The organism is Streptomyces sp. NPDC006430, from assembly GCF_040612395.1.
Taxonomy (GTDB): Bacteria; Actinomycetota; Actinomycetes; order Streptomycetales; family Streptomycetaceae; genus Streptomyces.
The window spans coordinates 1-57,671 of sequence record NZ_JBEXQA010000010.1; the positions used below are offsets into that span (position 1 = coordinate 1).

Below are 57,671 nucleotides of genomic sequence, written 5' to 3' on the forward strand. Positions count from 1 at the left end.
GTTCTGAAATAACGAACGGCTGTGAAAACACCAGCATGTTCTAAATTTCATAGTGTTTCGGTGGTCATAGCGTTAGGGAAACGCCCGGTTACATTTCGAACCCGGAAGCTAAGCCTTTCAGCGCCGATGGTACTGCAGGGGGGACCCTGTGGGAGAGTAGGACGCCGCCGAACAATCATTGTGGGAAAGCCCCGCACCTTATGGTGCGGGGCTTTTCTGCGTTTACGGCCCCATGGCGTACACGTCGCCCTCCGGGAAGCCTTCCAACAACCATAGCCGCAGGCGGATGCGGCGTGATCCAGCACCATCTGGTGCCCGCTCCGACGCTGCTGGCCTTTTCCGGCAACCGGCAGATGCCCGCTCTGATCCACGCGTCACGTGCCGAGTGGGGGCTGACTCGTTCGTGGCCACCGTTGAGCCGAAGGCGTACGGAGGCCACGGTGTGGCCTTGGTCGACCTCAATCGCTGAGCCTGCCCAGCGTCAGAGGCGGCCCGCGGCTTTCAAGGCGAGGTAGGCGTCCGCCAGGGCGGGCGCCAGGGTGTCCGGGGTGGCGTCGACCACGTGGACTCCGTGGCGGGTGAGCTGCTCCGCAGTGCGCCGGCGTACCGCCAGGGACTGGGCGCCGGCCGCGGCCTCGTAGACCGCGTCGAGCGTGCCGCGGGAGTTCGCCATCTCCGCGATGTGGGGGTCGGCCACCGAGGCCAGTACGACCGTGTGGCGCTGTGTGAGGCGGGGGAGGAGGGGGAGCAGGCCTTCTTCCATCGGGGCTGCGTCCAGGCTCGTCAGGAGGACCACCAGGGACCTGCGGGGGGCATGGCGCAGGACGGTGGAGACCAGGGTGCGGGCGTCGGTTTCGACGAGCTCCGGTTCCAGTGTGGCCATGGCGTTCACGAAGGCCGGGAGGACGTCTGCGGCCGAGCGGCCCTGGACCTGGGCACGCGGGCGGCGGTCGTGGGCCAGCAGGTCCACGCGGTCGCCCGCGCGGGTCGCCAGGGCGGCCAGGAGCAGGGCCGCGTCCATCGCCGAATCCAGGCGGGGGGCGTCGCCCACGCGGCCCGCGGAGGTGCGGCCGGTGTCCAGGCAGATCAGGATGTGCCGGTCGCGTTCCGGGCGCCAGGTGCGGACCGCGACCTTGTCCTGGCGGGCCGTGGCACGCCAGTCGATCGAGCGGGTGTCGTCGCCGGGTACGTAATCGCGCAGGCTGTCGAACTCGGTGCCCTCGCCGCGGGTCAGGACGCTCGTGCGGCCGTCCAGTTCGCGCAGCCGGGCCAGCCGCGAGGGGAGGTGCTTGCGGCTGGTGAAGGGCGGCAGGACACGGACCGTCCAAGGGACGGTGTGGGTGCCCTGGCGGGACAGCAGGCCGAACGGACCGTACGAACGGATCGTCACGCGGTCGGCCCGCCGGTCTCCGCGGCGGGTGGGGCGCAGCCGAGTGGTGATCCGGCGGCGTTCGCCGGCCGGGACCGTCACGGTGTGGCGGGAGGCGGCGGCTTCGGTGCCGGGGAGCCAGCTGCTGGGCGGCCAGGCGTCGCGGATACGGGCCCGGAGCATGCGCGTGCTGGGGTTCGTGACCGTCAGGTGGACCTCCGCCGGGTCGCCGAGGCGGACCGAGGTATCGCCCGAACGGGTGAGGGTGAGGGTGCGGACGGGCGCCGCCAGGGCGTAGTCGACGGCGCAGGCGAGGGCGAGGGTTCCGTTGACCGCCAGCATCCCCGTCCAGGTCGGTTCGAGGATGCCGACGGGCAGGCTGCCGAGGGCCGCCAGCAGGGCGGCGCGTCCGGTGAGAGCCATCAGCGCGGGACGGGGACGTGGGACAGGATCGCGGTGACGACGGCGTCGGCCGTGACCCCCTCCATCTCGGCCTCCGGGCGGAGTTGGACGCGGTGGCGCAAGGTGGGCAGGGCGAGGGCCTTGACGTCGTCGGGGGTGACGTAGTCGCGTCCGGTGAGCCAGGCCCAGGCGCGGGAGGTGGCCAGCAGGGCGGTCGCGCCGCGCGGGGAGACGCCGAGGGTGAGGGACGGCGACTCGCGGGTGGCCCGGCAGATGTCGACCACGTACCCGGCGATCTCCGGGGAGACGGACACCTTGGCGACGGCGTCGCGGGCGGCTTCGAGCTCGGACGCGCCGGCGACCGGGCGCAGACCGGCGGCCTGGAGGTCGCGCGGGTCGAACCCGGCCGCGTGCCGGGTCAGGACGCCGATCTCGTCCTGCCGCGAGGGCAGGGGCACGGTGAGCTTGAGGAGGAAGCGGTCCAGCTGGGCTTCCGGGAGGGGGTACGTGCCCTCGTACTCGACCGGGTTCATGGTGGCGGCGACGAGGAAGGGGTCCGGGAGGGCGCGCGGGGTGCCGTCGACGGTGACCTGACGCTCCTCCATGGCCTCCAGGAGCGAGGACTGGGTCTTGGGCGGCGTGCGGTTGATCTCGTCCGCCAGGAAGAGGTTGGTGAAGACCGGGCCGTTCTGGAAGGAGAACTCGGCGGTGCGGGCGTCGTAGACCAGGGAGCCGGTGACATCGCTGGGCATCAGGTCCGGGGTGAACTGGACGCGCTTGGTGTCGAGGGCGAGGGAGGCGGCGAGGGCCCGTACGAGGAGGGTCTTGGCGACGCCGGGTACGCCTTCGAGGAGGACGTGGCCGCGGCACAGGAGTGCGACGACGAGACCGGTGACGGCCGAGTCCTGGCCGACGACGGCCTTCCCGATCTCGGTGCGGATCGCCTCCAGCGAGGAGCGGGCGCTGTCCGTGGTGGCCGTCATGAGGTGCGGACCTCTCTTTCGAGGGCGTCGAGGTGGTCGGCGAGCGCGACGAGTGCCGCGTCGTCGGCGGGTGTGGTGCCGAAGAGGAGGGCGGTCAGGTCCGTGCCCGGGTCCGTGAGGCGGGCGGACACGGCGGGAACCAGGGCCGCGGGATCGTGGGAGTGCGAGGGCGCTACGCCGACCAGGGCGGCCAGACGTTCACGGGACGCGGCGCGCAGTACGGTCGCGGCGCGGTCGCGCGCGCCGGCCTTGCGGTAGAGGCGGGCGCGGCCCTCGGCGGCCTCGGAGGCGCGGATGACGACCGGCAGTTTCTCGGTGACCAGGGGACCGAGCCGGCGGGCGCGCCAGAGGGCGGCGAGGACGGCAGCCACGAAGAGCTGGAGGAGGGCCCAGCTCCAGCCGCGCGGGACGAGCTGCAGGAGGGTCTTCTCGTGGCCGGGGTCCTCATCCTGGACCTCGGTGAGGGAAGGCAGGTACCAGACGAGGTCGGGGCGGGAGCCGAGGAGTTGGAGGGCGAGGGAGGCGTTGCCCCCGTCGGCCAGTTCCTTGTTGAGCAGGAGCTCCTCGGAGCCGAGGAGGACCGTGTCACCGCCGGGGGTGCCCGAGGGGAGGACGAGGAGGGTGGGGTGGCCGCCGCTGGGGTAGCAGGCGGTTCCGGCACTGCTGGCGTACCGGTGGCCGCCGCCGGTCGCGGCGCGGCCCGCGGAGACGGCGGCGGGCAGGGTGCAGCCGGGGTCCAGGTCCTGATCGGGGGCGTAGCCCTGGGTGCGTGCGGCGGGGACCAGGTCGGAAAGTCCGAGGCCGCCGGGGGCGAGCAGGACGGTGCGACCGCCGGAGAGGTCGATGGCGGAACGGATGGCGCGGCGCTGGCCGTCTGCGAGTCGGTCGGGGTCGGTGACGAGCAGGGTGGTGCCGGGGCCGGCCGCGGCGGCGGCCTCGCGGGCGGTGGTGACGACGCGGATGGTGACCCCGCGGGCCTGGAGCAGCTCGGCGACGGCCCGGCTGCCGTCCGGGTCGGCGGAGCGGGGGTCGAGGTAGCCGTGCCGGCTGCCGGAGCCGAGGGCGGCAAGGGTCACGGCGGCGGCGAGCAGGATCCCGAGGGCGATGAGGAAGCCGCGCGCCCGGAGCCAGATGCCTCCGGCGGTGAGCGGGCGGTGGGCGGTGGCTGCGGCCGAGGTGGACCGGCCGGGGCCCGGGGTGCTCGTGCGGGGCGTGCCGGGGGGTGCGGCTGCGGCCGGGCCGGGTACGGCGGGCGACGTCACGCCGGGGGTGAGCGAGGGGTGGGCGGTGGCTGCGCCCGGGGTGCTCGTGCGGGGAGGGTGGGGCGCTGGGGACGGGCCGGGGTCGGCCGGGGTGGCCGTGCCGGTGACCGGCGGGGTCGGGGGGGTCTGTGCGGCTCCTGAGGCAGTGATGGGGGCGCTCAGGGGGGTCTGTGGGGCTGCGGTGGGCGCAGGGGCGGTTGGCGGGCCCGGTATCGAGGTGGCTGCGCCGGAGGTCTCGTCCGCCGCAGGGGTCGACGGGTCCGGGGTGGGGGCGGTCATGCCGGGGGTCCCGTCAGGAGCGGCTTCGTGCGGGTCAGGGTCAGGTCGAGGGCGCGCAGGCGGGCGTACATGTCGCTGTCGCCGGGGCGGCCGCCGTACGTGACGTCGTCGAAGGTGCGGGCAGCGGCGCGCAGCTCCCCGGCCTGGTCCGGGAGGGAGACGGAGGCTTCGGCCGCCGCCTCGTCGGCGGTGCGGCCCGGGCGCGGGTCCAGGAGGGTGCGTTCCTCCAGGGAGCGGACGACGGCCCGCATGCGCTCCTGGACGGCTTCGGTCCAGCGGCCCGCGGCGGCGTGGGCGTCGGCGGCGGCGCGGTGGTCGGCGGCGCTGCGTACGGCGTCGTCGAACAGGGTGGCGGCGCCGGTGGCGGCGCGGCGGGGGGAGCCGAGCCGCCACCACAGGGCGGCGACGGCCAGGACGACCAGGGCGGCGATGGCGACCAGGCCGAGCGTGCCGCCGGGGGTGGCGCCCGAGGCGTGGTCGAAGAGGTTGCCGACCCATTCCCAGAAGCGGTCCAGGGCGCGCTGGAGCAGGCCGGGGTCGTTCTGGTGGTACAGCGGTTTGGACAGTTCGCGTTCGGCCGCCTCGCGGGCGGGGTCGCGCGGTGTCGTCACCGGCGGTGTCTGCCCGGTTGGCAGCAGCGCCACGGCGTGTGTGATGAGGCCCCCCGTGCTCATCATCGATGCATCAGCCTCCGGCCGGCGGCGTCGTCGCCGCGTTCGTACCGTAGTTCTCCAGGCCCGCCGCCCGGGCGAGCTCCAGGTCGAGGGCCTCGCGCCGGATGCGCTGGTCGACGTACAGCATCACGGTGACGCCCGACTGCATCGGCATGGTGATGGTCTGCGCGATGATCGCGCCGATTCCCGAGAAGACGAGCGGTACCCACCCGGTGGCGGCGGTGCCGTTCTGCAGGGCCTCCGGTCCGCCGTCGGCGAGTCCGAAGACCAGTCCGATGGCGGTCAGCGGCCAGACGATGACGGCCGAGACGAAAGCAGTGATGAGGCCTGTGAGGGCGGTGATGCCGAAGATGCGCCACCAGGAGCCCTGGACGAGCTTCGAGGAGCGTCGGAGCGCGCCGATGACGCTGCTCTTCTCCAGCATCAGCGCGGGTGAGGCCAGGCTGAACTTGATCCCGAGCCAGATGAGGAGCGGCAGGGAGGCGAGGCCGCCGAGGACGCCGATGCCGATGCTGCTCAGGGCGATGCCGGGCAGGATCAGCACGGAGACGAGTGCGACTGCGGCGAGGGTGATCAGGAAGGTCAGCCCGAGCAGACGGAGCAGCTGGGGGCGGGCCTCGCGCCAGGCTCCACCGATCGTGGAGCGCTGGCCGAGCACGGCACGGCTGAAGATCATCGTGAGCATGGCGGTCGCCAGGATGGTCCCGATGATCTGGATGAAGCCCTCTGCGAGCAGGGCCGTCATGGTGCCGCTGAGGGCATCGAGGACGTCCTGGAGGTCGGCGTCCGGGTCCGAGGTGACGGCCAGGTCGGCGAACGCGTACTTCTGCACGATCACGTTGATGACCTGGATGACGGTGGCCACTACCAGGGTGATCGACAGGACCGAGCGCCAGTGGCTGCGCATGGTGCTGACCGCGCCGTCGAGGACCTCGCCCATGTCCAGCGGGCGCAGCGGGATCACGCCGGGCTTGGCGGCCGGGGGCTTGCCCCACTGGCCGGCACCGCCCGGGTATCCGTACTGGCCGCCCTGGGGGCCCCCGTACGATCCCCAGCCCGCACCCGGCTGCGGCTGCAGCGGCTGCGGGGCGTGCGGAGGCTGCGGGGTGGCGGGGCTCGACCCGCCCCAGATCCCGTCCGGGGGGAGACCCGCACCGGGGGGCGGCTGCTCGGCGGACCACTTCTGTCCGCCGGCGGGCGTCTGCGTACCCTCGCCGCCGCTCCGACCGTCGGACGCGCCCGGCTGTTCGCCGTCGGACGGGGAGGGTCCGGGCGTAGCCCAGCCCGGAGAGTCGTTCATCGTCGCTCCTTCACGTGCACCTGCTGCGGCGGGGGCGCTGGTCGCCTGTCATCGTGCCACGTGGGAACGTTGAACGGACCGGCCGTCCCCCCGGATCTCCGGCAGCCCGTACCTTCAATTGTCGCCCGGATCCGGTGCAGACTGGTCGGCCTGATCTCCACGCAGGTCGGAGGGGCGATTTCCAGCCCTTTTGGCTGTGGGACAGCTCACCGCCAGGTAACGATTAGCTAATGGGATGATGTCAACCATGAAGGGACGCGTCCTTGTCGTCGACGACGACACCGCGCTGGCCGAGATGCTCGGCATTGTGCTGCGTGGAGAAGGTTTTGAGCCGTCGTTCGTAGCGGACGGTGACAAGGCACTTGCTGCCTTCCGGGAGGCGAAGCCGGACCTGGTGCTGCTCGACCTCATGCTGCCCGGAAGGGACGGCATAGAGGTGTGCAGGCTGATCCGGGCCGAGTCCGGCGTACCGATCGTCATGCTCACCGCGAAGAGCGACACGGTCGACGTCGTGGTGGGCCTGGAGTCCGGTGCCGACGACTACATCGTCAAGCCGTTCAAGCCGAAGGAGCTGGTGGCCCGCATCCGGGCCCGCCTGCGCCGGTCGGAGGAGCCCGCCCCCGAGCAGCTGGCCATCGGTGACCTGGTCATCGACGTGGCCGGGCACTCGGTCAAGCGGGACGGGGTCTCCATTGCCCTGACCCCGCTCGAGTTCGACCTGCTGGTCGCGCTCGCCCGCAAGCCCTGGCAGGTCTTCACCCGCGAGGTGCTGTTGGAGCAGGTCTGGGGCTACCGGCACGCGGCGGACACCCGTCTGGTCAACGTGCACGTGCAGCGGTTGCGCTCCAAGGTCGAGAAGGACCCGGAGCGCCCCGAGATCGTCGTGACGGTGCGTGGTGTCGGCTACAAGGCCGGACCGAGCTGACGTGCAGCCCGGTAGGCCCCGGCGCGGCCCGCGCTGGGGGGCCCTGTGGGGCGGCCGGCTGCTGCAGGACGGAGCACCCGGTGGCCCTGTGCTGCGGTTGTTGGTACGCCTCGTACGACGACCGTTGCTTCCGGCTATCCGGCTGTGGCGGCGCAACATCCAGCTGCGGGTGGTCGCCGCCACGCTGCTGATGTCGCTCGCCGTGGTCCTCGCGCTCGGCTTCGTCGTGATCGCTCAGGTCAGTAAGGGGCTCCTCGACGCCAAGGAGGAGGCCGCCCAGAGCCAGGCGGCGGGCGGGTTCGCGGTCGCACAGGAGAAGGCCAACACCCCCTCCACGGTGGACGGACCCGACGCCACCGACAACAAGGTCGGGCGGGACGCCAGTACCTGGATGAACTCGCTGGTCAAGCAGCTCGCCAGTGGCGGCCAGACCGCCTTCGAGGTGGTCGCGCTCGGCGCCGGCCCCGGCGCGGGCGGGCAGCCGGGCGGGCCCCCCGTCTCGGGCGTCAAGGGTGCCCGTGCCTCCGGCAACGTGGATCCGACGGCGAGCGTCCCGGCGGGGCTGCGCCGTGCCGTCAACCACGCCACCGGGACCTTCAAGACCTTCTCCCAGATCCGGTACACCGCCGGGGCCGGGGACAAGGCGCCGGAGCCCGCGCTGGTCGTGGGCAAGCGGCTCACCGACATCAACGGGGACCCGTACGACCTGTACTACCTCTTCCCGCTCACGCAGGAGGAGGAGTCCCTCAACCTGATCAAGGTCACCATCGCCACGGCCGGCGTGTTCGTGGTCGTCCTGCTCGGTGCCATCGCCTGGCTCGTCGTGCGCCAGGTCGTGACGCCCGTGCGGATGGCCGCCGGGATCGCCGAGCGGCTCTCCGCCGGGCGGCTCCAGGAGCGGATGAAGGTCACCGGCGAGGACGACATCGCCCGTCTGGGCGAGGCCTTCAACAAGATGGCGCAAAACCTCCAGCTCAAGATCCAGCAGCTGGAGGACCTGTCCCGGATGCAGCGCCGGTTCGTCTCCGACGTCTCGCACGAGCTGCGGACGCCGCTCACGACCGTACGGATGGCAGCCGACGTCATCCACGACGCCCGGGTCGACTTCGACCCGATCACGGCGCGCTCCGCCGAGCTGCTCGCCGGGCAGCTCGACCGTTTCGAGTCGCTGCTCGCGGACCTGCTGGAGATCAGCCGGTTCGACGCGGGGGCGGCGGCCCTGGAGGCCGAACCGATCGACCTGCGGGAGGTCGTACGCCGGGTCATCGACGGCGCCGAGCCGCTCGCCGAGCACAAGGGCACCCGGATCCGGGTGCTGGGCGACACCCAGCCCGTCATAGCCGAGGCCGACTCCCGGCGCGTGGAGCGGGTGCTGCGCAACCTCGTCGTCAACGCCGTGGAGCACGGCGAGGGCCGTGACGTGGTGGTCCGGCTCGCGTCCGCGGGCGGGGCCGTCGCGGTCGCCGTGCGCGACTACGGCGTCGGGCTCAAGCCCGGTGAGGCCACCCGCGTCTTCAACCGCTTCTGGCGGGCCGACCCGGCCCGCGCCCGCACCACTGGCGGCACCGGCCTCGGCCTGTCGATCGCGGTGGAGGACGCCCGGCTGCACGGCGGCTGGCTCCAGGCCTGGGGCGAGCCGGGCGGCGGTTCGCAGTTCCGGCTGACGCTGCCGCGGACCGCCGACGAGCCGCTGAGGGGGTCCCCGATCCCGCTGGAGCCGGAGGATTCCCGCGCCAACCGGGCCAGGGCCGCGGCCGACGCGGCGGGCTCCGGGGCGGCCCCGACGGAGCCCCGGGCTCCGGGCCGGCCCGACCGTTCGCCCATACCGCCCCGGTCGGCGGTCGCCGGGGCGGTGCCGGTGCCGGCGGACCCGACGGCCCTTCCGGGCAACGGGGCCCGCGTCGTGGCCCGCCCGGCCGACCAGGCGGCAGCCGACCGGACCCAAGCCGACCGGGCCGCCGCGGCCGCCGCGGCTGACGAGGCTGACGAGGCAGCACAGGAGGATGGAGCAGGTGGACGCTGAGCCCGCACGGGTAGGCAGGGAAGGCCGTCGCCGCCGGTGGCGGTCGCTGCGGGCGTACGCCTTCGGCGCGGCAGGACTGCTGCTGGCCGGCTGCGCCTCCATGCCCGACCACGGGGAGATCCGCGAGGTACGGGCCTCGCAGGGGGTCGACTCGCAGGTCCGCGTGTTCGGCGTGCCGCCGGCCGACAAGGCCGGTCCGGCCGACATCGTCGACGGCTTCCTGGAGGCCATGACCAGCGACGACCCGCAGCTGCAGACCGCCCGCAAGTACCTCACCGAGGAGGCGGCGAAGAACTGGAAGCCCGGTTCGGCGGTCACGGTGCTCTCCGCGGGCATCGACCGGTTCTCGGTCCAGGGGGAGAAGGACCCCGCGGTCCCCCGCTACAAGATGACCGGCAAGAAGCTCGCGACGGTGGACGAGCGCAGCGCGTACCAGCCGGAGACCACGGGCGGGCGCTACGAGGAGTACCTCCAGCTGGTCCAGGAGAACAAGCAGTGGCGGATCGCGACGCCGCCGAGCAGCCTCGTGCTCAGCGAGTCGGACTTCCAGCGCATCTACATGCCGGTCAACAAGTACTACTTCGCGGGCGGCACGCTGGTGGCCGATCCCGTGTACGTGCGCCAGCGCAGCGACCCCGATTCGCGGATGGACCCCACCACGCAGACCGTGCAGTCGCTGTTGGCGGGGCCGTCCAAGTGGCTGGGTCCGGTGGTCACTTCGAGCTTCCCCGCGGGCACGGAGCTGCGGGAGGGCACCAAATCCCTCGCGTACGACGGCCAGAACGCGCTGCGGGTGCCGCTCAACGACAAGGCGGACAACGTCGCGCAGCCCCAGTGCCAGAAGATGGCCGCGCAACTCCTGTACACCGTGCAGGACCTGACGGCCTCCAAGTTGGCCCGGGTCGAGCTGTTGCGCTCCGACCGGTCCTCGCTGTGCTCCGTGACCGAGGCGGCAGCGGCGGCGATCGCGCACCGGCCGCCCAGTCCCGAGTACCAGTACTACGTGGACGGCGAGAGCCGGCTCGTGCGGATGAAGCTCGACATCACCAGTGAGGACCAGCAGTACCGGCCGGAGCCGGTGCCGGGGCCGCTGTCCACGCCCCCCGGGTTCAAGGTCGGCTCCGCGGCCGTGTCGTACGACGAGAAGCGCGCGGCGGTGGTCTCCGAGGACGGGCACGGGCTGTACCTGGTCAACCTGACGACCGCCGGACCCATGCCGCAGCCGGTGCTGACCGGCAAGGGCAACAAGCCGGACGGGCTGGGCGCGCCCAGCTGGGACGCGGCGGGCGACCTGTGGATCGCGGACCAGGACCAGCAGAACCCGGGGCTGTGGCGGGTTCCGGGCGGCACCGGAACCCCGCAGAAGATCGACGTGGCCGGGCTCGACGGCGGCCGGATCACCGCGCTGAAGGTGTCCCCGGACGGGGTGCGGATCGGGCTGCTGGTGCTGAAGGAGAGCCGCAAGAACCTGTACATCGGCCGGATCGAGCGGCCGGAGGGCAAGGGGGACAAGGCTGCGGTGTCCGTGCGCGAGCTGCGTCCGGCGGCCCCGCAGATGGCGAACGTGACGGCGTTGAGCTGGGCGCCGCGCGGCCGGCTGCTGGTGGTGGGCCGGGAGAGCGGCGGGGTCGTGCAGGCCCGGTACATGCTGGCGGACGGTTCGATGGTCGCGGCGAGCCTGCCCGGAGCCACCGGGCTGGTCGCGGTGGCGGCGACGGAGGACGAGAAGAAGCCGGTGGTCGCGTACTCGGACGAGGACGGGATCGTGTGGCTGCCGCCGGGGGCGCAGTGGCGCACGGTGGCAGCGGCGGGCCGGGCCCCGGTCTACCCCGGCTGACCTTCCCGCCCCGGCCCGCCCCGGCCCGCCCCGGCCCGCCGCGGCCCGCCCCGGCCCGCCGCGGCCCGCCCCGGCCCGTCCCGGCCCGTCCCGGCCCGCCGCGGCCCGCCGGCAACGGAAGGCCGCGGCCCGTCCCGGCCCGCCGCGGCCTTCCGTTGCCGGCGGGCCTGCCGGCGGCGTTGTCCACAGGGGTGGCGGGCCGCTCGGCCCGCCCGGCACAGTGTGGACATGCGGGGGTGGTGGCAGGAGCTCGCCGGGCTGGTCCTGCCGGTCGACTGCGCCGGCTGCGGGGCCTCCCGGGTACTGCTGTGCGCGGGCTGCGCGGGGGCGCTGAGCGGGGCCGCGGCGGGCCGTGTACGACCGTCCCCGGCGCCCGAGGGGCTGCCGCAGGTGCATGCGGGCGCGGTGTACGAGGACGCCGTACGGCAGGTCGTACTGGCCCACAAGGAGCGCGGGGCGCTCCCCCTGGCCGGGCCGCTCGGGGCCGCACTGGCGGCGGCCGTCCGCGCGGGGGCCGCGGCGGCGGGCGGGTGGGCCATCGTCCCGGTGCCTTCGGCGCGGCGGCAGGTCCGGGCGCGCGGACACGATCCGGCACGCAGGATCGCCCTGGCGGCTGCGGCGCGGCTGCGGCGGGCCGGTGTGCCCGCCCGCGTGGCGCCCGTACTGCGCCACGTCCGGCCGGTGGCCGATCAGGCGGGCCTGGGGGCCCGGCAGCGCCGGGAGAACCTCACCGGGGCCCTGGGGGCGTGCCGTGGCGCGGCCCGGGTGACGGCGGGGGCGCGGATCGTGCTGGTGGACGACCTGATCACCACGGGGGCCACGCTCGTGGAGGCCGCCCGGGCGGTGCGTGCCGCGTCGATCGGACCGGTCGTGGGGGCTGCCGTGGTGGCCGCGCCGAGGGACTCCTTCGTACGAATCCGGTCGACAACCCGTACAGACCAACAATCTTGTGAATAGATTTGGAACTGGAGGGGAAGGCGCATCGTTGCAGGTAGTAAGAGTGAATGGCCACCTGAACGGAGGTACGTTCCGGTAGCGGGTGCCGACAACCGGCAGGGAGAGATATGTTCGGTTGTAAGGAACTGGCGAGACCTGGCACCCACGCATCGGACCGCACGTTTCGGCGTTTTTGAATCTTCGTGTCAGAGGCTGTCTCTCGACTCCGAAGTCGGTGGGGTGTAGACCTAGCCGATGGGGGAGGAGGAGGTGGAAGTCGCCAAGTCCGAGGCTCCGGTGTTCACCGGAGCCTGGTGCGAAAGGGAGACGCTTCGCCCCGTGAGGCGGAGCTATCCGGGAACGGAGTTCTGCGTGGACATCGTCGTCAAGGGCCGCAAGACCGAGGTGCCCGAGCGGTTCCGCAAGCACGTGGCCGAGAAGCTGAATCCGGAGCGGATCCAGAAGCTCGACGCCAAGGTGATCAGCTTGGACGTCGAGGTGTCCAAGGAGCACAACCCGCGTCAGGCCGACCGTTCCGACCGCGTGGAGATCACCCTGCGTTCGCGGGGCCCGGTGATCCGTGCCGAGGCCGCAGCCGCCGACCCGTACGCGGCGCTCGACCTGGCACAGGACAAGCTGGAGGCCCGGCTGCGCAAGCAGCACGACAAGCGCTACACCCGCCGGGGCAACGGCCGGCTCTCGGCGGCAGAGGTCGCCGACGTGGTGCCGGGCGTGGCCGAGCTGAACGTGAACGGCGAGCCGTTCAAGGAGGAGAAGGCGGACGAGATCCCGACCACTCGGATCGGGTCGCTGGAGGTACAGGGCGAAGGCCCCCTCATCGTCCGCGAGAAGACGCACTCGGCCGCACCCATGTCACTCGACCAGGCTCTGTACGAGATGGAGCTGGTCGGCCACGACTTCTACCTGTTCGTCGACTCCGACACCAAGATGCCGAGCGTCGTCTACCGGCGTCACGGCTACGACTACGGCGTGATCCACCTCAACTCCGATCAGGCCTCCAGCTCCGGTGAGCCCGGCGCAGGGGCGGGCGGGGCGCTCGGCGGCTGACGCCGCGTCCTGAATTTTCGGTGAACTGCCCCCGGGGCGCAGCAGCGCCTCCGGGGGCTTCCGTATGACTCGTATAGGCCACGTGGTCCTCGCAGGCTCCCCGCCCGATGGCGCGGGCATGGAATCATGGCGGGCAGTCAACCGGCGGGCTACCCGCTCCGGTTGGCCCGGCAGGTCGGCACATGCAGGGGGAGGAACGATGGCGGACAGCTTCGGGCCGGAGCGCGGTGACGAGGGCGGCGAGCCGATCCGGGTGCTCGTCGTCGACGACCACGCCCTGTTCCGGCGCGGGCTGGAGATCGTCCTCGCGCAGGAGGAGGACATCCAGGTCGTCGGCGAGGCCGGGGACGGGGCGGAGGCGGTGGACAAGGCGGCGGACCTGCTGCCGGACATCGTGCTGATGGACGTACGGATGCCGCGGCGCGGGGGTATCGAGGCCTGTACGTCGATCAAGGAGGTGGCCCCCTCCGCGAAGATCATCATGCTGACGATCAGCGACGAGGAGGCGGACCTCTACGACGCGATCAAGGCGGGCGCCACCGGATACCTCCTGAAGGAAATCTCGACCGACGAGGTGGCGACGGCGATCCGCGCGGTGGCGGACGGACAGTCCCAGATCAGTCCGTCCATGGCGTCGAAGCTGCTGACGGAATTCAAGTCGATGATCCAGCGGACGGACGAGCGGCGTTTGGTACCGGCGCCGCGACTGACGGACCGGGAGCTGGAAGTGCTCAAGCTCGTGGCGACCGGGATGAACAACCGCGATATCGCGAAGGAGCTGTTCATCTCGGAGAACACCGTCAAGAACCACGTCCGCAACATCCTGGAGAAGCTCCAGCTGCACTCCAGGATGGAGGCCGTGGTCTACGCGATGCGGGAAAAGATCCTCGAAATCCGCTGACCCCTTCCCTCCGCTCCCCGCCCCTCCCCGCCCCTCCCCGCCCCTCCCCACCGATCCCCGGTCGTCCCCGTGTCGGGCTCCCGGCGCCTACCCGTCAGAGCGCGGCCAGCTCCGCGGCGACGGCGGACGCCTCCTCGGGCGAGCCCGTGCGCTCGATGCGGATCGCGTCGCAGCCGACCCAGTCGGCCGCCTCGCGCAGTGCCTCGGCCATGGGGCGGGCCGCGCCGAGGGTGGTCAGGGACAGCTGCCGGGCCACCAGGGTGCTCCCCTCGCGGGCCGGGTCGACGCGGCCCTGGAGCCGGCCGCCCGCCAACAGCGGCATCGCGAAGTACCCGTGTATCCGCTGGGGCTTGGGGACGTACGCCTCCAGCCGGTGCGTGAAGCCGAAGATCCGCTCCGTGCGCGGCCGGTCCCACACCAGGGAGTCGAAGGGGGAGAGCAGGGTGGTGCGGTGGCGCCCGCGCGGGACCGTCGCCAGCGCGGCCGGGTCGGCCCAGGCCGGCTTCCCCCAGCCTTCGACCTCGACCGGGACCAGGCCGGAGTCGGCGATCACCGCGTCTACCTGCGCGCCCGCCAGGCGGTGGTAGTCCGCGATGTCGGCACGGGTGCCCACGCCCAGGCTCTGGCCGGCCAGCGCCACCAGGCGGCGCAGGCACTCGCGGTCGTCGAGGTCGTCGTGGAGCAGCGCGTCCGGGACGGCCCGCTCCGGGAGGTCGTAGACCCGCTTCCAGCCGCGGCGTTCGGCGCAGACCACCTCGCCGGTGTCCAGCAGCCATTCCACCGCGATCTTGGTCTCGGACCACTCGAACCACTCGCCGCCGTTCTTGGCGCCGCCCAGCTCGGTCGAGGTCAGCGGGCCGTCGGCCTTGAGCCGGTCCAGTACCGCCCGCGTCGAGCGCTCCTTGTCCTGGAGGACGTGCCACCGGTGGCCGCGGGCCCGGCGGGCCCGGCGCCGGAACGCGAAGTGCGGCCATTCCTCGATGGGCAGGATGCAGGCGGCGTGCGACCAGTACTCGAAGGCGTGCCGGTCCGACCAGTACGCCGACTCGACGGCCGTGCGGCCCACCGCGCCCAGGCGTGCGTACGGGACGAGTTCGTGCGAGCGGGCCAGTACGGAGATCGTGTCCAGCTGGACGGCGCCCAGGTGGCGCAGGACGCCCCGTACCCCACCGCGTCGGTCGGGCGCCCCCAGGAAGCCCTGCGCACGCAGGGCGATCCGACGGGCTTCGTCGGCGGACAGGGAAGCGGCGGCTGCGGTGGTCATGGGCCGCAGCCTAGGCGGCGCCACTGACAGCGGGCAGGTACGGCAGCGAGGGGGTCAGGCCGAGGTCCGAGGGCAGTAGGGAGCCCACCCAGGAGTCGCGGGCGGTGCCGGCCCGGTGCACGGCCGCCCGCAGGACGCCCTCGAAGCGGAAGCCGGTCTTCTCCGCGACGGCCCGGGAGCCCGCGTTGCCGACCTCGGCCCGCCATTCGAGGCGGACGGCGCCCACCTCCGTGAAGGCCCAGCGGGAGACGGCGGCGACGGCCTCGACCATGTAGCCGTTGCCCCGGTGCTCCTTGGCGGCCCAGTAGCCGATCTCGTACATGCCGGGGCCGCGCACGTGCACGCCGACGGCCGCGACGAGCGGGCCGTCCTGCCCGAGGCGGACCGCGAAGCTGTACGCCGTGTCCTCGCGCCAGCCGTCCGGGACGCTCTCGCTGACGAAGCCGTGCGCGTGCTCGCGTTCGTAGGGCGAGGGGACCATGGTCCAGCGCTGGATGTCGGGATCTTGTACGGCCGCGTACACCTCTTCCTCGTCCGACGGGACGAAGGGGCGCAGGTACAGCCGGGCCGTGTGCAGTGTCGTGGGCTCCATAGACGGATTCTGCGGTGCCGGGGCGCGCCGGGCGAACAGTTTTGGGGGAAGAGTGTCCGGGACACCGGCACCTTCCAGGCCCCTCGTACGTTCTCATTCCGGGCGCCCGTGCCCTGCGGGATGCGGCGGACCTCCCGACGCGACCACGTCCTCGCTTACGATGGCCGTTGCGGTGGGGCCCACCCTCCGTGCCCGTGTACGAACCAGTGCCAGGCCCGACCGGCAAGGAGACAAACCTCGGTGTCCGTCTTCAACAAGCTCATGCGTGCAGGCGAAGGCAAGATCCTGCGCAAACTGCACCGCATCGCGGACCAGGTCAACTCCATCGAAGAGGACTTCGTCAACCTCTCCGACGCCGAGTTGCGTGCGCTCACGGACGAGTACAAGCAGCGCTACCAGGACGGCGAGAGCCTGGACGACCTGCTGCCCGAGGCGTTCGCGACCGTCCGCGAGGCCGCCAAGCGGGTCCTCGGTCAGCGGCACTACGACGTTCAGATCATGGGCGGCGCGGCGCTGCACCTCGGCTACGTCGCCGAGATGAAGACCGGTGAGGGCAAGACCCTCGTCGGCACGCTGCCCGCCTACCTGAACGCGCTGTCCGGCAAGGGCGTCCACCTGATCACGGTGAACGACTACCTCGCCGAGCGCGACTCCGAGCTGATGGGCCGGGTGCACAAGTTCCTCGGCCTGGAGGTCGGCTGCATCCTGGCGAACATGTCTCCGGCCCAGCGCCGCGAGCAGTACAACTGCGACATCACGTACGGAACGAACAACGAGTTCGGCTTCGACTACCTGCGCGACAACATGGCGTGGTCGAAGGACGAGCTGGTCCAGCGCGGCCACAACTTCGCCGTGGTCGACGAGGTCGACTCGATCCTGGTCGACGAGGCCCGTACCCCGTTGATCATCTCGGGTCCCGCCGACCAGGCCACCAAGTGGTACGCCGACTTCGCCAAGCTGGTCACCCGTCTGACCAAGGGTGAGGCCGGCCAGCCCCTCAAGGGCATCGAGGAGACCGGCGACTACGAGGTCGACGAGAAGAAGCGCACGGTCGGCATCCACGAGGCCGGTGTCGCCAAGGTCGAGGACTGGCTCGGCATCGAGAACCTCTACGAGTCGGTGAACACCCCGCTCGTCGGCTACCTGAACAACGCCATCAAGGCGAAGGAACTGTTCAAGAAGGACAAGGACTACGTCGTCATCGACGGCGAAGTCATGATCGTCGACGAGCACACCGGCCGCATCCTCGCCGGCCGCCGCTACAACGAGGGCATGCACCAGGCGATCGAGGCGAAGGAAGGGGTGGACATCAAGGACGAGAACCAGACCCTCGCCACGATCACCCTGCAGAACTTCTTCCGCCTCTACAGCAAGCTGTCCGGCATGACCGGTACGGCCATGACCGAGGCCGCCGAGTTCCACCAGATCTACAAGCTCGGTGTGGTCCCGATCCCGACCAACCGGGCGATGGTCCGCAAGGACCAGCCGGACCTGATCTACCGGACCGAGGTCGCGAAGTTCGCCGCCGTCGTCGACGACATCGCGGAGAAGCACGAGAAGGGTCAGCCGATCCTCGTCGGCACCACCTCGGTCGAGAAGTCCGAGTACCTCTCGCAGCAGCTCTCCAAGCGGGGCGTCCCGCACGAGGTGCTCAACGCCAAGCAGCACGAGCGCGAGGCTTCGATCGTCGCCCAGGCCGGCCGCCGCGGCGCCGTCACGGTCGCCACGAACATGGCCGGCCGCGGTACCGACATCAAGCTCGGCGGAAACCCGGACGACCTCGCCGAGGCGGAGCTGCGCCAGCAGGGCCTGGACCCGGAAGAGCACATCGAGGAGTGGGCGCACGCCCTGCCCGCCGCGCTCAAGCGCGCGGAGGCGGCCGTGAAGGCCGAGTTCGAAGAGGTCAAGGCGCTCGGCGGGCTGTACGTGCTGGGCACCGAGCGGCACGAGTCGCGCCGCATCGACAACCAGCTGCGCGGCCGTTCCGGCCGTCAGGGCGACCCGGGCGAGTCCCGCTTCTACCTGTCGCTGGGCGACGACCTGATGCGGCTGTTCAAGGCGCAGATGGTCGAGCGCGTCATGTCGATGGCGAACGTGCCCGACGACGTGCCGATCGAGAACAAGATGGTGACGCGCGCGATCGCGTCGGCCCAGTCGCAGGTCGAGACCCAGAACTTCGAGACGCGTAAGAACGTCCTGAAGTACGACGAGGTCCTCAACAGCCAGCGCGAGGTCATCTACGGCGAGCGCCGCCGCGTCCTGGAGGGCGAGGACCTGCACGAGCAGGTGCGCTTCTTCATGGACGACACGATCGACGCGTACATCGCGGCCGAGACCGTCGAGGGCTTCGCCGAGGAATGGGACCTGGACCGGCTGTGGGGCGCCTTCAAGCAGCTCTACCCGATCAAGGTCACCGTCGCGGAACTGGAGGACGCGGCGGGCGACCGTGCGGGCATCACCGCCGAGTTCATCGCGGAGTCCGTCAAGGACGACATCCACGAGCAGTACGAGGAGCGCGAGAAGGCGCTCGGCGCCGACATCATGCGCGAGCTGGAGCGGCGCGTCGTCCTCTCGGTCCTGGACCGCAAGTGGCGTGAGCACCTGTACGAGATGGACTACCTGCAGGAGGGCATCGGCCTGCGGGCGATGGCCCAGAAGGACCCGCTGGTCGAGTACCAGCGCGAGGGCTTCGACATGTTCAACGCCATGATGGAGGGCATCAAGGAGGAGTCCGTCGGCTACCTGTTCAACCTGGAGGTCCAGGTCGAGCAGCAGGTCGAGGAGCTTCCGGTGCAGGCCGCCGAGCCGGTGGTGGCGGCGGCGCGTCCGGAGATCCGGGCCAAGGGCCTGGACGCCCCGCAGCGGCCGGACCGGCTGCACTTCTCCGCGCCGACGGTGGACGGCGAGGGCGGGGTCATCGAGGGCGACTTCGACGCCGACGAAGCGGGCGACGGCATGACGCGGGCGGAGCGCCGCAAGGCGCAGAAGGCCGCGGGCGGCCGTCGCCGCAAGAAGTAGCCCAGCTGCCCCCAAGGGCACCCCGCCGGGGCCGGACACCGCAGGTGGTGTCCGGCCCCGGCGTCGTGGTGCGGGCTCGGACCACGACACCGACCACCGTGCCCCGGCTGCCGGCGCGGCCTGATGCGCGGCCCGGTGCGTGGCCCGGTAGGCGTACCGGTGGGGCGTCCGCCCGGCGCCGGCGGTCACGGGCGCGGGCCCCGGATCTCGACGGCCGCGCAGCGCCAGCGCAGGTCCGGGCCCTGCTCCAGGCGGAACGCCATGGCCGAGATGCGCTCGCCCGTCGCGATGCGGGCGAAGGCCTCGATGACCCCCGGCCCCGGATGGGAGCGCCCGCAGTGCCGCAGTACGGGCCGCAGGCGTTCGCGTAGGGGTCCCGTGGGGGCCAGGGTGACCAGTTGCTCGTACGCCGGGCCGACCGTGAGGCCCAGTAGTGAGTGGACCGGCCGCTGGCCGCTGACCACGGCCAGCAGTCGCTCCGCGAACCAGTCGTGCGGACCCCGCGGGGTGTGGGGGCGGCGCTGGTCGTGGCGGCCGGGGGGCCGGGTGGTGTTCCTGGTCCTGCTCATGGCGGTCGTCCCCCGAGAAGTCCGGGCCCGGAGCGGTACCGGGCGGTAACTTGGTAGTGGATCTTCTACGGCCCGTGACCACCCTCTGCAACGGCGCCTGCGGCACCGCCGTGGCCGGGGGCCCGTTCACCTATCCGGATGGGTCCCCTACGGTGCCGGGCCGCTCTCCGGCGGCTCCGAGGGCCCGTGGTGGACGGGCCGTGAGCGGCGCCCGGCAGCCCGAAGGGGGACCGCAGCCGTCACCGACCGGAGTCCGGTGCCCCCTGCCGAGCAGGTTCATGGGGTGCGGGAGGGGGCCGGGAACGGCCCGTTCCGTCCGTCGGAGCCCGGTCGCGCCACGGGCAGTCGTATCCTGAGGGCGTTCCCGACTACCGAAAGCGGCCGGCCATGCGCGTGTACGTCCCCCTGACCCTCCCCGGTCTCGCCGAGGCGCACCAGGCGGGTGAGCTGGGTCCCGCCCCGCTGCGTGCGTACGCCGTCACGCCCGGCCTGCGGGAGTGGTACGTCTCGGACGACATCGAGGAGCTGGAGTACGCCGCCCTCGGTCGGGCCGCCGCGGCCTCCCTGCGGATGCTGGCCGAGGACGAGGCCGCCCCGCGCAAGCGCGTCGTGGTCGCCGTCGACGTGGACGACAAGGCCGCCGTCGCGAGGCCCGGGCTGGAGGAGGCCACGCTCGGCCAGGTGACCCTCGTCGGGGCCGTACGCCTCTCCGTGGCCGCCGCCGTGCACGTCGACGCCGACGAGGCCCTGAGCGACGTGACGGCCGCCGCGGGCGCCCTGGAGGCCGCCGACCGCGGGGACGACGACGCGCAGTTCATCGTGGATGGCGCCGAGGACCACGAGCTGCTGTGGTTCGGCGTCCAGGAGATCCCGGGGCTGCTGAAGTGAGCGCTCCCGTCCCCCCTGCCGCTCCCGTCCCACCCGTCCACCTGGTCTGGGATTGGAACGGGACCCTCCTGCACGACATCGACGCCGTGATCACCGCGACGAACGCCTCCTTCGCGGAGTTCGGCTTCGCTCCGATCACGCTGGAGCGCTACCGCGAGCTGTACGTCGTACCGGTCCCGAAGTTCTACGAGCGGCTGATGGGCCGGCTGCCCACCGAAGCCGAGTGGGTCGTCATGGACGAGACCTTCCACCGGCACTACTGGGCCGCCGCCGAAGCGGCCGGTCTGGCCGAGGGCGCCCGGGAGTTGCTGCGCGACTGGCAGGCGGACGGGCTCACGCAGTCGTTGCTCTCCCTCGCGCCCCACGAGAAGCTCGTCCCGCTCGTACGGGAACACGGGATCCACCGGCACTTCGTGCGCGTGGACGGGCGGGTCGGCCCCTCGCACACCCCCAAGGCGGGACATCTCGTACGTCACATGGCGGCCCTGGCGGAGACCGGTGTGAGTGCCCACCGTACGGTGCTGATCGGGGATGCCGTGGACGATGCCGTCGCAGCGTCCCACGTGGGTGCCCGGGCCGTCCTCTACACGGGTGGTTCGCACAGCCGCAGCAGTCTCGAATCGGCCGGTGTTCCAGTGGTGGACTCGCTGGCCGAAGCCGTCCGCACTGCTCGCGAGCTGGCCGGATAACTACTGGCATCGGGCGGGCCGCGTCACTGCGCACATCGTCAAACTTCCCGACCTGCTTTTGTACAGATCTGGTGCGTGACTTAGAGGGGGTCCGGCGAGATAGCCTGGTACCCGTGATCAGCGCGATAGTCATCGGGGGCATTGACGCCTCCGGCCAGCGCCCGGCGCACGACCGTGCCCGGGCCTTCGCTGATCTCCGCTGCCGGGACCTGATGCCGATCATGGCCAAATCCTTCCCGGGCGGCTCTCACGACGACATGGCGTCGATCCCGAACGGACACCCCGCCTCGCGGCGCTACGTCATTCCTTCCTTCACCTACGTCACGCAATGGCGCGCGACAGGAGCCAGAGGACATGCAGACCAAGCTGGACGAAGCAAAGGCCGAGCTGCTCGCGCGGGCGGCCCGGGTAGCTGAGCACAGCCCGGCCGGGGGGCTACTTCCGACTGGGTCCGAGCAGGGGGAGCGGCCCGACCGGGACACGATGCTCTCGTACCTCCAGCGCTACTACCTGCACACCGCCCCCGAGGACCTTTTGGACCGGGACCCGGTCGACGTGTTCGGGGCGGCGCTCTCGCACTACCGGCTCGCCGAGAACCGGCCGCAGGGCACCGCGAACGTGCGCGTGCAGACCCCCACGGTCGAGGAGAACGGCTGGACCTCCAGCCACTCGGTCGTGGAGGTGGTCACCGACGACATGCCGTTCCTCGTGGACTCCGTCACGAACGAGCTGTCCCGCCAGAGCCGCGGCATCCACGTCGTGATCCACCCGCAGGTCGTCGTCCGCCGTGACGTCACCGGCAAGCTGATCGAGATCCTCGGCCCCGACTGCGACGCCCACGGTCCCAAGACCGCGCGCCCCCACGACTCCCTCGTCGAGTCCTGGATCCACGTCGAGATCGACCGCGAGACCGACCGCGCCGACCTCAAGCAGATCACCGACGACCTGCGCCGCGTCCTGTCCGACGTCCGCGAGTCCGTCGAGGACTGGGAGAAGATGCGCGACGCCGCGCTGCGCATCGCCGACGACCTCCCGAACGAGCCGACCGCGCCCGATCTGCGCGAGTACGAGCTCGAAGAGGCCCGGGAGCTGCTGCGCTGGCTCTCCGATGACCACTTCACCTTCCTCGGCTACCGCGAGTACGACCTCGTCGACGGTGACGCGCTGTCCGCCGTGCCCGGCACCGGCCTCGGCATCCTGCGCTCCGACCCGCACCACAGCGGCCAGGACGACCACCCCGTCTCGCCGTCCTTCAACCGGCTGCCGGCCGACGCCCGCGCCAAGGCCCGCGAACACCGCCTGCTGGTGCTGACCAAGGCCAACAGCCGCGCCACCGTGCACCGCCCCTCGTACCTCGACTACGTGGGCGTGAAGAAGTTCGACGCCGAGGGCAACGTCGTCGGCGAGCGCCGCTTCCTGGGCCTGTTCTCCTCCGCCGCGTACACCGAGTCGGTGCGCCGCGTCCCGGTCATCCGCCGCAAGGTCGCCGAGGTCCTGGAGGGCGCCGGCTTCTCGCCGAACAGCCACGACGGCCGCGACCTGATGCAGATCCTGGAGACCTACCCGCGCGACGAGCTGTTCCAGACCCCGGTCGACAAGCTCCGCGAGATCGCCACCTCCGTCCTCTACCTTCAAGAGCGCCGCCGGCTGCGGCTGTACCTGCGCCAGGACGAGTACGGGCGCTACTACTCCGCGCTCGTCTACCTGCCGCGCGACCGCTACACCACCGGCGTCCGGCTGCGCCTGATCTCGATCCTCCAGGAGGAGCTCGACGGCACGAGCGTCGACTTCACCGCCTGGAACACCGAGTCGATCCTCGCCCGCATCCACTTCGTCGTCCGCGTCCCGCAGGGCACCGAGCTGCCCGTCCTGACCGACGCCGACGTCGAGCGCATCGAGGGCCGGCTCGTCGAGGCCGCCCGCTCCTGGTCCGACGGCTTCGGCGAGGCCCTGGTCGCCGAGCTGGGCGAGGAGCGCGCCGCCGAGCTGCTGCGCAAGTACGGCACTTCCTTCTCCGAGGGCTACAAGGCCGACCACTCGCCGCGCGCGGCCGTGGCCGACCTGTGCCACCTGGAGCGACTGTCCGCCAGCGACCGCGAGTTCGCGCTCTCGCTGTACGAGCCGGTCGGCGCGGGCCCGGGCGAGCGCCGCTTCAAGATCTACCGCACCGGTGAGCAGGTCTCGCTGTCCGCGGTCCTGCCCGTGCTCCAGCGCCTGGGCGTGGAGGTCACCGACGAGCGTCCGTACGAGCTGCGCCGCACCGACCGTACGAACGCGTGGATCTACGACTTCGGTCTGCGGATGCCGCTGCCCTCCGGCGGCGGGGACAACTACCTCGGCGACGACGCCCGCGAGCGCTTCCAGGACGCCTTCGCCGCGGTCTGGCAGGGCGACGCCGAGAACGACAACTTCAACACCCTGGTGCTGAGCGCCGGGCTCACCTGGCGCCAGGCCGTGGTGCTGCGCGCGTACGCGAAGTACCTGCGCCAGGCCGGCGTGAACTTCAGCCAGGACTACATGGAGGACACCCTCCGCAACAACGTCCACACCACCCGGCTGCTGGTCTCGCTCTTCGAGGCCCGGATGTCGCCCGGCCGCCAGTCCGCGGGCACCGAGCTCATCGACGCCATGCTGGAGGAGCTGGCCGGAGCCCTGGACCAGGTCGCCTCGCTGGACGAGGACCGGATCCTGCGATCCTTCCTCAACCTCATCACGGCCACCCTGCGCACCAACTTCTTCCAGCTCAACGAAGCCGGCGAGCAGCACTCCTACGTGTCGATGAAGTTCGACCCGCAGGCCATCCCGGAGCTCCCGGCGCCGCGCCCGGCCTACGAGATCTGGGTCTACTCCCCGCGCGTCGAGGGCGTCCACCTGCGCTTCGGCAAGGTCGCCCGAGGCGGCCTGCGCTGGTCCGACCGCCGTGAGGACTTCCGTACGGAGATCCTCGGCCTGGTCAAGGCGCAGATGGTCAAGAACACCGTCATCGTGCCGGTCGGCGCCAAGGGCGGCTTCGTCGCCAAGAACCTGCCGGACCCGGCGGTGGACCGCGACGCCTGGCTCGCCGAGGGCATCGCCTCGTACAAGATCTTCATCTCGGCGCTGCTCGACATCACCGACAACTTGGTCGGCGGTGTGGTCGTGCCGCCGAACGGTGTGGTCCGCCACGACGAGGACGACACGTACCTCGTCGTCGCCGCCGACAAGGGCACCGCCACCTTCTCCGACATCGCCAACGGCGTCGCCGAGGCGTACGGCTTCTGGCTGGGCGACGCCTTCGCGTCGGGCGGTTCGGCCGGCTACGACCACAAGGGCATGGGCATCACCGCCCGAGGTGCCTGGGAGTCCGTCAAGCGGCACTTCCGCGAGCTCGGCCACGACACCCAGTCCGAGGACTTCACTGTCGTCGGCGTCGGTGACATGTCCGGTGACGTCTTCGGCAACGGCATGCTGCTCTCCGAGCACATCCGCCTGGTCGCCGCCTTCGACCACCGGCACATCTTCATCGACCCGACCCCGGACGCGGCGACCTCGTACGCCGAGCGCCGGCGCCTGTTCGAGCTGCCGCGCTCCTCGTGGGCCGACTACGACACCTCGCTGCTCTCGGCGGGCGGCGGCATCCACCCGCGCACGGCGAAGGCCATCCCGGTCAACGCCCATATGCGTGCGGCCCTCGGCATCGAGCCGGGCGTCACCAAGATGACCCCGGCCGAACTGATGCAGGCCGTCCTGCAGTCCCCCGTGGACCTGCTGTGGAACGGCGGCATCGGTACCTACGTCAAGGCGTCGTCCGAGACGCACACGGACGTCGGCGACAAGGCCAACGACGCCATCCGCGTCAACGGCGCGGACGTCCGGGCCAAGGTCATCGGCGAGGGCGGCAACCTGGGCCTGACCCAGCTCGGTCGCATCGAGTTCGCCCGGATCGGCGCCGGCGGCGAGGGCGGCAAGGTCAACACCGACGCCATCGACAACAGCGCGGGCGTGGACACCTCCGACCACGAGGTGAACATCAAGATCCTGCTCAACGCGGTGGTCGCGGACGGCGACATGACCGTCAAGCAGCGCAACAAGCTGCTGGCGGAGATGACCGACGAGGTCGGCCGCCTGGTGCTGCGCAACAACTACGCGCAGAACGTGGCCCTGGCCAACGGCACTGCCCAGGCGCCCAGCCTGCTCCACGCCCAGCAGCGGTTCCTGCGCCGCCTGGAGCGCGAGGGGCTCCTCAACCGCGAGCTGGAGTTCCTGCCCACCGACCGGCAGATCCGCGAACTGCTGGGCAGCGGCCGGGGCATGACCCAGCCGGAGCTGGCCGTCCTGTTCGCCTACACCAAGATCACGGTGGCGGACGAGCTCATCGCCACCGAGCTGCCGGACGACCCGTACCTGCGCCGCCTGCTGCACGCGTACTTCCCGGCCGCCCTGCGCGCGAAGTTCCCGGAGCAGATCGACGCCCACGCCCTGCGCCGCGAGATCATCACGACGCTGCTGGTCAACGACACCGTCAACACCGGTGGTTCGACCTTCCTGCACCGCCTGCGAGAGGAGACCGGGGCCTCCACGGAGGAGATCGTCCGGGCGCAACTCGCGGCCCGCGAGATCTTCGGCCTGGCCGAGGTCTGGGACGCGGTCGAGTCGCTGGACAACGACGTCGCGGCCGACGTCCAGACCCGGGTGCGCCTGCACTCGCGGCGTCTGGTCGAGCGCGGCACCCGCTGGCTGCTGAACAACCGGCCGCAGCCGCTGGAGATCACCGGGACCATCGAGCTCTTCGCCGACCGGGTCAGCCAGGTCTGGGCCGAGCTGCCCAAGCTGGTGCGCGGAGCCGACCTCGACTGGTACCAGTCGATCATGGACGAGCTGACCGGCGAGGGCGTTCCGGACGAGCTGGCGGCGAAGGTCGCCGGGTTCTCCTCGGCCTTCCCGACGCTCGACATCGTGGCGATTTCGGATCGCACCGGCGTCGACCCGCTCGGTGTCGCCGAGGTGTACTACGACCTCGCCGACCGCTTGGACATCACCCAGCTGATGGACCGGATCATCGAGCTGCCGCGGGCCGACCGCTGGCAGTCCATGGCCCGCGCCTCCATCCGCGAGGACCTGTTCGCCGCGCACGCCGCCCTGACCGCCGACGTGCTGTCGGTGGGCAACGGCGACTCGACTCCCGAGGAGCGCTTCAAGGCGTGGGAGGAGAAGAACGCGGCGATCATCAGCCGGGCCCGGACGACCCTGGACGAGATCCGGGGCTCGGACGACTTCGACCTGGCGAACCTGTCCGTCGCGATGCGGACGATGCGGTCGCTGCTGCGGTCGCACGGCTGATCGCGGCGCTCCGCCGGAACGGGTGAACGGGCGGCCCCGGGACTTCACGTCCCGGGGCCGCCCGTTGCCGTACGCGCGCCGGACCGCCCGCCCCGGGCGGTCCGCGGCCTCACCGGCCCGAGGCGTGGGCCTCGTACGCGTCGCAGACCTCGGCGGAGGGGCCGTCCATGCGCAACACGCCCGCCTCCAGCCAGAGGGCCCGGTCGCAGGTCTCGCGGACCGTGCCGATGCCGTGGCTGACGAGGAACACCGTGCCGGCGCGCTCGCGGAGCTCCTCGATACGGGCCTGGCTGCGGCGTTGGAAGGCGGCGTCGCCGGTGGCGAGGGCCTCGTCGATCATCAGTACGTCGTGGTCCTTGGCTGCGGCGATGGAGAAGCGCAGACGGGCGCCCATGCCCGAGGAGTACGTGCGCATGGGGAGGGAGATGAAGTCGTCCTTCTCGTTGATGCCGGAGAAGTCGACGATGTCCTGGTAGCGCTCGCGGACCTGCTGCTTGGACATGCCCATCGCCAGACCGCCGAGGACGACGTTGCGTTCACCGGTGAGGTCGTTCATCAGGGCGGCGTTCACGCCGAGGAGCGAGGGCTGGCCGTGCGAGTAGATCGTGCCGCGGGCCACGGGTTGGAGGCCGGCGATCGCGGCCAGCAGGGTGGACTTGCCCGAGCCGTTGGAGCCGATGAGGCCGATGGCCTCGCCCTTGTACGCGACGAAGCTGACGCCCTTGACGGCGTGCACCTCGCGCAGGCCGGGGGCGGGCTTGCGGGAGAAGATCCGGCTGAGGGCGGCGGTGGCGCCGCCCTTGCGCCCGCCGGAGCCGTGCACCTTGTAGACGACGTGGACCTCGTCCGCGATGACCGTGGGGACGCGGGTGTCGGGGGCCGTCGTGGCCGGCGCGCGGTGGAGCGCGGGGTCGGGTGCGGGCGCGGGTGCGGTGGTGGTTTCGGTGTCAGCCACGGCCGTACTCCTCCTCGGCCTTCCAGAAGTAGATGAATCCGCCGACGCCGGCGAACAGGGCCCAGCCGGTGGCGAGGGCCCAGACGTGGGGCGGGAGCGCGTGCGGGTCGAAGCTGGCGATCAGTGCGTAGCGCATCAGGTCGATGTAGACGGCCGCCGGGTTGGTCTTGAGCACGACCGTGACCCAGTGCGCGAGGTGGTCCTTCTTGAGCATCTGGTCGATGGACCACATGACTCCGGAGGAGTACATCCAGGTGCGCAGGACGAACGGCATCAGCTGGCTGACGTCCGGGCTCTTGCTGCCGATGCGGGCCATGACCATGGCGACACCGGCGCAGAAGAGTGCGGTCAGGAGCAGGGTGGGGGCGGCCAGCAGCCATCGCGGGGTCGGGGTCTGGCCGCAGGCGAGCAGGAGGACGACGAGCGCGCCCATGGTGACCAGCAGCTGTTGGAAGAGCTGGACCACGGTGGACAGGGGCAGGCTGGCGCGGGGGAAGTGCAGGGCGCGGACGAGGCCGAGGTTGCCGTGGACGGCGCGCGTGGACGCGTTGATGGAGCTGCCGATGAAGTCCCAGACGAAGACGCCGGTGATCAGGAAGGGGACGTATTCCGCGACGTCATGGCTGGCGCTCAGGACGATGCCGAAGATGAAGTAGTAGACGGCGGCGTTGAGCAGGGGTGTCGCCAGGTGCCAGACCTGGCCGAGTTTGGCCGTGCTGTACGTGGCGTGCATCCGGGCGGTGGCGTAGGCGGTCACGAAGTGCCGGCGGCCCCAGAGTTGGCGCACGTAGCTCGGGAGCGGGGGGCGGGCGCCGCTGACGGTCAGGCCGTGGGCTGCCGCCAGCTCTGCGGGGGTGAGGGTCACGGTGGTCACTTTCGAGCGATGGGACGGGTCCGTATCGTCGCTACGGCGAGGTTATGGCGTGGCACGTCGGAACGCAACCGTTCCGTCGTGACGGGCCCGGCTATGCTCTGTGCATGACCACTGACCCTGCCGCTGCCACCCCGGCGCCTGCCCCCGCCCCTGCTCGTCGTGCTCCGGCGGGTGCCGCCGTCCTGCGCGAGGACGTGACCGAGGCGATCCGGGCCGCGGTACTGGAGGAACTGGCCGCGGTCGGGTTCTCGCGGATGTCGATCGAGGGGATCGCCCGGCGCGCCGGGGTCGGGAAGACGGCGGTCTACCGGCGGTGGAAGTCGAAGCTGCACCTGGTCCTGGACCTGGTGGGGGCCTTCGCGGTGGACGGCTTGCCGGTGCCGGCGACGGGCTCCCTGTACGGCGACGTACGGGCCCTGCTCGAAGTGCTGTCGCACGTGCTGCGCCACCCGGTGGCGTCGGCGGTGATCCCCGACCTGCTGGTGGAGGCGGCGCGCAACCCCGAGATCGCGGACGCCGTGCGCGGCGCCCTGCTGGAGGGCGAGCGGCGGATGGCCGAGGGGATCGTCTCGGAAGCGGTCGCGCGCGGCGAGCTGGCGGAGGGGACGGACCCGGGGAAGGCGCTGGACCTGGCGATCGGGCCGCTGTACTGGCGGCAGGTGGTGGTACGCGAGGACGTGCCGGCCGGCTACCTCGACGAGCTGGCCCGGTCGGTGGTCGCGGGGCTGGCTGCCACGTCGTCCTGAGCCGGGCCGCGCACCACCGGCCCCCGGCCCCGCCGCCGTGCGGCGCACCGCGGGGCGGCTACGGCCAGAGGTCGCGGGTCGTCAGCGGGGCCAGGGTGGGCGCCGGAGCGGAGGACGGGGCCGCCGGCGCGGGCCGCCGGTCCGGCAGCGCGACGATCGGCGGGACCAGGTCCGGCTGCCCCAGGAAGACGCGGCGCACGACCCGCTCGGCCGCTCGGCCGTCGTCGTACGAGCAGAAACGGGACCGGAACCGCGCCCGCAGCTGCGCCGAGCGCGAGCCCTGCCAGTGTCCGGTCGCGAAGATGTCCACCAACTCGTCCTCGGTCCGGGCGATCGCGCCCGGCGGGCACGAACGCAGGTCGAAGTACGTGCCGCGGGCGGCCTCGTACGCCTCCCAGTCGTCCGCGTGGATGACGATCGGCCGGTCCAGCGCCGCGTAGTCGAACATCAGGGACGAGTAGTCCGTCACCAACACGTCCGACGCCAGGCAGAGTTCCTCCACCGAGGGGTACGCGGAGACGTCGATCAGCCGGGGGTGGCGAACCGGCTGGCCGGGCACGTCCGCGTACGTCAGGTGCGTACGCACCAGGAGCGTGAAGCGGGGGCCCAGACCCTGCAGCACCCGCTCGAAGTCCAGGTGTTCGGGACGGCTGCGCCGGTAGTCGCGGTGGGTCGGCGCGTACAGGATCGCCGTCGAGCCCGCCGGAATGCCGAGGCGCTCGCGCAGCCCCACGACATCGTCCGGGGTGGCCCGGTGGAAGACGTCGTTGCGCGGGTAGCCGTACTCCAGCGTGGTGTACGAGGAGGGGATCGCCTTCTCCCACACCAGGGTGGAGTGGCGGTTCGCGGACAGCAGGTAGTCCCACTGGTCCGCACCGCGCAGCAGACCGGTGAAATCCGTCGTGGGGGTGGCCGCCGGGCGGTCCTGGAGGTCCAGGCCCACCCGCTTGAGCGGGGTGCCGTGCTGGGTCTGGAGCAGGACCTGGCCCCGGCGCTTGACCAGCGCGCGGTCGAAGTTGACGTTCGTGGTGAAGTACGTGGCCCTGGCGAGCGCCGTCCAGTACGCCGCGGAACCGGGCCGGAGCATGACCGTTCCCGGGGGCAGGGTCGCAGCGTGCTGCGGATCGCAGATCCACGCCGTCCGCATCCGGGGCGCGAGTTCGCGCAACTTGGCCTCGATCGCCGCCGGGTTGCAGGCGTAACCACCGTGCCAGTAAGCGGAGAAGACCGCCAGCTCCGGGCGCAGCGGCAGGAGCCGCTGGAGGCGGTAGTGCAGGCGCAGCGCCGTCTCGTGCAGGCCCCCACCCAGGGCCGCCGCCGTGCGTCCCGCCGCCAGCGCGGCCGTGCGGAGCACCGACAGCGCCCGGTACGTGCGCCGCACCCCGAGCCGCATCAGGGCGTGCCGGATCCGGTCGGTGCGCGACAGCGACAGCGGCGGCGTCAGGGGCGGCGTCAGGGGCGGGGTCAGGGGCGGTGACAGAGGCGGCGAGCCGACGGTCCGGTAACGGCGCAGGAGCGAGGAGGCCCGGTGGAAGAACTCGGCCCGGCTCGCGCGCGGGAGGCGGCGCGGGTCGGCGTACAGGGCGCAGAAGTGCTCGGCCATCCGCCGGTGCACGGTGGGACGCCAGCACTCCAGCTCGGGGCGGCTGGCGAGGTACCCGAAGACCCGGTCGTACTGGTCGAAGACGTCCAGGTGGCGGGGGCTGGTGGTGGTCAGGATCGATCCGGTGCGCCGTTGCCGGTGGTGCACGCACACCCGGTCCAGGACGGCGATGGACTCGGCGGCCAGCAGGGCCGGGTAGGTCCACGGAGTGTCCTCGTAGAAGCCGGGCGGGAACTCCAGTCCCTCGCGCTCCACGTACTCGCGGCGGTACGCCTTGTTCCAGACCACCAGCGCCATGCCGAGCAGGGCCGGGCGGTCCGTGAGCCGGAAGCTGGTCGGGCCCTCCTCGGACAGTCGGTGCGAGAGGCGGTCGCGCACGAGCTCCCCGGTCCAGAAGGTGCGCGCGTGGTCGTAGACGAGGACGTCCGGGGAATCGGTGTCCTTGAGCCGGTCGGTGATGGCCTGCAGTGCGCCCGGGGCGAGGGTGTCGCCCCCGTCGAGGAAGACGAGGTAGTCGCCGGTGGCCCGGGCCCGGCCCGCATTGCGGGCCGGGCCCGGACCGAGGTGGTGCGCCAGGTGCACGGCGGTCACCCGGGGGTCCCGTGCCGCGTACTCGTCGATGATCGAACCGCAGGCGTCCGGAGAGGCGTCGTCGACGGCGATCAGTTCCAGGTCCGGGTACGACTGGGACAGCACCGAGTCCAAACTCTCCTGGAGGTACGCCTGGACCTCGTAGGCGGGCACGATGACGCTGAACCGGGGCACGGCACATCCAGGGGTCGGCGCGGGCATATTGCTCCCCCGGCTACCGCTGGGTGGGGGTCCCCCCGGACGAAGTCCGGGGGAGTGCCCCCAGGAACCCCCGGCGTGGCGAACGGTTACGCGGTGCGTGGCAATCGGGTTACCCGGCGTCTACGCCGCACGGCAACGAGGGCGCGGCGGCCACTGCGGGTGGGCCGACTACTTGATCGCCCCCGCCATCACCCCCGAGACGAACTGCCGTTGGAAGGCGAAGAACACGACCAGCGGCACCACCATCGACAGGAACGCGCCGGGCGCGAGGACATCGATGTTGTTGCCGAACTGCCGTACCTGCTGCTGGAGGGCGACCGTGACCGGCGGGTGCGCCGAGTCAGCGAAGACCAGCGCGACCAGCATGTCGTTCCACACCCACAGGAACTGGAAGATGCCGAGGGAGGCGATCGCCGGGCCGCCCAGCGGCAGCACCACCCGGGCGAACAGGCGCAGTTCGCCCGCACCGTCGAGCCGGGCCGCCTCCAGCAGCTCGCGGGGGATCTCCGCGAAGAAGTTGCGCAGCAGGAAGACGGCGAACGGCAGCCCGAAAGCGGTGTGGAACAGCACCACTCCGGCTGTGGTCTCGAACAGCCCGATGGAACCGAAGAGTTCGGAAACCGGGATCAGCGCCACCTGTACGGGGACGACGAGCAGCCCGACGACGATCAGGAACAGCCAGTCCCGGCCCGGGAACTCCAGCCAGGCGAAGGCGTATCCGGCGAACGCGCCGAGGACGAGGACGAGGAGGGTCGCCGGGACGGCGATGGCGACCGTGTTGAGCAACGAGCCCGTGATCGTGTCGTTGGCGAGCAGCCGCTCGTAGTTGCCGGCCGTCAGTCGCGTCGGCGCGGTCAGGACCTGCCACCAGCCGCCCTGGTTCAGGTCGGTGGGGGAGAGGAACGAGGAGATCAACAGCCCGAGCGTGGGCACCAGCCAGAACAGTGCGGCCAGTACCAGGAAGACGCGCAGGGCCCCGGCCGCCGCGGCGGCTGCGAGCCGGCCCGCACGGGCATCGCTACGGGTCCCGGTGTCGGCGCGCGGGTCGGTGCCGGCCCGTGCGCCCGGGCGGGTCTGGGCGGAGGCGCTCACCGGGACCCCTCCTTCCGCAGCCTGCGGATGTTGTAGAGCATGACCGGGACCACCAGCGCCAGCAGCAGCACCGCGATGGCGCTGCCCAGTCCCGGATCGGCATCCGTGCCGAAGGACGTGCGGTACAGCTGGAGGGCCAGCACGTTCGCGTCGTCCTGCACGGACCCCGGCGCGATCACGAAGACCAGGTCGAAGATCTTCATCACGTTGATGACCAGGGTCACCAGGACGACCGCCAGTACCGGTGCCAGCAGCGGGACGGTGACCCGGCGGAAGACCTGCCACTCGTTCGCCCCGTCCACCCGCGCCGCCTCCAGGAGCTCCCGCGGTACGGCGGCCAGCCCGGCCCCGATCAGCACCATTGCGAAACCGGCCCACATCCAGACGTACGCCCCGATGACCGCCGGGGTCACCAGCGACGGACCGAGCCACTCCACCCCTGCGTACGCCTCCCGGAAGTTCGACGCGGGCAGCCGCAGCAATGCCCCGTCCGCCTTCGCGGACAGCGTGAAGGTGCCGTCGGCGCGAGCCGTCGCCGTGTCGACCACCTTGCCGTCCTTGACCGCCTCGACGCGCATCCCGGCGAAGCCGGACTCGGTCGGGTCGACCGCGTTCGTACGGCCGCCCCCGCCCCGGGTGAAGTCCTGCCAGGCCGTCCCGGTGACCTTGCCGGGCTCGGCAGCCGCGGCCACGGCCGTACGGGTCCCCCCGGGCAGGGCCTCGGGCGCGACACCGACGAGCGGGAGCAGCACCGGGACGCCCGCCCGTACCGGAGCACGGGTCGTGAAGCCGCCCGCCGCGGCCCCCTCGGCCGGGACCAGCGGGGAGTCGCGACCGGGGCGGGCCTTGGGGAAGGCCGAGGACGGGGCGAAGGTGTCGTGCACCCCGACCCAGACCGCGTTGGCGACCCCCCGGTGGGGGTCGTGGTCGTACACGAGCCGGAAGATGATGCCCGCCGCCAGCATCGAGATCGCCATCGGCATGAACACGAGGAGCTTGAATGCCGTTCCCCAACGCACCCGTTCGGTGAGCACCGCGAAGATCAGGCCGAGGGCGGTGGCTGTGGTCGGTGCCAGCACCACCCACAGGGCCGTGTTCTTCAGAGCGGTGCGGATCGTGTCGTCCTGGAGGATCTCCCGGTAGTTGGCGCCGCCCACGAAGGCGTCGCCGGAGCGGTCGAAGAAGCTGCGGTACACCGAGTAGCCGATGGGGTGCACGACGAGGGCGCCGAGCAGCACCAGGGCGGGCAGGAGGAACGCCGCGGCGACGAGGCGGCGCCGCCGGGCCTCGGCGGAGCGCGCGGCCGTGCCGGGTGCGGTGGTGGCCGTGGTCGTGGTCGTGGCCGTCACGGGATCAGTTCCCGTAGGCCTTGGCCGCGTCCGCCTCCAGTCTGGCCTGAGTGCCCGCCACGTCCGAGGGGTTCGCCAGGAAGTCCTGGAGCGCCTTCCACTCACCGGCGCCCGGGGTCCCGCCGAAGGCCGCCGGGGCCTGGTCCGACATGTCGAAGCGGAAGTCGTCGCCCGCCGCGATCAGGGCCTTGGCGATGTTCCGCTGGATGTCGTTCGGGTAGGCCTTCGGGTCGACCGCCTTGTTCGGGGAGACGAACCCGCCCTCACGGGCCTGGATCTCCGCGGCCTCCGCCGAGGCCAGGAACGTCAAAAGCGCCTGCGCCCCCGTGGACGGCTTCAGCGCGACCGCGACGTCCCCGCCCGAGACCACCGGCGCTTTGTCGCCGACCGCCGGGAACGGGAAGACCAGGGCGTCCTTGCCGACCTTCGCCTCGGTCTGGGCGATGTTCACCGCCACGAAGTCACCCTCGTAGACCATGGCGGCGGCCGGCCGCTCGCCCCCGGTGAAGGTCTGCGTCACCGACTTCGGGAACTCGGTGGCCAGCGCCCCGCTGGCTCCGCCCGCCAGGAAGTCCTTGCGGCCGAACAGTTCGCCGAGGGTGGTCAACGCCTGCTTGACGCTGTCGTCCGTCCACTTGATCTGGTGCTTGGAGAGCTGGTCGTACTTCTGCGGGCCGGCCTGCGAGAGGTAGACGTTCTCGAACCAGTCCGTCAGCGTCCAGCCGTCCGCGCCGGCCACCGACACGGCCGGGGTACCGGAGGCGGAGAGGGTGTCGGCCGCGGCCAGTAGGGCCTTCCAGGTCGTGGGGGGCTGCACGCCCGCCGCCTCGAAGGCCTTGGCGTTGTACCAGATCAGCGACTTGTTGGCGGCCTTGTAGTAGACCCCGTACTGAGTGCCGTCGACCGCGCCGAGCGTCTTCCAACCGGCCGAGTAGTTCTTGTCGAGCTGGGCCTTGGCCTCCGGTCCGACCGGCTGCACCCACTTGTTCTGCACCGCCGATGCCAGGGCGCCGACCTGCGGCAACAGCGCCACGTCGGGCGGCTGGCCGCCCGCGATCTTCGTGCCGAGGAAGGTGACGATCGGGTCCTGGGCCGGGACGAAGGTGACCGTGGCACCCGTCCGCTTCTCGAACTCCTTGAGGACCTTGGTGAAGTTCGCCTGCTCCGGCCCCGTCCAGACCGCCGCGACCGACAGCTTCTCGCCGGTCAGCCGGGGTAATTCCACCCGCTGCCCGGACGTTGACGCCTCCCCGCCCCGCGGCGGGTCCTCCTTCTGGTCCCCGCCGCCGCCACATGCGCTCAGCGTGAGCGCACCCGTGGCCGCGAGGGCCGCCCAAACCTGCTTGCTTCTACGGTTCTTCGTACGGCTCGTTCCGTGCCTGCGCATGGCTCTGCCCCCGATGCCCGTGATCTGACTTTCACACAGGTCTACGCCGAGCCGAGCGGCCATGCAATACCGCGTCCCACCGCGCCGCGGGCTCAGGGAGCCGGTGGGAACGGCACGGGTATCGCGGAAACCAGGTGCGCGGCCCGGTCCAGGGCGCTCGCCAGGAGGGCCAGGTCGGTCGGGCCGTTGCCCAGCTCCCGCACGGGCCGACGCGCCGGCGGATCACCCATCCGTTCCCACTCCACCGGCACCACGATCGGCCGCTGCGTCGCAGTCCGCGGGATCCGGCCGGTCACCCGGCCGCCCTGGAACGGGACCGTCCGCCCATCGGGGTAACGGAGCCGGCCGCGGCCCGGGCCCGGCTGGTCGGGAGCGTCGAGGTCGATCCGCAGCGGGTTCGTGCGGGCCAGTTCGGTGTCCGCCGTACGGTCCGGGCGGGCGCTCGTGGCCACCAGGTGCACGCCGAGCCGGGCACCGTCGCGGGCCACCGCGTCGAGCGCCCGTACGACGGAACCGGCGGCGGGCCGACCCGTACTGCCCAGCCCCGGCGCGACCAGCGCGTCGAGGTCGTCCACCAGCACCACCAGGCGCGGCAGCGGGCCCGGCCCGGCCGGCCCGGTGCGCGGCGCGGCCGAACGCAGCCGCAGGGTGCCCGAACGCACGGGATCGCCCCAACCCGAGGAGGGGCCGGTGGACGGGTCGCCCTCGCCGAGCTGCTCACCGGGACCGGGCTGGCGGGGCGAGACCATCCGGTCGGCCACCTCGCGCCGGGCGTGCCACTCGACGAACGGAAGACCGTCCAGGAGCTCGGCCCGGCGCTTCAGCTCGGCGCCGAGCGCCTGGGCGAACTCCCGCATGCGGACGGGCTCGGAGGCGACGAGGTGGGCGCCGACGTGCGGGAGCTCGGTGCAGGGCAGCAACCCGTCGCCGCGCTCACCGCCGGCCCCGTCCAGCAGGACGATCCCCAGCCGGTCGGGCCGGGCGGCTGCGGACAGCGAGGCGGCCACGGACCGCAGCAGCTCGGTGCGCCCGCTTCCGGCGGGCCCCTCGATGAGCAGGTGCGGCCCGTCCGCGACGAGCTCGGCCCCGACCGGCCCGCGCCGCCCGCTGCCGAGCACGAGCTCGACCCGACCGCCGACGCCCAGTCCCTGGTCCGTGGCGGCGGCCCAACGGGCCATCAAGGAAGCCGGAGTGGCCCGGGCCAGCCCCAACTCGTCCAGCAGGCGGGCGGTGTGCGGGAGGACGGCGGCCACGGCCGGGTGCGGCGGCGTGGGCGAGGGCTCGGCCCGTAGCGGGGCCAGGGCCCGGGCGAACCTCTCGGCCCAGGCCGCGGAGACGGCGTCCGCGGTGGCAGTGGTGCCGGGCGGGGACGGCTTGCCGCCGATGACCGGGAAGGTCCGTACGGTCGTGGCCACGTCCCCGCTCAACAGGGCGACCGCGCCGCAGTCCCGGAAGGCGGGAGTGCTCGCGCAAGCGGACTCGTACGTCTCGGCGAGCGGGGAGGCGGGCGTGGCGGCCGGCGTCTCCGCCAGGACGAGGACGTGGATCCCGGCGGCCGGCCCGTGCGAGGCGAGCCGACCGGTGACATCGCGCAGCGCCCCGGCGCCGGGATCCCCGTCGACGACGAGGAGGGTGTACGGGCCCTGGTGGGCGGACGCGGCCTCGCGGACGCTACGCGGGTCGGCGGCGGCCCAGTGGGTGCCGAGGGGACCGTCGTCGAGGCGGCGGGTCAACTCACCGGTGCGGGCGGCAGCCTGATCACGGTCGTACGCGAGGAGCAGCCGACAGTCCTGCCCGTGCGCGGGCCGTACGTGGGGCAGCCAGCCGAGCCACCCCCAGTCGGCACGCCGCTCGGCCACGCTGCGCGCCCGATCGGCGGCGAGCAGCACGATCTCCAGCTCCGAGGGGGCGTGCAGGGCGGCGAGCTGGGCGACCACCGACCGGGCGACCCCGGTCAGCCGCGCCCGCGGACCCGCGATTCCGAGCCCACCGACCTCCTGGAGCGCGACCCGGCTCCCGGCCCCGAGGCCGACGTCGAGCCGACCCCGCGGACGGGACCACAGGCGCCGGGTCGGACCGAGCGCGGCCAGCAGCAGCGCGGCGGGATCATCGACATCGGGGACGGCGGCGACGGCCTGCTCGGCCACGGCCAGCGCCTCGGGCTCCTCCTGCCCGCGCACCCACTTCCGCGCCCAGGCGCCCAGACCCCGACGCCGCCCCCCGGCCGCGCCGCCCGCCCGGGGACCGTCCCCGGCGGGTTCCGCGCCCGCTCCGGCGGCTGCGCCGGCGCCCGCGCCCGGTGCCGCGCCGGGGCCGGCCACCGGGTGCGTCCCGGAGCCCTCGTGCCCGCCCGGGCCGGGCCCGTGGCCCGGGGTGCCCGCGCCGGTGTGCGGGCCCCTGCCCGAGGTGGCCCCGGAGGGGCCGCCGGGAGCGTCGTGCGCCGCGGTGCCGAGGCTCCCGCCGGGCACCCACCCGTGGCCGGGGGCGTCGGGGCGCGGCCCCGGGCCGGCGGCGGGGCCGCCGTGGTCAACAGTGGCCGGCTCCGGGTCCCGGGCGGCGCCCGCGAGGGACAGGTGGCCCTCCAGGTCCGGTACGACCGGCAGCGGGGCCGGAGCCCCGGGGGCCAACCGGAGGGTGGATTCGCCGATCCGCAGCAGCGCGCCGGGCGGCAGCGCCACCGGTTGCCGACCGACCGTCGAGCCGTCGAGCGTCGTCCCGTTCGTCGAGTTCAGGTCGGCCACCGTCACCCGTCCGTCCGGCATCACCGTCACCGCGCAGTGCAGCCGTGACACGTCGGGGTCGTCCAGTGGGACGTCCGCATCGGCCGAGCGCCCGATCCGGATCCCTCCCGGGTGCAGCAGGTGCACTCCGCCGGCGTCCGGGCCCGCGACCACGTGCAGCTGTGCGCCGTCCGTCCCGTCCGGCAGGACGTCGGGTATCGGTGCGTGCAGTCCCAGCACCGCTCCGTCCACGAGCGGCGGCTCCCCGAGGACCCGCCGCTGGAGGTCGAGCCGTTCCGTACCGGCGTACAGCACGACCGTGCCGCCGGTGTCGGGCCCGCCGACGGTCGCGGCCAGGCCGGAGGCCACGGCGGCCAGCGCGGTACCCGTGGGTGCGGTGACGAGCACGTCACAGCCGGTGGGTACGGTCTGGTGGCCGCTGCGCGACCCGAGGACGGTCAGCCGGATCTGCATCGCCGTCAGCGGTCCCTTCTGCGCGGTGCGCGGTGCGTGCGCCCGGCAGGGGTGCGACGGGACGTGCGTGCCCGATCAACCCCCCACCCGGCACGGCGCGTCGTCCGGTCAGGTCTGCCCGGAAGGCGGGGCTCCCGTCCCGGCCGTTCCGTACGGGTGCATCCTCGCACCTGTCGCGGACAACACGCCCGGAACCCGCTAATAAATGATCTTGAATCATAGTGGCCCGGCACGTGCGGTACGTACGTTCGACCTGCACGTCGAGGAAAGTCGGGGAGAGTCGGCAACGACGCGGAAAATCGCCTCAGGCATACCCCTCATACGTCACCCTTCGCACATATGTGCGGCAACCAACCTTCGGCACCCCGCGTCTTCCCCGGGGACACCCCCTAGAGTGGGCCGGAAAAACGAACCACAGCAGGACGACAGCAGGGAGCGCGAGACGTGCGGCCAGTCGGCAGCAAGTACCTGCTCGAGGAGCCGCTCGGACGCGGCGCCACGGGCACCGTCTGGCGTGCCCGCCAGCGGGAGACCGCCGGTGCGGAGGCGGCCGTCGCCGGGCAGCCCGGCGAGACGGTGGCCATCAAGGTCCTCAAGGAAGAGTTGGCGCAGGACGCCGACATCGTCATGCGCTTCCTGCGGGAGCGCTCGGTCCTGCTGAGGCTGACGCACCCCAACATCGTGCGCACCCGCGACCTCGTCGTCGAGGGCGACCTGCTCGCCCTCGTCATGGACCTGATCGACGGCCCGGACCTGCACAAGTACATCCGGGAGAACGGCCCCTTCACGCCGGTCGCCGCGAGCCTGCTGACCGCCCAGATCGCGGACGCGCTCGCCGCCAGCCACGCCGACGGCGTGGTCCACCGCGATCTGAAGCCCGCCAACGTCCTGCTCGACGAGCGCGCCGGCCAGATGAAGCCGATGCTCACCGACTTCGGCATCGCCCGCCTCGCCGACTCCCCGGGCCTGACCCGCACGCACGAGTTCGTCGGCACGCCCGCCTACGTCGCCCCCGAGTCCGCCGAGGGGCGCCCGCAGACCTCCGCCGTCGACATCTACGGCGCCGGCATCCTGCTCTACGAACTGGTCACCGGACGACCGCCGTTCGCCGGCGGCACCGCGCTCGAAGTCCTCCACCGCCACCTCAGCGAGGAGCCGCAGCGCCCCTCGACCCTGCCCGAGCCGCTCTGGATCGTCATCGAGCGCTGCCTGCGCAAGGAGCCGAACGAACGCCCCAGCGCCGAGAGCCTGGCCCGCGGCCTGCGCGTGGTCGCCGCCGGGATCGGCGTGCACAGCGCCCCCTCCGAGGTGGAGGCCGCCCTCGGCGTCGGCGCGCTGCTCGCGCCCGATCCGTCGCCCGCGCCTGTCCCCGAAACCCCAGGCGGCGCCGCCGACCCGACGCAGGTGCTGCCGGGCCGCGCCGCGGGGCCCGCGGCCGGCGCGTACGACCCGAACGCCATGACCAGCGTGCTGCCGCCGGTCGGTGCGGCCGACGCCACCTCGGTGCTGCCGAGCACGGGCGGCCCCGGCGGCGCCCCGGGCGCCGATCCGACCTCGGTCATGCCGCCGGTGCAGCAGCCGGACCAGCCGCACCCGTGGCAGTCGCAGATGCAGGCCGCGCGCGACCGCAACGAGCAGACGCAGATGCACTACCTCGACCCGAGCGAAGACCCCCTGCGCCGGCGACCGCAGCGGCAGGCGCCCCCGCCGCCGCAGCAGCGACCGCAGCAGCCGCCGCAGTACCACCAGGGCCCGCCGCCGCAGCAGCCCCCGCAGTACCGCCAGGGTCCGCCGCCGCAGCAGTACCAGCAGCCCCCGCAGCAGCCGTACTACCAGCCGCAGCCGCCGCAGCAGTACCAGCAGCCGCAGCCGCCCCCGTACCAGCAGCAGCCCCAGCGCCAGCAGCCCCAACGGCAGGCGCCCGCGCAGCAGCAGCCCCCGCAGAGCCCGCCGCCGCAGCAGCGCGCGCCCCGTGAACCGCGCGAGCCGCGCCGCCGCAGCGCCAATCCGGTGCGCATCCCGGGTCTGGGCTGTCTCAAGGGCTGCCTGGTCATGATCCTGCTGTTCTTCGTGGCGGGCTGGCTGATCTGGGAGCTCACCCCGCTCCAGGAGTGGGTCGGCACCGGCAAGGGCTGGTGGGACCAGCTGTGGACCTGGGGCACCGACGTCGTCGACTGGGTCAGCGCCCTCAGCAACTCCACGGGCGGCACCGCACCCTGAGCCCGGAGCGCCCCGAGGCGGGTCCAAGCCGGACCTGAACCGGGCCCTCCTAGCGCCGACTTCGTGGATTTGTCGACTTCTGGGGCGTGATTTCGCCCCCAGAAGTGAAGGTCGCCGCGAATCGGGCCCCCTACTGGCTTCCAACCCCCATCCGGCCGCGTAGCTTTGGTGCGTACGCCAGCCGCTGAGGGAGCAGTCGTGGCACGGAAGATCGGCAGCCGGTACACCGCGCACCAGATCCTGGGGCGCGGCAGCGCGGGCACGGTGTGGCTGGGCGAGGGGCCGGACGGGCCCGTCGCCGTCAAACTGCTGCGCGAGGACCTCGCGTCCGACCAGGAGCTGGTCGGACGCTTCGTCCAGGAGCGCAGTGCGCTGCTCGGCCTGGACCACCCGCACATCGTCTCGGTCCGCGACCTCGTGGTCGACGGCAACGACCTGGCCCTGGTCATGGACCTGGTCCGCGGTACGGACCTGCGCACGCGCCTGGACCGCGAACGCAGGCTCGCACCCGAGGCCGCCGTGGCGATCGTCGCCGACGTCGCGGACGCGCTGGCGGCGGCGCACGCGGCGGGGGTCGTGCACCGGGACGTGAAGCCCGAGAACGTCCTGCTGGACATGCAGGGACCGCTGGGGCCGGGCGGCGCGCATCCGGCGCTGCTGACCGACTTCGGCGTGGCCAAGCTGATCGACTCCCCGCGCCGGGCCTCCGGCGGCCGGGCCTCGGCTCCGACCACCCGGATCATCGGCACGCCCGACTACCTGGCGCCGGAGATCGTGGAGGGCCTGCCGCCGCGGGCGGCCGTGGACATATACGCCCTCGCGACCGTGCTGTACGAGCTGCTGGCCGGGTTCACGCCGTTCGGTGGCGGCCACCCGGGCGCCGTGTTGCGCCGGCACGTGACGGAGACGGTGGTCCCCCTCCCCGGAATCCCCGACGAGCTGTGGCAGCTGGTCGTGCAGTGCCTGGCGAAGGCACCCGCGTCCCGACTGCGGGCCTCCGAACTGTCGACGCGGCTGCGGGACCTGCTGCCGCTGCTGGCCGGGATGCCGCCGCTGGACGTGGACGAGCCGGACGAGCCGGAGCCGGAGCCCGCGGCGGCGGAGCCGCTGGACGCGGACCCGGTGCGCCGCCGGGGCGTGGTCCCGCTGGTGCCGGGGTCCGCGACGGATTCGAACCGGGACACGCACACCTCGATGCGGGTGCCGGCACCGGACGAGCTGGCCGGGGGTGCGCTCGGCACGGCCCGGGTGCCGCGCCCGGCGGGCGGCCACCGGCCCGGCTCGGCCCGCCACCGCGCGGACACGGTCCGCAAGCGCCGCCTGGCGTTGTCGGCGGCAGCCGCGGTGCTGGCCGCCGCGCTGGGCGTCGGCGGCTGGCTGGCCGCCTCGGGCGACGAGCCCCCGCCCCGGGACACCATCAAGCATTCGGCGCCGACGAAGCGGTAGCCGCGCGCCGCGCGGACCGGCCCCGCCTAGCGCGGCCGGCCCGCGCTACCCGCCCGCGCCGACCGCGCCGTCCGGCCCGGTCGGCCCGCCCGGGCGGGGCTCAGGCCTCGACCAGTTCCGGGTGCCAGCGGCGGGCCACCGCGGGGTGGGCGCGGATCCAACCCTTCAGCTCGTTGCGCCCGTACTCGGCGTGCAACGGGTTCGACGCGTCGTGCTCCACGCCCGGCGCCGCTCGCAGGTACTCGCCCGGGACGGTCTCCACCACCGCGTCCAGCCGCGGGTTGTAGAAGAACGGCACCGAGAACCGCTCCACCGCCCCCGGTGGGCTGACCACGCGGTGGTCCGTCGCACGGAGGTAGCCCTCCGTGGCGATCTCCAGCAGCTCGCCCAGGTTGACCACGAACGCTCCCGGCATCGGCGGGACGTCCAGGAAGCCGTCGTCCTGTCGGACCTGTAGGCCGCCCACCGAGTCCTGGAGCAGCAGCGTGAGGAAGCCGTAGTCCTTGTGGGCCCCGACCCCCTGGTCGGCGCCGGAGGGGGCGGACCCCGGGTAGCGGATCAGCTTCGTGTGCAGGTGGGGGCGGTCCGCGAACGCCGCGTCGAAGAAGTCGGAGGGGGCGCCGATCGAGGCGAGCAGTTCCTGCAGCAGGCGGTGGGCCACCGCGGCCAGCCGGGACTGCCACTCCAGTACGACCGTCCGGAGCTCGGGCAACGCCTGCGGCCACTGGTTCGGGCCTTCCAGCCACAGGTAGGCCGGGTCGTCCGGTCCCACCGCCGGCGCCGGCCGCTCGGCGCCGATGTCCAACTGGTCGCGCCAGTCGGAGGCCCCGCCGGTCAGCTCGTGGCCGATGTGGGTGTAGCCGCGGAAGTGCGGCGAGTTCAGGTTGCTCACGGACAGTCGGTCAGCCTCTGGAAGGGCGAAGAAGGCCCTGGTCAGCTCAAGGATGCGGGCGGTCTCGGCGTCGGTGACGCCGTGCCCGGTGAGGTGCAGGAAGCCGGTGTCTCGGGCTGCGGCGTGCAGCTCCTTCAGGAAGTCGGCCCGCTGGGTCGGGTCGTCGGCCTGGGAGAGATCGATGACAGGGAGGGTGTGCGCGGACGGCATGACGGCTCCGTTTCGGATGTCACGGGGTCCTGTTCCCCAGAGGTGTCGGGGCAGCGGAGGGGGAGGGCCGCCGGCAGGGATGGCGCCGGAGCCGCTTGGGCCGCGTTCAGGACCAAGTCGGATCGGGGTGGATCAGGCTTGTGGATGGTCCGGCGGCAGACAGCTCGTCGTCGTGACACGCATGTGATCCACATGGCGGCGCTTGACGAGGAGGAGAGTCATATCGTGAGCGTACGCCCGTTCCCTCGTTCACCAGAACGGGTGAATCGGCCTGCCCGGACGGGCTTGCCCGCGGACCGGCTACGCTGGACCCGTGGCAGTCGTCGATGTTTCCGAAGAGCTGAAGTCCCTCTCCTCGACCATGGGGTCGATCGAGGCCGTCCTGGACCTCGACAAGCTGAGGGCAGATATCGCCGTGCTTGAGGAGCAGGCCGCCGCGCCGTCCCTGTGGGACGACCCGGAGGCCGCCCAGAAGATCACGAGCAAGCTTTCGCACCTCCAGGCCGAGGTCCGCAAGACCGAGACCCTGCGCGGCCGCATCGACGACCTCGCGGTGCTCTTCGAGCTCGCCCAGGAGATGGACGACGCGGACACCCTCGCGGAGGCGGAGGTCGAGCTGATCTCCGTACGCAAGGCGCTGGACGAGATGGAGGTCCGCACCCTGCTCTCCGGCGAGTACGCCGAGCGCGAGGCGCTGGTCAACATCCGCGCCGAGGCGGGTGGCGTCGACGCCTCCGACTTCGCCGAGCGCCTGCAGCGCATGTACCTGCGCTGGGCCGAGCGCCACGGCTACCCCACCGAGATCTACGAGACCTCGTACGCGGAAGAGGCCGGCATCAAGTCGACCACGTTCGTCGTCAAGGCCCCGTACGCCTACGGCACGCTCTCCGTCGAGCAGGGCACGCACCGCCTCGTGCGCATCTCGCCCTTCGACAACCAGGGCCGTCGCCAGACCTCGTTCGCGGGCGTCGAGGTCCTGCCGGTCGTGGAGTCCAGCGACCACGTCGAGATCGACGAGGGCGAACTGCGCATCGACGTGTACCGCGCCTCCGGCCCCGGCGGCCAGGGCGTCAACACGACCGACTCGGCGGTGCGCATCACGCACATCCCGACCGGCATCGTGGTCTCCTGCCAGAACGAGCGCTCGCAGATCCAGAACAAGGCCAGCGCCATGAACGTCCTCCAGGCCAAGCTGCTCGAACGGCGCCGCCAGGAGGAGCAGGCCAAGATGGACGCGCTGAAGGACGGCGGCAGCTCCTGGGGCAACCAGATGCGCTCCTACGTCCTGCACCCGTACCAGATGGTCAAGGACCTGCGTACGGAGTTCGAGGTCGGCAACCCGCAGGCGGTGCTCGACGGTGAGATCGACGGCTTCCTGGAGGCCGGCATCCGCTGGCGCAAGCAGCAGGAGCAGACCGCGTAGGCAACGGCACCGCGCCGCGTGACGCGTGTGCGAAGGGCTCGGACACCGCAGGTGTCCGAGCCCTTCGTCCGTCCGTTGCGCCGGTGATCGGGACGCGGCAGGTGAGCCACGCGGCGGAGCCGCATGACCGGCACTACGCCGTGTGCTGTGCCACCAGGGCCAGAGCTGTCACCAGGACCACCAGGAGCGCGATGAGCGCCATGGGGTTCAGGCCGGCGAAGGGGCCCTCCTGCTGGAGGCGCTCCCGGTTCGCCCGGCACACCGGGCAGCGGCCCTGACTGACGGGCGCGGCGCAGTTCGCGCACACGAGCCGGTCATATGTCATGCGCTCTCCTCCTCTCGTCCCCTTGAATAACGCTCGGGGGAACGACACCGTTCCCCCTACCACTGTGCCAGCTCTCGCGACATTCGGCGCGGCCCGTCCGGGCAATCGCGGACGGACCCCTCCCGGACCAGGGGATATATCGGGCAACTCCGGACGCCGGGTCCCCACCCCGCGCCCGTTCGCGTATGGTCACGCACACCTACTCCCGGCGACCGTGGTGCACCCGTGATCCGATTCGACAACGTCTCCAAGTCCTACCCGAAGCAGAACCGCCCCGCACTCAGAGATGTCTCCCTGGACATCGCGAAGGGCGAGTTCGTCTTCCTGGTCGGCTCCTCCGGCTCCGGCAAGTCCACCTTCCTACGGCTGGTCCTGCGCGAGGAGCGGGCGAGCCACGGCCAGGTCCACGTCCTCGGCAAGGACCTCGCCAAGCTGTCCAACTGGAAGGTCCCGCAGATGCGGCGTCAGTTGGGAACCGTCTTCCAGGACTTCCGCCTCCTCCCCAACAAGACGGTGGCCGAGAACGTCGCCTTCGCCCAGGAGGTCATCGGCAAGCCGAGGGGCGAGATCCGCAAGGCCGTCCCCCAGGTCCTGGAGCTGGTGGGCCTCGGCGGCAAGGAGGACCGGATGCCCGGTGAGCTCTCCGGCGGTGAGCAGCAGCGCGTGGCCATCGCCCGCGCCTTCGTCAACCGCCCGGCCCTGCTGATCGCGGACGAGCCCACCGGCAACCTCGACCCCCAGACCTCGGTCGGCATCATGAAGCTGCTGGACCGGATCAACCGGACCGGCACCACCGTGATCATGGCCACGCACGACCAGCAGATCGTGGACCAGATGCGCAAGCGCGTCATCGAACTCGAACAGGGCCGACTCGTACGCGACCAGTCGCGCGGCGTCTACGGCTACCAGCACTGAAAGGCCCTTGAGACGTCATGCGCGCCCAGTTCGTCATGTCGGAGATCGGCGTCGGCCTCCGTCGCAATCTCACCATGACCTTCGCGGTCATCATCTCCGTGGCCCTCTCGCTGGCCTTGTTCGGCGGCTCCCTGCTCATGCGCGACCAGGTGAGCAAGATGAAGGGCTACTGGTACGACAAGGTCAACGTCTCGATCTACCTCTGCAACAAGAGCGACGCGGAGGACAACAGCGAGAGCGGGAGCAAGGCCTGCGCCAAGGGTGCGGTCACTCCCGAGCAGAAGCAGCAGATTGAGACCGACCTGAAGAAGATGGAGCTCGTCGAGACGGTCCACTACGAGTCCTCCGACGAGGCCTACAAGCACTACAAGGAGCGCTTCGGGCACACCGCGCTCGCCTCGGTGATCACCCCGGACCAGATGCCCGACTCCTTCCGGGTGAAGCTGAAGCAGCCCGAGAAGTACAAGGTCATCACCACGGCCTTCGCGGGCCGCGACGGGGTCCAGTCGGTCGCCGACCAGCACACCGAACTGGACAACCTCTTCCAGATGCTCGGCTACCTCAACTGGGCCGCCCTCGGCATCATGTTGATCATGCTGATCGTGGCGCTGCTGCTGATCGTCAACACCGTGCGCGTCTCCGCCTTCAGCCGGAGGCGTGAGACGGGGATCATGCGGCTGGTGGGCGCCTCCAGCTTCTACATCCAGGTGCCGTTCATCATGGAGGCCGCGTTCGCGGGCCTCATCGGCGCCCTGTTCGCCTGCGTGATGCTCGGCGCGGGCCAGTACTTCGTGATCGACCACGGCGCCTCGCTGCGCACCAAGATGGAGCTGATCAACTTCATCGGCTGGGACTCCGTCCTGACCAAGCTGCCGTTGGTACTGGTCATCGGGGTGCTGATGCCCTCGCTGGCCGCCTTCGTGGCATTGCGCAAGTACCTGAAGGTGTGACGATCGCCCCGTGTGAGGTCCGCTCAACTCCCCCTGCCTCCACGGGCCCTGTCCTACACTCGGCGACATGCCGGGTCTGCCCGCCTCCTGTCTCCGGCCCCGCGACCTGCGTCGCGGGGCCGCTTTGACGTTGGCGTTCATCGCGGCCGTCGGCACCGCCGCGAGCACCGGTTGCTGGGACCGCGCGGACGCCGTGAGCGTCGTCGCCGGTGCCGGCTTAGCGGACGCCGGTGCGGATGCCCCCGAACCCGCCCCCGAGCCCGGCCCAGCGGCGCCCCGCGAAGCCGCCACCGCCGACCGGGAGGCCGTCGCCCGAGCCGCCGCCACCGCCGTCGCCGAGGGCAAGTCCGGCAAGAAGGCCGCCCAAGAGGTGGTCAGCCGCAGCGGCGACCGCTGGGGCGTGGTCTACGACCGGGGCGAGTACGCCGCCTTCGCAGCAGAACTCGACGGTCGCTGGACCGGCGTCGGGCTCTGGGCCGGGCGCCGCCACGACGGGCGCATCGAGATCGACGAGGTCCAGCCCGGCAGCCCCGCCGCCCGGGCCGGCCTGCGCGCCGGGGACCGGTTGCTGAGCATCGACGGCCAGTCCGTCACCGGCCTGCGCGTCGCCGACGTGGTCGCCCTGCTGCGCGGCGAGGCCGGCACCCCCGTCGTCCTGCACCTCACCCGGGACGACGGCGACCTCACCGAGACCCTCCGCCGCGAGCAGCTGCACGCCGAGCCCGTGACCGTACGGGAGCTCGCGGGCGGGATCACCGTCATCAAGGTGATCTCCTTCACCCGCGGCTCGGGCGAGCGGGTCCGCGCCGCCGTCCGCGCCGCCCCGCCCGGCGCCGGAGTCATGCTCGACCTGCGCGGCAACCCCGGCGGGCTGGTCACCGAAGCCGTGACGGCCGCCTCCGCCTTCCTGGACGGCGGGCTGGTGGCCACGTACGACGTACGAGGGACCCAGCGCGCCCTGTACGCGAGCCCGGGCGGGGACACCGCGAGGCCCCTGGTGACCTTGGTGGACGGCGGCACGATGAGCGCGGCGGAGCTGGTGACGGGGGCCCTCCAGGACCGCGGGCGCGCGGTGGCGGTGGGCACGAGGACCTTCGGCAAGGGCTCGGTGCAGATGCCGACGCAGCTCCCGGACGGCTCGGTGGCCGAACTGACGGTGGGCACGTACCGCACGCCGGCGGGCCGCAGCCTCGACGGCAGCGGCATCACCCCGGACCTGGCGGCGGGCGACGGCGTCGAGGAGCGGGCCCGCACGGTATTGGGTGGCCTCGGGGTGGGTCCGTAGTGCGAAAATGACCGCACTATGGCTAAGGAAAAAGGGCGCAAGCTGATCGCCCAGAACAAGAAGGCGCGCCACGACTACACGATCCTCGACACCTACGAGTGCGGTCTCGTGCTCACGGGCACCGAGGTGAAGTCCCTGCGCCAGGGCCGTGCCTCGCTGGTGGACGGCTTCGTGTCCGTGGAGGGCAACGAGGCCTGGCTCTACAACGTGCACGTGCCGGAGTACAGCCAGGGCACCTGGACCAACCACAGCGCCCGGCGCAAGCGGAAGCTCCTCATGCACCGGGAGGAGATCGACAAGCTGGAGCGGAAGGCGGACGAGTCGGGTCACACGATCGTGCCCCTGTCGCTGTACTTCAAGGACGGCCGCGCGAAGGTCGAGATCGCGCTGGCGAAGGGCAAGAAGGAGTACGACAAGCGCCAGACGCTGCGGGAGAAGCAGGACACCCGCGAGACGAACCGGGCGATCTCGGCCATCCGCCGCAAGCAGCGGGGCACGGTTTAATCTCCTGGCATCCCGTGGTCCACTTCGCGTACCATGGGGTCAGCATCGCCCCCTGGGGGGTGGCGCACCTTGAAAAAACAACATGGGGATGATCGGTTTCGACAGCGGATGTCGATGCAGGGGAAGCGAGCCGAGGAAGCGGCAATGATCTCGCTAACCACATGTCGCAAACAATAATCGCCAACTCCAAGAGCGATAACTCCCGCTTCACCCTCGCTGCCTAATAACAGTGAGCTGAAGCCTCTGTGAGGAGCGTCAGCCCGGAAGTGGTCCCGGTCCGGATCCTGGCGTCAATTAGGGATCTAAACCTCTAGCCCCGGTCACGGGGGTTGGAGGGAAACCAAACAGTGACTGAGCCCGTCGGAGACTTGTCCGTGTGATCTCCGGGGCCGAGAAAAGCGCAGCGGACTGCGCTCGGAGAAGCCCTGCTTCTGCACCGTTGGACGCGGGTTCGATTCCCGCCATCTCCACTCATCCCATGTGGGCAAAGGCCCCGCGGCCTCACGGCTGCGGGGCCTTCGTCATGAGCGAGTCCCTGTCCGGCCCGGACCAGTACTGTGGGGCCACAGCCGAGGAGGAGTATCCGTGACTGCACCGATGCCCATGGGCGATGGCCCACTTATCCCGATGCCCGAACTCACCGTGGCCGCAGTGCGGCACGCCATTGCCCGGATCGCCCCGTCCCGGATCCACGCTTTCGACGAGCATCTGGCAGAGGCCGCCACGAACGCGCAGCAGAGTCAGAGCCTTGCTCCTTTGCGTGCCTTCATCCACGTCTGGGCGATCAACGTGGCGATCGCCCGGTACCCCACCCGCGCTGCCCGCTTCCATGACCTGGAAGCCCTCATCGACGCGGGGAACGAGGACCCCACGGACGCGCTCACGGAGGTCCAGCAGATCCTCCAGGCGGCGAAGGCCGAGGCGGGTCTGTGAGCGACTGGCGATGGGAGTACAACACAGACGACCCCGCCTACCACACCAACGGCCTGCCCACGGGCGTGGTCGCGGAGGTGGAGAGGCTGGCAACCGAACTCGTCGCGCTCGGGCGTGACGCCGCGCGGGCCGGGCACCCGACCGGGCGGGAGGGCGGCCTGCGCTCCTTTGACATCCTCGGCGGTCGCGGTGTTGTCCAGTTCCTCGTCGTCCCTCGCCATGAGTGCTTGTACGTGTGCAACATCATTTGGTCGGGGTAGGGCAGCAGAACCAAGCCGTCGGGACCCAGTGATCATCGGTGGCGCACAGAGCGCGGCACGCTCCGTGCAGGACCGTGGGCGAAGGCCCCGCGGCGTCACCGCTCAGCGCTGCAAGGTCTTCGTCGTGCTCGCGCTGGCGATGGCGAGGGCCAGGAGGGCCGCCGCCGCCGGGAGGGCGTACGGGGCGGTCGGGCCCAGGTGGTCGATCAGGGCGCCCGCCGTCGCCGAGCCCAGGGCTATGCCCGCCAGGATGGCCGTGACCGCCAGGGTCATGCCCTCGTTCAGACGCCCCTCGGGAGTGACGGCGTGGACCCGGGACATCGCCGTGACCATCGTCGGAGCCGTGGCCATGCCGGCCAGCAGCAGGGCGCCCGCCAGCAGCGGCAGGGAGCCCGTGGCCGTCGCAGCCCAGGGGAGGGCCATCGCGACGCTCAGGGCGACGAGACAGGTCCGCAGGCTGCGCGGTCGCAGGGTGCCGTAGAGCAGGCCGGCCGCGCAGGAGCCGGCCGCCTGGAGGGCCAGGACCAAGCCGGTGGCGCCGCCCAGGCCGCGCGCGTCGAGGTACGCGATCGAGGTGACCTCCATCGAGCCGAAGAGCAGACCCAGCGGGAGGAAGAGGTACAGCACCGGGCGGATCGCACGCAGCGGGGAGCGGCCGTGGCCGTGCCCGGACACCGGGGGCTGGGTGGCGCGTTGGGAGGTGAAGAGCAGCATGCCGGTGAGGAGGAGCGTGGCCGCCGTGAGGGTGCCCGCCTCGGGGAAGACCGCCGAGCAGAGGAAGGCCGCCACCACCGGGCCGCACATGAAGCACAGCTCGTCGGCGGCCTGCTCGAAGGACATCGCCGTGTGGTGCGCGGCCGGAGAGTCGCGCAGGAGGTGGGTCCAGCGGGCGCGGGACATCCCGCCGATGTTGGGTGTGGTGGCCGTCGCCGCGTACGAGGCGAAGAGGGTCCAGGCCGGGGCCTGGGACCGTACGCACAGGATCAGCGAGAGCGAGCCGAGGACCGCGACCAGCGTGGCCGGGACGGCGATCCGGGCCTGCCCGTACCGGTCGACCAGGCGGGCGGTCCACGGCGCGACCAGCGCGGTGGCGGCCAGCCCGGTGGCGGTGACCGCGCCGGCGAGGGCGTACGAACCGCGCTGCCCGGCGATCATCATGACCGCGCTGATGCCGAACATGCCCATGGGCAGCCGGGCCAGCAGGTTCCCGGCGGTGAAGGCGCGGGTGCCGGGCAGGGCGAACAGGCGCCCGTACGGACCCGGTGTGCGGGCCGCGCGGCGGCGCGGGGAGGGGGCGATGACGAGGGTGGAGCCGGTCACGGTCATGAGGGGGCTGGTCTGCGGCATGATCCAAGGCTCCGCCCCGGGCCGTACCTGCGTCCAACACCTGTTCGTGCGCCATTCACCCGTTCCTGTTGTTAGTCTCCCGGGGTGATGTCCCGAGATGTGGAACCCCGGCTGCTGCGTGCCTTCGTCGCCGTGGCCGAGGAGTTGCACTTCACCCGCGCCGCCGTCCGGCTGTACGTCGCCCAGCAGGCGCTGAGCCGGGACGTGCGACGGCTCGAAGCGGCCCTGGGCGCCGCGCTGTTCGTGCGCACCACCCGCGCCGTCGAGCTGACCGTCGACGGGGAGCGGCTGCTGCCCCTGGCCCGTCGGGTGCTGACCGCGCACGAGGAGCTCGCCGCCGCCTTCGCCGGCCCTCGGCCGCTGCTCGTCGACCTGAACACCGACGGTCCGAGCACCGCGCGCACGGTGCTCGAACGGGCCCGTGAGCTCGCGCCGGACTGCGAGCTGATGGCCCGCTTCGAGAGCGGGCTGACGCACGCCGCCGCCGAGGTCGTCGCCGGGCGCCTGGACGTGTCCTTCGGGTACGCCGACGGCCTGGACCCGGCGCTGCGGGCCCGCCTCGCGCAGCAGCCCGTACGGTACGAGCCGCTCGCCGTGCTGCTGCCCGACGGGCATCCGCTGGCCGGGCGGGCCGAGGTACCGCTGGATGCCCTGGCCGGGGAGACCGTGTACGCCGGGGCCGGCAATCCGCGGACCGTCGAGTGGACCGGGCTCGCCCGCGAGCTGTTCGCCGGACGAGGGATCGAGCTGGCCGCGCCCGCGCCCGTGGCCATGGGGAAGGAGGAGTTCCGCCGCGTGATGGCCAAGACCCGCAATCCCGTGCTGGCGAGCGTGGACTTCCTCGACCTCCCCGGGTCCGTGAAGAGGCCGCTGGTCGATCCGGTGCCGTTGTCCCCCCTGTCGATGGTGTGGAGGAAGGGTTTCAGCCACCCCGGTCTCCACGCGCTCCAGCAGGCCGCGGCCCAGATCGCGGCCGAGCGCGGCTGGCTGGACGTACCTCCGGCGAGCTGGCGCCCGGCCGCGCTCACAGGCGTCCCCGGCGGCGGGTGAGTGCAAGGTTTCCCGCCGGTCATCCGGCGGGGACCCAGGCCGAAACGCGCCGTTCCTACGGTCGTCACCACGGACGCGACAGTTGTGGAGGCGTGTGATGACCAGTACGACCGCACCGCGCAAGGGGGGCCGCTGGATCGAGCGGTGGGAACCCGAGGACGAGACGTTCTGGAAGCAGACCGGGGAGCGCATCGCCCGGCGCAACCTCCTCTACTCCGTGCTCTCCGAGCACATCGGGTTCTCCATCTGGTCCTTGTGGTCCGTGATGGTGCTCTTCATGGGCCCCCAGTACGGGATCGACCCGGCCGGGAAGTTCTTCCTGATCGCGACCGCGACCTTCGTGGGCGCCCTCGTGCGGGTGCCGTACACCTTCGCCGTCGCCCGCTTCGGAGGCCGCAACTGGACCGTCGTGAGCGCCCTGCTCCTGCTCGCGCCCACCGCCGCCGCGCTGGTCGTCATGGAGCCCGGGACCTCGTACGGGACCTTCCTGGCCGTCGCCGCCCTCACCGGCGTGGGCGGCGGAAACTTCGCCTCCTCCATGACCAACATCAATGCCTTCTTCCCGCTGCGCAAGAAGGGTTGGGCGCTCGGTCTGAACGCCGGCGGCGGCAACATCGGCGTGCCCGTGGTGCAGCTCATCGCCCTCCTGGTCATCGGGACCGTCGGCGCCGGGCACCCCAGGCTGCTGCTGGGGATCTACCTCCCGCTGATCGTCGTCGCGGCCGTGCTGGCCCTGCTGCGGATGGACAACCTGGCACCCGTGCGCAACGACGTGGGCGCCGTCCGCGAGGCGGCCCGCGACGCCCACACCTGGATCATGGCGTTCCTCTACGTCGGCACCTTCGGGTCCTTCATCGGCTACAGCTTCGCCTTCGGTCTGGTGCTCCAGACGCAGTTCGGCCGGACCCCGCTCCAGGCCGCCTCGCTCACCTTCGTCGGGCCGCTGCTGGGCTCGCTGATCCGGCCGGTCGGCGGCGCGCTCGCGGACCGGTTCGGCGGGGCGCGCATCACGCTCGGCACCTTCGTGGCGATGGCCGCAGCGACCGGCGTGGTCGTCTACGCCTCGGGACAGAAGTCGCTGGCCGTGTTCCTCGTCGGGTTCGTGGCGCTGTTCGTGCTGAGCGGGCTCGGGAACGGCTCCACGTACAAGATGATCCCCGGCATCTTCCAGGCCAAGGCGCTGGCGCAGGGCATGGACGGCGAGGCCGCGGCCGCGCACGGACGCCGACTGTCCGGCGCCTCCATGGGCCTGATCGGTGCAGTGGGAGCCCTCGGCGGACTCGGCATCAACCTGGCCTTCCGGGAAGCGTTCGCGAGCTCCGGGTCCGGGACGGCCGCCTTCGTCACCTTCCTCGGCTTCTACGCGGCGTGCTGCGCAGTGACCTGGGCGGTATACCTTCGTCGGCCCGTCGGCGCGACGCTCCCGGCGGCCGGAGCCGAGGCGAAACCGCAGCTCACCTCCGTGTAACGGCGGTTTACGGCCACGAAATACGGCGGAACCGAGCCTGACACGCCGACTTGACAGGCTCAGTTCCGCGCACGCGACATGCGGGCGCGCGATGTGATAACGACCCACAGGGCAAGGCAGGTCACCATGGACGACACGCACACCGTCGCTGCGGCCGGCGCTGCCGCCGTCCCGGCGGCGGGTCCGCTGGCGGGGTTCACCGTGGGGGTCACCGCCGCCCGACGGGCGGACGACCTGATCGCGCTGCTGCGCCGGCGGGGAGCCTCCGTCCTGCACGCCCCGGCGCTGCGGATCGTGCCGCTCGCCGACGACAGCGAGCTGTTGGCCGCCACGAAGGAACTGATCGACTGCGCGCCGGACACCGTGGTCGCCACCACCGCCATCGGGTTCCGCGGCTGGATCGAGGCCGCCGACGGCTGGGGGATCGGCGAGGCACTGCTGGCTCGGCTGCGGGCCAGCGAACTGCTGGCGCGCGGCCCGAAGGTGAAGGGCGCCATCCGGGCGGCCGGGCTCGTGGAGACCTGGTCCCCGCAGTCGGAGTCCCTCGCCGAGGTGCTGGACCGCATGCTCACGGCCGGGGTCGCCGGGCGGCGCATCGCGCTCCAACTGCACGGGGAACCGCTGCCCGGATTCGTCGAGGCACTGCGGGCCGGCGGGGCCGAAGTGGTGGTGGTCCCCGTGTACCGGTGGATGGCGCCGGAGGACCTCGGACCGCTGGACCGGCTGCTGGACGCGGTGGCCTGCGGCGGGGTCGACGCGGTGAGCTTCACCTCGGCACCGGCAGCCGCCTCGCTGCTGTCCCGGGCGGAGCAGCGGGGGATGCGGGACGCGGTGCTGGGCGGGCTGCGGGGAGACGTGCTGTCGGCGTGCGTGGGGCCCGTGACGGCACTGCCGTTGCAGGCGCACGGGGTGGACACCGTGCAGCCGGAGCGGTTCCGGCTGGGCCCGTTGGTGCAGCTGCTGTGCCAGGAACTACCGGGGCGGGCGCGGGTGTTGCCGGTGGCGGGGCACCGGGTGGAGATCCGGGGCCACGCGGTCCTGGTGGACGCGGAGCTACGAGCGGTGCCACCGGCCGGAATGGCCCTGCTGCGGGCGCTGGCGCGCCGGCCGGGGTGGGTGGTGGGGCGGCCGGAACTGCTGCGGGCCCTGCCGGGTGCGGGGCGGGACGAACACGCCGTGGAGACGGCGATGGCCCGCTTGAGGGGGGCGCTGGGCGCGGCGAACCTCATCCAGACGGTGGTGAAGAGGGGATACCGGTTGGCGCTGGACGCGGGCGAGTGCGTGCCGGCGGACTGACGCGGGCGGGACCGGACGGACGAGGGCGGACTGACGAGGGCGGGACGGATCGTGTCGGTGGAGCCGGATCACGTCGGCGGCCTGGAGATGGGAGCCGGGTTTCGTTAGCGTGCCCTGGTGATCGTTGACGGGGTGGAGATGCGGGGCGTCGAGGTCGGGGACGCCGCCGGGCTGGCCGAGGTACTGATGCGGAACCGGGCCCACATGGCGCCCTTCGAGCCGTGGCGGTCCGAGGTGTACTTCACCAAGGAGGGCCAGGCCGCGCGCATCCGGGCGCTGCTCGCCGAGCGCGACGGAGGCCGCCTGGCGCCGTACGTGCTCGTCGAGGCCGCCACCGGGGCACCCGTCGGGATGATCAACCTCGGCAGCATCGCCCTCGGCCCCTTCCGCAGCGGCGGCGTCGGCTACTGGGTCGATCGGGACTGGGCCGGGAAGGGGATCGCCACCGCCGCCCTGGAGGAGGTCTGCCGGATCGCCCGCGACGACCTCGGGCTGCACCGCGTGGAGGCCGGGACCCTGGTGGACAACCTGGCTTCGCAACGCGTCCTGGCGAAGGCCGGGTTCGAGCAGTACGGGCTGGCGCCCCGATACCTCCACATCGACGGCGCCTGGCGCGACCACCGCCTCTTCCAACGCCTCCTGCACGACGACCCGCCGCTCTGAGCGGGTCCGGGTGAGCCCGGGTGAGTCAAGGGGTGAGTCCGGGCGAGTCCGGGTGGCGTTGCGGGCCGATGACCGTCGCCCTCGACCCGCTCCTCCACCACCCGGACTCACCAGACCCGCTCAGGCCCCCGTACGGGGGGTTCCGCATCGACCCGGCGCGCGGCACTCTGAGAGGCACGCCCGTAGGGCCTGTCTTCCGGATCGTGCCGGGCCCGCGCCGCCTGGCACCGCGCCTCGCTGCGTTCTCGTCGGTCGCCGATGTCCCCAGCTACCACCGGGGGTGCCCCCACCGCATGGACGTTCCCCGGCCTTGCGGTCCACGGCGCCGGGCGACGCGGGCCGATCCGGCCTGACCCGGAAGACAGGCCCCTGCGCAAGAGGCGGTGACCGGCATGTGGTTCGACTCCGGGCGGGTCTGCCTGGACCTGGTGGCCACCCTGGCCGCCCCCGCGGGCGTCGAGGAGATCCAGGACGGCGACGAACTGCGACTGTGGCTCGCCGGGGCCGGACTCGTGCCCGACCGGACGCCGCTCGCCCGGGTGGGCCCCGACTGGGTGGAGGCCTTCCGGGCACTGCGCTCCGACGTGGGCAGCCTCGTACGGGCCGAGCTGGCCGGCGCCGGACCCGACGAGGGGGCGCTCGCCCGGGTCAACGCGCTGGCCGCCGGTCCACCCCCGGGACTGTGTGCCGTACAGGACCAAGAGGGCCACCTCGTGCGGGAGTTGTGCGGTGGCGTGGAATGCGGTGCGCTGCTCGCCGCCGTCGCCCGGGACGCCGTCGAACTGCTCACCGACCCCGGCGAGCGGGCCCTGCTGCGCTCCTGCGAGGGCGACGGCTGCACACGGGTCTACCTGGACACTTCGCGGGGACACCGGCGCCGGTGGTGCTCCAGCGAGCTGTGCGGCAACCGCGAGCGGGTCGCGCGGCACCGCCGCAGGGTCCTCGCGGCCCGCCCCGGATAGTGATCTTCGCCCGGTCACCGGAACGGGCGTGCGGACCGGGTGCGGATTCGCGTACGGTTGACGGTCGCCCATGCACGTCAGAAGGGGGCCTTGGTGGCCGCGCAGAATGCCGCTGTCGACAGCACGGCGGATTCCGTCCGCGATCGGGAGATCACGGTCGAGCAGACGCACCTGGATCAGGTGTACCGCCGCCTGGAGGAGAAGATCGACGAGGCCGAGTTCCTGATGAACGACGCCGCCAAACGCGGTCAGGTCGGTACGCCCGGCGCGCTCGCCGAGCGCGACGCCCAGGTCTTCCGGGCCGGTATCCACCTGAACCGGCTGAACAACGAGTTCGAGGACTTCCTCTTCGGCAGGATCGACCTGGTCCTGGGCAAGGACGGGGAGCGCGGGCCCGACGGCGCGTACACCTGCGTCGAGCCGGCCGACGACGCGATCCGCGCGGACCTCACCGCCGACGTCGCCGAGACGCTCCACATCGGGCGCATCGGCGTGCTCGACGCCGACTACGCGCCGCTGGTCATCGACTGGCGCGCGCCGGCCGCCGCGCCGTTCTACCGGTCCACGCCCAAGGACCCCGGCCGTGTCGTACGGCGCCGCGTCATCCGCTCCAAGGGCCGCAAGGTGCTCGGGGTCGAGGACGACCTGATGCGCCCCGAGGTCACCGCCTTCCTCGACGGCCGGGAACTGCCCGCCATCGGCGACGGCGCGCTGATGGCCGCGCTCGGAAGGGCCCGCACGCACTCGATGCGGGACATCGTCTCCTCCATCCAGGCCGAGCAGGACCTGGTGATCCGGGCCCCCGCCGCCTCGGTCGCCGAGGTCGCGGGCGGGCCGGGCACCGGCAAGACCGCCGTCGCCCTGCACCGCGCCGCCTACCTGCTCTACCAGGACCGGCGCCGCTATTCCGGCGGCATCCTGATCGTCTCGCCGACCCCGCTGCTCGTCGCGTACACCGAGGGCGTGCTGCCCTCCCTCGGCGAGGAGGGCCAGGTCGCCATCCGGGCGCTGGGCTCGCTGGTCGACGGCGCGGAGGCGACGACGTACGACGACCCGGCCGTGGCCCGGATCAAGGGCTCCTCCCGGATGCGCAAGGTGCTCCACAAGGCCGTCCGGGGCGCACTGGAACTCGGCAACGCCCCGGAGCGGCTGCGCGTGGTGGCCTTCGGGCGGCGCCAGGAGCTGGAGGCCGACGAGCTGAACCGGATCCGGCAGAACGTGCTCAGCGGCAC

The 57,671-nt window shown here is 72.1% G+C and carries 44 protein-coding genes, 1 rRNA gene and 1 other RNA gene (1 of these 46 running past the window's edge); 28 read left to right on the plus strand and 18 right to left on the minus strand.

Going from position 1 to position 57,671, the window contains the following annotated elements; genetic code table 11:
• The first annotated feature begins 56 nt into the window (after positions 1–56).
• Positions 57–173: ribosomal RNA gene (gene rrf / locus ABZZ20_RS16805) — 5S ribosomal RNA — on the plus strand.
• A 308-nt stretch (positions 174–481) separates the two neighbouring features.
• On the opposite strand, the gene ABZZ20_RS16810 is transcribed toward rrf, so the two are convergent.
• From ABZZ20_RS16810 to ABZZ20_RS16830, 5 genes are read right to left on the minus strand one after another with little or no spacing between them, the layout of a single operon-like run.
• Positions 482–1,792, minus strand: coding sequence for a DUF58 domain-containing protein (locus ABZZ20_RS16810; protein ID WP_356870147.1), 1,311 nt, complete (start codon positions 1,790–1,792; stop codon positions 482–484).
• Entirely contained in the window at positions 1,792–2,754 is a 963-nt protein-coding gene (locus ABZZ20_RS16815; protein WP_356870148.1) for a MoxR family ATPase, read from the minus strand. The genes ABZZ20_RS16810 and ABZZ20_RS16815 overlap by 1 nt, the downstream gene beginning before the upstream one ends.
• Positions 2,751–4,295: a DUF4350 domain-containing protein gene (locus tag ABZZ20_RS16820; protein ID WP_356870149.1), complete on the minus strand. Its 1,545-nt coding sequence runs from the start codon at positions 4,293–4,295 to the stop codon at positions 2,751–2,753. The genes ABZZ20_RS16815 and ABZZ20_RS16820 overlap by 4 nt, the downstream gene beginning before the upstream one ends.
• A complete protein-coding gene (locus ABZZ20_RS16825; RefSeq protein ID WP_356870456.1) occupies positions 4,292–4,969 on the minus strand; it encodes a DUF4129 domain-containing protein in 678 nt (225 codons plus the stop codon). Before ABZZ20_RS16825 ends, ABZZ20_RS16820 begins: the two co-directional genes overlap by 4 nt.
• A gap of 10 nt (positions 4,970–4,979) precedes the next feature.
• Complete coding sequence (locus ABZZ20_RS16830; RefSeq protein WP_356870150.1) at positions 4,980–6,269, minus strand: hypothetical protein; 1,290 nt, start codon at positions 6,267–6,269, stop codon at positions 4,980–4,982.
• Positions 6,270–6,504: 235 nt separating this feature from the next.
• Between ABZZ20_RS16830 and mtrA the strand changes: the two genes are divergently transcribed.
• The 6 genes from mtrA (at position 6,505) to ABZZ20_RS16860 (ending at position 13,959) form a co-directional block, all read left to right on the plus strand.
• Positions 6,505–7,194 (plus strand): two-component system response regulator MtrA, encoded by a 690-nt coding sequence (gene mtrA / locus ABZZ20_RS16835; protein ID WP_214949728.1) that lies wholly within the window; start codon positions 6,505–6,507, stop codon positions 7,192–7,194.
• 1 nt (position 7,195) lies between these two features.
• The gene (gene mtrB, locus ABZZ20_RS16840) at positions 7,196–9,217 is read left to right on the plus strand and encodes an MtrAB system histidine kinase MtrB (protein ID WP_356870151.1); all 2,022 of its coding nucleotides are present in this window, start codon (positions 7,196–7,198) and stop codon (positions 9,215–9,217) included.
• Positions 9,198–11,054 carry an LpqB family beta-propeller domain-containing protein gene (locus tag ABZZ20_RS16845; RefSeq protein WP_356870152.1) on the plus strand — a complete coding sequence of 619 codons (1,857 nt, stop codon included), beginning with the start codon at positions 9,198–9,200 and terminating at the stop codon, positions 11,052–11,054. Before mtrB ends, ABZZ20_RS16845 begins: the two co-directional genes overlap by 20 nt.
• Positions 11,055–11,282: 228 nt before the next feature.
• Complete coding sequence (locus ABZZ20_RS16850; RefSeq protein WP_356870153.1) at positions 11,283–12,011, plus strand: phosphoribosyltransferase family protein; 729 nt, start codon at positions 11,283–11,285, stop codon at positions 12,009–12,011.
• Between the two features lie 318 nt (positions 12,012–12,329).
• Positions 12,330–13,058: a ribosome-associated translation inhibitor RaiA gene (gene raiA, locus ABZZ20_RS16855; RefSeq protein ID WP_356870458.1), complete on the plus strand. Its 729-nt coding sequence runs from the start codon at positions 12,330–12,332 to the stop codon at positions 13,056–13,058.
• Between the two features lie 199 nt (positions 13,059–13,257).
• Positions 13,258–13,959: a response regulator transcription factor gene (locus ABZZ20_RS16860; RefSeq protein ID WP_356870154.1), complete on the plus strand. Its 702-nt coding sequence runs from the start codon at positions 13,258–13,260 to the stop codon at positions 13,957–13,959.
• 94 nt (positions 13,960–14,053) lie between these two features.
• On the opposite strand, the gene ABZZ20_RS16865 is transcribed toward ABZZ20_RS16860, so the two are convergent.
• Positions 14,054–15,223, minus strand: a complete 1,170-nt coding sequence (locus ABZZ20_RS16865; protein ID WP_356870155.1) for a crosslink repair DNA glycosylase YcaQ family protein — start codon at positions 15,221–15,223, stop codon at positions 14,054–14,056.
• Positions 15,224–15,233: 10 nt separating this feature from the next.
• Positions 15,234–15,815 carry a GNAT family N-acetyltransferase gene (locus ABZZ20_RS16870; RefSeq protein WP_356870156.1) on the minus strand — a complete coding sequence of 194 codons (582 nt, stop codon included), beginning with the start codon at positions 15,813–15,815 and terminating at the stop codon, positions 15,234–15,236.
• A 240-nt stretch (positions 15,816–16,055) separates the two neighbouring features.
• Here ABZZ20_RS16870 and secA point away from each other — a divergent pair, with 240 nt between their 5' ends.
• On the plus strand, positions 16,056–18,833 hold the full coding sequence (secA, locus tag ABZZ20_RS16875) for a preprotein translocase subunit SecA (protein ID WP_356870157.1): 2,778 nt from the start codon (positions 16,056–16,058) through the stop codon (positions 18,831–18,833).
• 185 nt (positions 18,834–19,018) lie between these two features.
• Here the strand turns inward: secA and ABZZ20_RS16880 are convergent, their stop codons facing one another.
• Entirely contained in the window at positions 19,019–19,402 is a 384-nt protein-coding gene (locus ABZZ20_RS16880; protein WP_356870158.1) for an Rv3235 family protein, read from the minus strand.
• A 387-nt stretch (positions 19,403–19,789) separates the two neighbouring features.
• Between ABZZ20_RS16880 and ABZZ20_RS16885 the strand changes: the two genes are divergently transcribed.
• From ABZZ20_RS16885 to ABZZ20_RS16895, 3 genes are all read left to right on the plus strand, one after another.
• A complete protein-coding gene (locus ABZZ20_RS16885; protein ID WP_356870159.1) occupies positions 19,790–20,290 on the plus strand; it encodes a hypothetical protein in 501 nt (166 codons plus the stop codon).
• Complete coding sequence (locus ABZZ20_RS16890; RefSeq protein WP_356870160.1) at positions 20,287–20,979, plus strand: HAD family hydrolase; 693 nt, start codon at positions 20,287–20,289, stop codon at positions 20,977–20,979. The genes ABZZ20_RS16885 and ABZZ20_RS16890 overlap by 4 nt, the downstream gene beginning before the upstream one ends.
• Before the next feature lie 354 nt (positions 20,980–21,333).
• Entirely contained in the window at positions 21,334–26,298 is a 4,965-nt protein-coding gene (locus ABZZ20_RS16895) for an NAD-glutamate dehydrogenase (protein ID WP_356870161.1), read from the plus strand.
• A gap of 109 nt (positions 26,299–26,407) precedes the next feature.
• Here ABZZ20_RS16895 and ABZZ20_RS16900 read toward each other — a convergent pair whose 3' ends face one another.
• Positions 26,408–27,151 (minus strand): ABC transporter ATP-binding protein, encoded by a 744-nt coding sequence (locus ABZZ20_RS16900; RefSeq protein WP_356870460.1) that lies wholly within the window; start codon positions 27,149–27,151, stop codon positions 26,408–26,410.
• Positions 27,152–27,245: 94 nt separating this feature from the next.
• On the minus strand, positions 27,246–28,118 hold the full coding sequence (locus tag ABZZ20_RS16905) for an ABC transporter permease (RefSeq protein WP_356870162.1): 873 nt from the start codon (positions 28,116–28,118) through the stop codon (positions 27,246–27,248).
• A gap of 113 nt (positions 28,119–28,231) precedes the next feature.
• Between ABZZ20_RS16905 and ABZZ20_RS16910 the strand changes: the two genes are divergently transcribed.
• The gene (locus ABZZ20_RS16910; protein WP_356870163.1) at positions 28,232–28,873 is read left to right on the plus strand and encodes a TetR/AcrR family transcriptional regulator; all 642 of its coding nucleotides are present in this window, start codon (positions 28,232–28,234) and stop codon (positions 28,871–28,873) included.
• Between the two features lie 58 nt (positions 28,874–28,931).
• Here ABZZ20_RS16910 and ABZZ20_RS16915 read toward each other — a convergent pair whose 3' ends face one another.
• The 5 genes from ABZZ20_RS16915 to ABZZ20_RS16935 form a co-directional block, all read right to left on the minus strand.
• Positions 28,932–31,268 carry a bifunctional glycosyltransferase family 2 protein/CDP-glycerol:glycerophosphate glycerophosphotransferase gene (locus ABZZ20_RS16915; RefSeq protein ID WP_356870164.1) on the minus strand — a complete coding sequence of 779 codons (2,337 nt, stop codon included), beginning with the start codon at positions 31,266–31,268 and terminating at the stop codon, positions 28,932–28,934.
• 168 nt (positions 31,269–31,436) lie between these two features.
• Positions 31,437–32,240 carry a carbohydrate ABC transporter permease gene (locus ABZZ20_RS16920; protein ID WP_356870462.1) on the minus strand — a complete coding sequence of 268 codons (804 nt, stop codon included), beginning with the start codon at positions 32,238–32,240 and terminating at the stop codon, positions 31,437–31,439.
• A gap of 116 nt (positions 32,241–32,356) precedes the next feature.
• On the minus strand, positions 32,357–33,610 hold the full coding sequence (locus tag ABZZ20_RS16925; protein WP_356870464.1) for a sugar ABC transporter permease: 1,254 nt from the start codon (positions 33,608–33,610) through the stop codon (positions 32,357–32,359).
• 103 nt (positions 33,611–33,713) lie between these two features.
• On the minus strand, positions 33,714–35,096 hold the full coding sequence (locus ABZZ20_RS16930) for an ABC transporter substrate-binding protein (RefSeq protein ID WP_356870165.1): 1,383 nt from the start codon (positions 35,094–35,096) through the stop codon (positions 33,714–33,716).
• A 92-nt stretch (positions 35,097–35,188) separates the two neighbouring features.
• Positions 35,189–38,290 carry an FHA domain-containing protein gene (locus ABZZ20_RS16935; protein WP_356870166.1) on the minus strand — a complete coding sequence of 1,034 codons (3,102 nt, stop codon included), beginning with the start codon at positions 38,288–38,290 and terminating at the stop codon, positions 35,189–35,191.
• 444 nt (positions 38,291–38,734) lie between these two features.
• Between ABZZ20_RS16935 and ABZZ20_RS16940 the strand changes: the two genes are divergently transcribed.
• Both ABZZ20_RS16940 and ABZZ20_RS16945 read left to right on the plus strand, forming a co-directional pair.
• Positions 38,735–40,510 (plus strand): serine/threonine-protein kinase, encoded by a 1,776-nt coding sequence (locus ABZZ20_RS16940; RefSeq protein WP_356870167.1) that lies wholly within the window; start codon positions 38,735–38,737, stop codon positions 40,508–40,510.
• 198 nt (positions 40,511–40,708) lie between these two features.
• On the plus strand, positions 40,709–41,956 hold the full coding sequence (locus tag ABZZ20_RS16945) for a serine/threonine-protein kinase (RefSeq protein WP_356870168.1): 1,248 nt from the start codon (positions 40,709–40,711) through the stop codon (positions 41,954–41,956).
• A gap of 100 nt (positions 41,957–42,056) precedes the next feature.
• On the opposite strand, the gene ABZZ20_RS16950 is transcribed toward ABZZ20_RS16945, so the two are convergent.
• Positions 42,057–43,058 (minus strand): 2-oxoglutarate and iron-dependent oxygenase domain-containing protein, encoded by a 1,002-nt coding sequence (locus tag ABZZ20_RS16950; protein WP_356870169.1) that lies wholly within the window; start codon positions 43,056–43,058, stop codon positions 42,057–42,059.
• 313 nt (positions 43,059–43,371) lie between these two features.
• On the opposite strand from ABZZ20_RS16950, the gene prfB reads away from it, so the two are divergent.
• The gene (gene prfB, locus ABZZ20_RS16955) at positions 43,372–44,481 is read left to right on the plus strand and encodes a peptide chain release factor 2 (RefSeq protein WP_356870170.1); all 1,110 of its coding nucleotides are present in this window, start codon (positions 43,372–43,374) and stop codon (positions 44,479–44,481) included.
• Between the two features lie 133 nt (positions 44,482–44,614).
• On the opposite strand, the gene ABZZ20_RS16960 is transcribed toward prfB, so the two are convergent.
• On the minus strand, positions 44,615–44,806 hold the full coding sequence (locus ABZZ20_RS16960) for a hypothetical protein (protein ID WP_356870171.1): 192 nt from the start codon (positions 44,804–44,806) through the stop codon (positions 44,615–44,617).
• A gap of 225 nt (positions 44,807–45,031) precedes the next feature.
• Here ABZZ20_RS16960 and ftsE point away from each other — a divergent pair, with 225 nt between their 5' ends.
• From ftsE to ABZZ20_RS16995, 7 genes are all read left to right on the plus strand, one after another.
• Entirely contained in the window at positions 45,032–45,721 is a 690-nt protein-coding gene (gene ftsE, locus ABZZ20_RS16965; protein ID WP_030161344.1) for a cell division ATP-binding protein FtsE, read from the plus strand.
• Between the two features lie 17 nt (positions 45,722–45,738).
• Positions 45,739–46,671, plus strand: a complete 933-nt coding sequence (ftsX, locus tag ABZZ20_RS16970; RefSeq protein WP_356870172.1) for a permease-like cell division protein FtsX — start codon at positions 45,739–45,741, stop codon at positions 46,669–46,671.
• A gap of 67 nt (positions 46,672–46,738) precedes the next feature.
• On the plus strand, positions 46,739–47,956 hold the full coding sequence (locus ABZZ20_RS16975; RefSeq protein ID WP_356870173.1) for a S41 family peptidase: 1,218 nt from the start codon (positions 46,739–46,741) through the stop codon (positions 47,954–47,956).
• Between the two features lie 18 nt (positions 47,957–47,974).
• Positions 47,975–48,460 (plus strand): SsrA-binding protein SmpB, encoded by a 486-nt coding sequence (gene smpB / locus ABZZ20_RS16980; protein ID WP_356870174.1) that lies wholly within the window; start codon positions 47,975–47,977, stop codon positions 48,458–48,460.
• An 84-nt stretch (positions 48,461–48,544) separates the two neighbouring features.
• Positions 48,545–48,933, plus strand: a transfer-messenger RNA (tmRNA) gene (gene ssrA, locus ABZZ20_RS16985).
• Between the two features lie 112 nt (positions 48,934–49,045).
• Positions 49,046–49,393 (plus strand): DUF6247 family protein, encoded by a 348-nt coding sequence (locus ABZZ20_RS16990; protein WP_356870175.1) that lies wholly within the window; start codon positions 49,046–49,048, stop codon positions 49,391–49,393.
• A complete protein-coding gene (locus ABZZ20_RS16995; protein WP_356870176.1) occupies positions 49,390–49,653 on the plus strand; it encodes a hypothetical protein in 264 nt (87 codons plus the stop codon). The genes ABZZ20_RS16990 and ABZZ20_RS16995 overlap by 4 nt, the downstream gene beginning before the upstream one ends.
• 102 nt (positions 49,654–49,755) lie before the next feature.
• Here the strand turns inward: ABZZ20_RS16995 and ABZZ20_RS17000 are convergent, their stop codons facing one another.
• Positions 49,756–51,000, minus strand: coding sequence for an MFS transporter (locus ABZZ20_RS17000; protein ID WP_356870177.1), 1,245 nt, complete (start codon positions 50,998–51,000; stop codon positions 49,756–49,758).
• 87 nt (positions 51,001–51,087) lie between these two features.
• Between ABZZ20_RS17000 and ABZZ20_RS17005 the strand changes: the two genes are divergently transcribed.
• The 6 genes from ABZZ20_RS17005 to ABZZ20_RS17030 form a co-directional block, all read left to right on the plus strand.
• The gene (locus ABZZ20_RS17005; RefSeq protein ID WP_356870466.1) at positions 51,088–52,050 is read left to right on the plus strand and encodes a LysR family transcriptional regulator; all 963 of its coding nucleotides are present in this window, start codon (positions 51,088–51,090) and stop codon (positions 52,048–52,050) included.
• 97 nt (positions 52,051–52,147) lie between these two features.
• Positions 52,148–53,518: a nitrate/nitrite transporter gene (locus tag ABZZ20_RS17010; RefSeq protein ID WP_356870178.1), complete on the plus strand. Its 1,371-nt coding sequence runs from the start codon at positions 52,148–52,150 to the stop codon at positions 53,516–53,518.
• A 126-nt stretch (positions 53,519–53,644) separates the two neighbouring features.
• Positions 53,645–54,814 carry a uroporphyrinogen-III synthase gene (locus tag ABZZ20_RS17015; RefSeq protein ID WP_356870179.1) on the plus strand — a complete coding sequence of 390 codons (1,170 nt, stop codon included), beginning with the start codon at positions 53,645–53,647 and terminating at the stop codon, positions 54,812–54,814.
• A 138-nt stretch (positions 54,815–54,952) separates the two neighbouring features.
• On the plus strand, positions 54,953–55,477 hold the full coding sequence (locus ABZZ20_RS17020) for a GNAT family protein (RefSeq protein WP_356870468.1): 525 nt from the start codon (positions 54,953–54,955) through the stop codon (positions 55,475–55,477).
• Between the two features lie 392 nt (positions 55,478–55,869).
• Positions 55,870–56,439 carry a CGNR zinc finger domain-containing protein gene (locus ABZZ20_RS17025; RefSeq protein WP_356870180.1) on the plus strand — a complete coding sequence of 190 codons (570 nt, stop codon included), beginning with the start codon at positions 55,870–55,872 and terminating at the stop codon, positions 56,437–56,439.
• Positions 56,440–56,532: 93 nt separating this feature from the next.
• Positions 56,533–57,671, plus strand: the beginning of a protein-coding gene (locus tag ABZZ20_RS17030) for a UvrD-helicase domain-containing protein (protein WP_356870181.1). The gene runs 1,168 nt beyond the window's last position; 1,139 of the gene's 2,307 nt are visible here — the first part of the coding sequence; it begins with the start codon at positions 56,533–56,535; the stop codon falls past the right edge of the window.

What these genes read in the sequence shown, in the direction of transcription:
- ABZZ20_RS16810 (WP_356870147.1), bottom strand. Translation starts at nt 1,792, where the DNA reads ATGGCTCTCACCGGACGCGCCGCCCTGCTGGCGGCCCTCGGCAGCCTG.
- ABZZ20_RS16815 (WP_356870148.1), bottom strand. Translation starts at nt 2,754, where the DNA reads ATGACGGCCACCACGGACAGCGCCCGCTCCTCGCTGGAGGCGATCCGC.
- ABZZ20_RS16820 (WP_356870149.1), bottom strand. Translation starts at nt 4,295, where the DNA reads ATGACCGCCCCCACCCCGGACCCGTCGACCCCTGCGGCGGACGAGACC.
- ABZZ20_RS16825 (WP_356870456.1), bottom strand. Translation starts at nt 4,969, where the DNA reads ATGAGCACGGGGGGCCTCATCACACACGCCGTGGCGCTGCTGCCAACC.
- ABZZ20_RS16830 (WP_356870150.1), bottom strand. Translation starts at nt 6,269, where the DNA reads ATGAACGACTCTCCGGGCTGGGCTACGCCCGGACCCTCCCCGTCCGAC.
- mtrA (WP_214949728.1), top strand. Translation starts at nt 6,505, where the DNA reads ATGATGTCAACCATGAAGGGACGCGTCCTTGTCGTCGACGACGACACC.
- ABZZ20_RS16845 (WP_356870152.1), top strand. Translation starts at nt 9,198, where the DNA reads ATGGAGCAGGTGGACGCTGAGCCCGCACGGGTAGGCAGGGAAGGCCGT.
- ABZZ20_RS16850 (WP_356870153.1), top strand. Translation starts at nt 11,283, where the DNA reads ATGCGGGGGTGGTGGCAGGAGCTCGCCGGGCTGGTCCTGCCGGTCGAC.
- ABZZ20_RS16860 (WP_356870154.1), top strand. Translation starts at nt 13,258, where the DNA reads ATGGCGGACAGCTTCGGGCCGGAGCGCGGTGACGAGGGCGGCGAGCCG.
- ABZZ20_RS16865 (WP_356870155.1), bottom strand. Translation starts at nt 15,223, where the DNA reads ATGACCACCGCAGCCGCCGCTTCCCTGTCCGCCGACGAAGCCCGTCGG.
- ABZZ20_RS16870 (WP_356870156.1), bottom strand. Translation starts at nt 15,815, where the DNA reads ATGGAGCCCACGACACTGCACACGGCCCGGCTGTACCTGCGCCCCTTC.
- ABZZ20_RS16880 (WP_356870158.1), bottom strand. Translation starts at nt 19,402, where the DNA reads ATGAGCAGGACCAGGAACACCACCCGGCCCCCCGGCCGCCACGACCAG.
- ABZZ20_RS16885 (WP_356870159.1), top strand. Translation starts at nt 19,790, where the DNA reads ATGCGCGTGTACGTCCCCCTGACCCTCCCCGGTCTCGCCGAGGCGCAC.
- ABZZ20_RS16895 (WP_356870161.1), top strand. Translation starts at nt 21,334, where the DNA reads ATGCAGACCAAGCTGGACGAAGCAAAGGCCGAGCTGCTCGCGCGGGCG.
- ABZZ20_RS16910 (WP_356870163.1), top strand. Translation starts at nt 28,232, where the DNA reads ATGACCACTGACCCTGCCGCTGCCACCCCGGCGCCTGCCCCCGCCCCT.
- ABZZ20_RS16915 (WP_356870164.1), bottom strand. Translation starts at nt 31,268, where the DNA reads ATGCCCGCGCCGACCCCTGGATGTGCCGTGCCCCGGTTCAGCGTCATC.
- ABZZ20_RS16930 (WP_356870165.1), bottom strand. Translation starts at nt 35,096, where the DNA reads ATGCGCAGGCACGGAACGAGCCGTACGAAGAACCGTAGAAGCAAGCAG.
- ABZZ20_RS16935 (WP_356870166.1), bottom strand. Translation starts at nt 38,290, where the DNA reads ATGCAGATCCGGCTGACCGTCCTCGGGTCGCGCAGCGGCCACCAGACC.
- ABZZ20_RS16950 (WP_356870169.1), bottom strand. Translation starts at nt 43,058, where the DNA reads ATGCCGTCCGCGCACACCCTCCCTGTCATCGATCTCTCCCAGGCCGAC.
- ABZZ20_RS16960 (WP_356870171.1), bottom strand. Translation starts at nt 44,806, where the DNA reads ATGACATATGACCGGCTCGTGTGCGCGAACTGCGCCGCGCCCGTCAGT.
- ftsX (WP_356870172.1), top strand. Translation starts at nt 45,739, where the DNA reads ATGCGCGCCCAGTTCGTCATGTCGGAGATCGGCGTCGGCCTCCGTCGC.
- ABZZ20_RS16975 (WP_356870173.1), top strand. Translation starts at nt 46,739, where the DNA reads ATGCCGGGTCTGCCCGCCTCCTGTCTCCGGCCCCGCGACCTGCGTCGC.
- smpB (WP_356870174.1), top strand. Translation starts at nt 47,975, where the DNA reads ATGGCTAAGGAAAAAGGGCGCAAGCTGATCGCCCAGAACAAGAAGGCG.
- ABZZ20_RS17000 (WP_356870177.1), bottom strand. Translation starts at nt 51,000, where the DNA reads ATGCCGCAGACCAGCCCCCTCATGACCGTGACCGGCTCCACCCTCGTC.
- ABZZ20_RS17005 (WP_356870466.1), top strand. Translation starts at nt 51,088, where the DNA reads ATGTCCCGAGATGTGGAACCCCGGCTGCTGCGTGCCTTCGTCGCCGTG.
- ABZZ20_RS17010 (WP_356870178.1), top strand. Translation starts at nt 52,148, where the DNA reads ATGACCAGTACGACCGCACCGCGCAAGGGGGGCCGCTGGATCGAGCGG.
- ABZZ20_RS17015 (WP_356870179.1), top strand. Translation starts at nt 53,645, where the DNA reads ATGGACGACACGCACACCGTCGCTGCGGCCGGCGCTGCCGCCGTCCCG.
- ABZZ20_RS17020 (WP_356870468.1), top strand. Translation starts at nt 54,953, where the DNA reads ATGCGGGGCGTCGAGGTCGGGGACGCCGCCGGGCTGGCCGAGGTACTG.
- ABZZ20_RS17025 (WP_356870180.1), top strand. Translation starts at nt 55,870, where the DNA reads ATGTGGTTCGACTCCGGGCGGGTCTGCCTGGACCTGGTGGCCACCCTG.